A 57,671-nucleotide genomic window follows, 5' to 3' on the forward strand; every position below is an offset into this window, starting at 1 on the left:
ACCTGTAACAGGTACGTACGAAACGATACAAATTGGTCAAGCCTTCAACTCAATGCTTGATGAGCTTCATGAGTATGTTGATAAGCTCGTACTTATCCAAAATCAGAAACGTAATGCCGAATTAGCAGCATTGCAGCAGCAGATCAATCCACATTTCTTATATAATACGCTAACATCTATCAAATTCATGGTGCAGCAAGGTGGAAAAGAAGAGGCAGCCGAAACGGTCAATGCGTTGATATCCTTATTACAAAATACAATAGGTAATATTAGTGAAACCATAACTGTGAAGCAAGAAATAGACAATTTAAAAAGCTATATCTTAATTAATCAGAAACGCTATGGTGAACGAATTAGAGTGAATTATTTTATAGAGCCGGAGTGTAACGAAATCCAAATTCCAAAATTAATTTTACAACCCTTTATTGAAAACTCTTTCTTTCATGGTTTCAATAAAAAGAGTGGAGGGACGATTAATGTCCTCGTTTGGAAGGAAGGGGCAACCCTTATTTGCGAGGTATTAGATAATGGTGACGGAATGGAAGTATCTGCAGATAACAATCTTCCGGATACGAAACGCAAAAGGGAGATGTTCAGTGGTATAGGTGTTCGAAACGTCGATGAGCGAATACGGTTGATTTATGGTGAAGCTTATGGTGTTTCAATCTCAAGTAAAATAGGTGAAGGGACGAAGGTTCGTATTTCAATTCCGATAGTTACTAACTAAAAATAGTCATAGAAACTAAAAATAGTACAAGTGAATAAATGGAAACGCATTCAATGTACAAAAATATCACAAATTTACAAAAATATCGTCCTAACTTGTACTCTCTAAGTGATGATAACATAGTAATTGTAGATGGGATAACGCTTACAAAAACGAATTAGGGGGTTAATAGATGAAAAAATTATTAGCATTATTACTGGTAAGTATGCTTTTGTTGGTCGCGTGTTCTTCTGGGTCTTCAAATGGTAAAGAATCAAAGGAAAACTCAGCGGATGCAAATGAAATTACAGTTTGGGCTTGGGATCCAAGCTTTAACATCAAAGCATTAGAATTAGCGAAAGAAGCTTATGCAGCTGAGAATCCAGACCTTAAAGTTAACATTATTGAAAATGCTCAAGATGACATTGTTCAAAAACTTAATACGTCTTTAAGCTCTGGTACTACTAAGGGATTACCAAATATCGTGTTAATTGAAGATTATCGTGCAAAAAGTTTCCTGCAAGCATATCCAGATATGTTCCATCCACTAACTGGATCTTATAAAACAGAAGATTTTGTTCAATACAAAGTAGAAGCAACAAGTGTAGATGGTGAAAACTATGGACTTCCTTTTGATACTGGAGTAACTGGATTATATGTTAGAACAGATTATTTAGCAGAAGCAGGTTATACCGTTGAAGATCTACAAAACATCGACTGGAAAGAATACATTGAAATTGGAAAGAAAGTAAAAGAAGCAACTGGTAAAAGATTGCTTACTTACGACCCAAATGATTTAGGAATTCTTCGTACCATGATTCAATCAGCAGGTAAGTGGTACGTGAAGGAAGATGGTACTACACCTGATTTAGCAGATAATGAAGCCCTTAAATTATCATTCAAAATTTATAAAGAACTTGTCGATAATGATTTAATGAATTTCCATTCAGACTGGAATGAGTTTTTAGCTACATTTAATAGTGGAAAAGTTGCTACAGTCACTACTGGTAACTGGATTACCCCTTCAATAAAGGCTGAAACATCACAATCAGGAAAATGGGCAGTAGTGCCACATCCTAGTCTGCCGGGTATGGAATCCGTTAATGCTTCTAACTTAGGTGGTGCATCATGGTACGTACTAGATGCTCCGGGTAAAGAAAATGCAGTAGATTTCCTTACAAAAACTTTTGGTTCGAATGTAGATTTGTATCAAAAATTAGTTACAGATGTTGGTGCTGTCGGTACTTATATCCCAGCTACTAAGGGAGAAGCATATAAGACAGGTGATGAATTCTTTGGCGGTCAGTCAATTGTATCAGATTTTTCAAAGTGGGCTGAAGAAATTCCACAAGTAAACTATGGTATGCACACATATGCGATTGAGGATATTTTAGTTGTGGCTATGCAGAATTACCTTAATGGTCAAGACCTTGATAAAGTATTAAAAGAAGCACAAGAACAAGCGGAAACGCAAATTAAATAATTTGCCTTGAATTTAACCTCGTATATTTTATAAGAAATAAGATATGAGAGATTAAGCCTCGGAACTCGCCTGCTTCTTTCAAAAAGGTACTATGAAGCGATTACATTCGTAGGTGAGCACTTCCGAGGCTATTCTTATATCGAAATAAGTAGGGAGTTGAAAAAGTTGATACAAGCAACTACGAAGCAGAGCATACAGCCCAAATCAAGAAAATATAATAACAAACTTCGTTTTAAAAATGGATTAATTGGCTGGTCGTTTATTACTATAGCAACGGTGATGATTTGTTTATTTTATTTCTATCCAATGGCCCAAGCACTCATTCTCTCTTTTCAATCAGGTGCGGGTTCAAATCTACAATTTGTAGGTTTCGATAATTACATTCGGTTATTTACAGATCCGACATTTATAGCTGCTGTGAAAAACACAGTCATCTATCTCATCATCCAAGTACCAATCATGATCATTCTAGCATTGCTTATATCTGTTTTGTTAAATGATAAGAAATTGAAACTAAAAGGATTCTTTCGAACAGCGATATTTTTGCCGTGTATTACATCACTTGTAGCGTATTCTGTAGTATTCAAATACCTATTTGGTTCAGACGGAATCATTAACCAAATGCTCATAAATGTTTCTCTTATATCAGAGCCGATACAATGGCTGACGGATCCCTTTTGGGCAAAAGTAACCATTATCATTGCAATAACATGGCGTTGGACAGGCTACAATATGATTTTCTATTTATCTGCTCTTCAAAACGTGGATAACTCCATATATGAAGCAGCTAAGATGGATGGTGCAAATGCATTCCAACAATTCTTTAAAATTACGATTCCAATGCTGAAGCCAATTATCCTTTTTACATCTATTACATCAACTATCGGTACACTTCAATTGTTTGATGAGGTTATGAATATAACAAAGGGTGGACCAGGAAATGCAACGTTAACCATTTCACAGTATATCTACAATCTATCATTCAAATATACGCCTGATTTTGGCTACGCAGCAACTGTCTCATATGCAATTGTTATCATGATCGTCATCTTTTCTATCATTCAGTTCAAAGTAGCAGGTGATAAAAATGCATAATATTAAACGAACATTCATTTATATCATTCTATCAATCTTTACAATCATTTCTATCTTTCCATTTATCTGGATGATTGTGAGTGCAACGAATAAATCTGTTGATGTTACAGGAGGGAGATTATTACCAGGAACTCATTTGGCGGAGAATTTCCGAAATCTTTTGAATGTGGTAGACCTTGTTCCTGCATTAACAAACTCCGCCATTATATCCATTACAACTACCGTTTTATCTCTAATCATTGCATCTCTTGCTGGCTACGGTTTTGAAATCTACAGAAGTAAAGCAAAGGATGTTGTATTTACTATTTTGCTTGTTTCGATGATGATTCCTTTTGCTGCACTAATGATACCTTTATTCCGAATGTTTGGGACCATCTCTCAAATTGCACCTGGGATTGGTATTGATACATTAACATCTGCCATGTTACCAAGCATTACAACGGCTTTTCTGATCTTTTTCTTCAGACAAAATACAAAGATGTTTCCTAGAGAGCTACTTGAAGCTGGAAGAATCGATGGTTTAACAGAGCTTGGTGTTTTCTTCCGTATTTTTGTACCGACGATGAAAACAACCTATGCAGCCGCTGCTATTATTACTTTCATGGCAAGCTGGAATAATTATTTGTGGCCACTCGTTGTGCTGCAGTCTCCAGAAAACCATACGATTCCATTGCTTATATCGAATCTTGGGTCTAGTGCTGCACCTGACTTTGGCATTATTATGACAACCATTGTGATCGCAACGTTACCAACAGCACTGATCTTCTTCTTGCTTCAAAGACATTTCGTAGCAGGAATGATGGGATCCGTAAAATAATAAACCAACGTTTGATAGAAGACTAGAAAGGAAGAGTAGGAATATGACAAATACTCAAATCAAAGAAAATACACAAGCGCAAGTTCCATCTGTAGATTGGCTTACTGATTTAAATGTGTTTGCCGTTAATAGGGTTCCGGCACATTCTGATCATGTGTACTATGCCACAATGGAGGAAGCGGAAGAAGCTTCTGCCATGAAGATGCGCCATGACTTGAACGGAAATTGGAAATTTCATTATTCTATTAATCCAGACTCAAGACCAGAGCGTTTTTATGAGCTTGGCTTTGAATGCTCGGCTTGGGGGAATATCAAAGTTCCTGGCCATATCCAGTTACAAGGATATGGAACTCCACAATATGTGAATACAATCTATCCATGGGATGGGCATAGAGATGTACGTCCACCAGAAATCCCAACGGATTTTAATCCAGTTGGTAGCTATGTGAAGTATTTTAAAGTGCCTGAGAGTATGGACAACAAGCCTGTTTATATTTCATTCCAAGGTGTAGAATCAGCTTTTTTTGTCTGGTTAAATGGTGAATTTGTTGGGTACAGTGAAGACAGCTTCACTCCTGCTGAGTTTGAATTGACTTCTTTCCTAACTGAAGGAGAAAATAAGCTTGCTGTTGAGGTGTTCCAACGTAGTACCGGTAGTTGGCTTGAAGATCAAGACTTTTGGAGATTTTCAGGTATATTTAGAGATGTATATTTATATACAGTACCTGAAATTCATGCACAAGATATCCACATTCATACCGAGCTTGACTCTTCCTATAAGAATGGAGAGCTTAAAGTAGATCTAACGTTTCTGTCAAACGTTCCCGCAGGATCCAAAATAATAGCAGAGCTTTGTGATGACAAAGGAAACCTTGGAGCGAAAAAAAGCAGCGAACTTACCGGTGAAAATAGTTCAGTATCGATAGAAGTGGAAGCTCCGAAACTTTGGAGTGCGGAAAACCCTTATTTGTATAAACTCTATATCCAAATTTATAACGCTACAGGCGTACTTGTAGAGGTCATTCCCCAAAAGGTTGGGTTCAGAAAGTTTGAGCTTGTTGATAAAATCATGCTGCTTAATGGTGAAAGAATTGTGTTCAAAGGTGTAAATCGTCATGAATTCAACTGCCGTAGTGGCCGTGCGATTACAAAAGAAGATATGCTTTGGGATATTAAAACATTGAAACAAAACAATATCAATGCAGTTCGTACTTCTCATTATCCAAATCAAAGTTATTGGTACGAGTTATGTGATGAATATGGTATTTATGTGATTGATGAAATGAACTTGGAAACACATGGTACATGGCAATGGATGGGAGTAGTTGAACCTTCACGGAATATTCCCGGCAATAACCCTGAATGGCAGAATATTGTTTTAGACCGGGCAATTTCCATGGTCCAAAGAGATAAGAACCATCCATCCATCTTAATTTGGTCATGTGGTAATGAGTCCTATGCTGGTGAGGTAATCCTAAATGTATCCCGTTACTTCAAATCTGTTGACCCAAGCCGTCTTGTGCATTATGAGGGTGTATTCCATAATCGTGACTATAACGACAGCAGTGATATGGAGAGCCGTATGTATGCGAAGCCGGCAGATATTGAGGAATATTTGAATGATAACCCACAAAAACCTTATATAAGCTGTGAGTATATGCATGCCATGGGTAATTCTCTTGGAGGAATGGACAAATATACCGTCCTTGAAAAAAAATATCCGATGTATCAAGGTGGATTTATTTGGGATTATATTGATCAATCGCTAGTAAAGAAGGACCGCTATGGTCAAGAATTTTTTGCATACGGAGGAGATTTTGGGGATCGTCCTTCAGACTATGGATTCTGTACAAATGGGATCGTATATTCAAATCGAGAGCTATCACCAAAGATGCAGGAAGTTAAATATTTATACCAGAATATTAAGCTAAATGTTGATAAATCTGGGGTTACCATTATAAATGAAAGTTTATTTGAAGATACATCTGACTATGATTTGGAATACATTCTATACCTAGAGGGGAAAGAATTGTATAGGAATCAGGACCAAGTAGTGATTCTGCCGCAAAATGAAGGTCGAGTTGAATTTAAATGGCCGGCTGAATTACTAAATGAAGCTGGTGAATATGTCATCCATACCTCATTGAAACTAAAAGAGGAAAAGCTTTGGGCGAACGCTGGTTATGAGCTTGCCTTTGGCCAATATGTGTTTGAGGATATCCAAAAAATTGCTCAAATTCCTAGTGGGAATCTAAGAGTAGCATACGGTACACAAAACATTGGTGTGCATGGTACTGATTTTACAATCATGTTTTGTAGAAAGGCCAAAAGTCTTATTTCTATGAAATATGGAGGTAGAGAGATGATTGAAGCTCCACTGCTTCCACTATTCTGGAGAGCTACTACTGATAATGACAGAGGATTTTCTCAAGGGTTTACCTCAGGTTGCTGGTATGCAGCTAGCCTAGCGCGTCAATCCGTTGGGTTGGATGTAAAGGAACAGGCTGATAAAGTAGAGGTTACGTTTACCTATAAGTTTTCGATTCATTCAGAAATTGAAGTGAAAAATACTTTTACAGTATTCGCAGATGGAAGTGTGCGTGTTAAATCAATCTATCATGGTGCTGAAAACCTTCCACAAATGCCGATTTTTGCAGTTTCATTCAAGGTTTCTGCAGATTACGACCAATTAGAATGGTACGCAATGGGACCTGAGGAGAATTATTCAGATCGTGCAGCCGGGGCAAGACTTGGAGTATTTACCAATAAGGTTGCTGACAATTTATCGGGATATGTAAAACCGCAAGAGTCTGGCAACCGCACTGGAGTACGCTGGGTAAACCTCACAAACAGTGACGGACATGGTATCAAGATTTCTTCTACTTCTCGTCCAGTAGAATGTAATTTTTCACCGTATACCGCATTTGAATTAGAGAATGCGGCACATCATTATGAACTGCCTAATGTACACTATACAGTTGTTACCGTTGCGGGGAAACAAATGGGCGTTGGCGGGGATGATAGCTGGGGAGCGCCAGTTTACCCAGAACATCTAGTGAAAGCAAATGAAGACATGGAATTTGAATTTGTGATTCAACCAATTAAATAATCTAGATGGTAAAGAGCTTGAATTAAATCTCAGGCTCTTTACTTTTATTTTAGGCTGTGTTAAAGGATACTGTTGATTTTAGAACCTGTTGATTGGAGCGAAAGGGGCTCGACTCCTGCGGGAAGAACGAGCTGAGTGAGACCCCGCAGGTCGGAACGACCGAGGAGGCTCACGGGCGAGCCCGCGGAAAGCGTAGCCCCTGTAGCGCAAATCAACAGCCAAGTTTAACACAGCCTTATTTTAAAGAAGATATCAAGCCTTGGAAGGGGTATATGCATGCATATCTATGTTAACGAACAATCCAACCAATTTCATTTAACAAACGGAAAGATTAGTTATATAGTCAATGTCCTTAAAAACGGAAGTCTTGGTCATTTATACTTTGGAAAAGCTATCAGACATCGTGACGATTTCTCCCATCTCCAGAGAAATGATGTCCCTACACCTGCAAGCTGTCATTTCTTTCAGGATGATCTTGCTTTCTCATTAGAAACAACTCGCCAAGAATTCCCTGTCTACGGAAAAGGTGATTTCCGTGATGCTGCAATTGAACTTGAAACAAGTGAAGGTAGAATAGGGAATCAATTTACATACAAGGATTATGAAATTTTACAAGGGAAACCAAAGCTAGAAGGATTACCTGCTACCTATGCTGATGGAACTGAGGCAACAACATTAACCATTAGGTTAGTTGATGATACAACGGATACTGAACTACTTTTAACCTATTCCATCTTTCATCATTTTCCTGCTATCACGAGAAGTGTAACGGTGAAAAATGCAGGTTCAGAAGACTTGTATATAAAAAAGATCATGAGTTCTTCAATTGACTTTCCAGATAGTGATTTTTCAATGGTGCACTTATCAGGAACTTGGTCTAGAGAAAGACATATAAAAGAACGTGAATTAGTCCAAGGAACCCACTCCATTTCCAGTATACGTGGAGCAAGTTCGCATCATCATAATCCATTTATCGCGCTGAAAAGAAACGATGCAACAGAGCATGTTAATGAGGTGTACGGGTTCAATTTTATCTATAGCAGTAATTTCTTAGCCCAGGTTGAAGTTGACCACTATCAAGTTACGCGAGTGATGATGGGGATTCACCCACATCAGTTTAAGTGGAAATTAGCACCTGATGAAAGTTTCCAAGCTCCAGAGGTCGTGATGGTATATTCTGATGAAGGGTTAAATGGAATGAGTCAAACCTTTCATGATTTATACCGAAATCAGTTAATCCGCGATCCATGGAAAACAGATGAAAGACCAATTTTGATCAACAATTGGGAAGCAACCTATTTTGATTTTAACGAAGAAAAACTAGTAAACATTGCGGAAAGTGCGAAGGAACTAGGGATTGAGTTGTTTGTGTTAGATGATGGCTGGTTTGGGAAGCGAAATGATGATACTTCTTCACTTGGAGATTGGTTTGAAAATGAAGAAAAATTACCGAACGGTTTAACTTCGTTGGCACAAAAGTTGAATAACATGGGGATGAAGTTTGGACTATGGTTTGAACCTGAAATGATAAATCCAAACAGTCAATTATATAATGATCATCCTGAATGGGTTGTAGGGAGACAGGGAGAGCATTTTACATTTGGACGGAATCAGCTTGTGTTGGATTTCTCTAGAAATGATGTAGTGGAGTATATTTATGAGAAAATGGCAGGCATCATTCGGAAAACACATCTGTCCTATATTAAGTGGGATATGAACCGTAATATCACGGATGCGTATTCGGCTGCCTTAGGGCTTGAGCAGCAAGGAGAGTTCTTTCATCGCTATATCTTAGGGGTGTACTCTTTATATGAAAAATTAACAAATGAATTTCCTGATGTATTATTTGAATCCTGTGCAGGCGGTGGCGGCAGGTTTGATCCTGGTATGTTTTATTATGCTCCACAAGCATGGACAAGTGATGACACAGATTCAATTGAACGTCTAAAAATCCAATATGGGACCTCACTTGTTTATCCAATCTATAGTATGGGTTCGCATGTATCTGCTTCACCAAACCATCAAACCATGCGTTCTACTTCGATAGATACAAGAGCCAATACTGCGTACTTTGGTACGTTTGGATATGAACTTAATCCACTCGAGTTGAGTGAGGAAGAAAGAAAGATTATTAAGGAGCAGGTCCAGTTCTATAAAAGGCACCGAAAGCTTGTACGCGATGGGGATTTTTATCGCCTATTAAGCCCTTTTGAAAACAATGAGACAGCGTGGATGATAGTTTCTAAGGACAAATCAGAAGCCTTAGTTGGCTGGTATAAAGTACTGGCAACTCCTAATCCAACAAAACAACAAGTTCTTGGACTAAAAGGATTAGCTGCAAATATTTTATATGAAATAGAAAACATAGGTGAAGCCTTTTATGGCGATGAACTAATGTATCACGGCGTAACATTGCCAACTGAATTTAATGGTTCAAATCATCACAAAGCAAAACGTGGAGGAGATTATCAATCAACTGTCTATTATTTAAAGGCAAAGTTGGATGTAAATAGGGTGTAAGAGATGGAGTCATCTAAACACAGCTTGTTTAAAAAATAAGAAATACCATTCGGCCCTGGTACAAAACCGGGCCATTTTTGTGTGAACCTTTTTAGTTCCTTAAGTGTTTAATTGACAAGAATCGCTATACTTCTGGCCGTTCCAGGCACTGCAGTTATTATTGAGATTTTTATGTTTATTAACTGAAATGAATTTTTATACCAAAAATTTGTACTTTTATAATGGTTAATTAAATGCTATATTAATAGAGTATTAATTATATTAACAATAATCTAAAAAATAGGGGTGCTTTTAATGAAAAAATTTGGTTTATTTAGTTTGTTTTTAATTCTTACTCTCTTTATCGCAGCTTGTGGAAGCAAGGAAACAGCTGGAGAGAATGCGGATAGTGAAAAGGTATATAAAGTTGGTGTAGATACAACGTATCCTCCATTTGAATTTAAAGAAGGAGACGAGTATAAGGGTATCGATATCGAATTAATTCAAGCAATTGCGAAAAACCAAAGGTTTGAAATCGAACTTTCTGCAATGGATTTTGGCGGAATTATCCCAGCTATGCAAGCCAATCAACTGGATGTGGCTATTGCCGGAATGAGTATTACAGAGGATAGAAAAAAGATTGTAGATTTCTCAACACCATATTTTGACGCTGGATTAGTAGTTGTTGTTAAAGAAGATAATTCAACTACTAAATCCGTTGATGACCTTAAAGGGAAAAAAGTTGCTGTTAAAAAAGGTACGACAGGTGCGAAATATGCAGTAGATAATGCTTCAAAACTAGGAATTGAAGTTGTTCAATTTAACGATAGTCCTGCGATGTTCCAAGAAGTATCCAATGGAAATGCAGATGCACTAATTGAAGATTACCCTGTTATCTCTTATGCCATTGCCCAGAAGGATCTAGGGTTAAAGCTTGTGGGAGACCGTTTGAATGGAGATCAATACGGAATTGCTGTATTGAAAGGGGAAAACAAGGAGTTATTAGAAAAAATTAATAATGGACTTGCTGAGCTTAAAAAAGACGGAACGTATGATAAAATTTTAAAAACGTATCTTGGTGAATAAATATAAATTAATGGGCGCGCATAAAGCGCGCTTTATTAGTTGAAAGGGGATGAAAATGTGGATGTAATTGCGGCAGCATTACCGATATTATTAAAAGGACTTCAAATTACGATTTATATATTTATTATTGCTATTATTCTAGGTTTTTTAATTGGTTTAGTGATAGCCTTGTTTCGGCTCGCGCCGATTAAAATCCTGAAGTGGATTGCAAAGATATATGTTGATGCAATTCGAGGAACACCATTTATTGTACAGCTATTTTTCATTTATTTTGGACTAAATTCTTTAGATTTGATTTCCTTGAACAATACGACCGCAGGTATTATCACCGTTGCTATTAATGCTGGGGCATATTTTTCAGAGATTATCAGAGCTGGTATTCAATCCATTGATAAGGGTCAAACAGAGGCAGCCAGATCGATTGGTTTTACTGGAGCACAAACTATGCGCTATGTAGTCCTGCCCCAGGCTTTTAGAAGAATGCTTCCTACCATTACCAACCAATCCATTATTAGTTTAAAAGACACTTCACTTCTATCGGTTATTGGTATTGCTGATTTAACACAACAGGGGCAAATTCAGGCTTCCGCAACGTTTGAAGCATTTAATATTTGGCTGGCTGTTGGTGTCATTTATTTTATTGTCATTTATTTGTTGACGCTTCTTGCTAATTTTGTTGAAAGGAGGATTCAGCTTCGATGAGTATTATTACAGTAAAAAACTTAAGAAAATCCTTTGGAAACCTCGAGGTTTTAAAAGATATTAATGTAGAGATACAAGAAAAAGAAGTAATTTGTGTAATCGGCCCTTCTGGATCAGGTAAAAGTACATTTCTTCGTTGCATAAATCGCCTGGAAGAAATCTCAGGTGGTGAGGTCGTGATTAACGGCCATAATATAACGGACCCCAAGATTAATATCAACAAAGTGAGACAAGAAGTTGGAATGGTATTTCAACAATTTAATCTCTTCCCACATAAAACCGTTCTAGAAAATATTACATTAGGACCTAGTAAAATCCTTTCTGTTGATAAAGCAAAGGCTGAAAAAAACGCCCTTGAGTTACTTGGTAAGGTTGGACTTAAAGAAAAAGCAAGCAGCTATCCAGGGGAACTTTCTGGCGGACAAAAACAGCGGGCTGCCATAGCAAGAGCACTGGCAATGAATCCAAAAATCATGCTGTTTGATGAACCGACCTCTGCACTTGACCCGGAAATGGTCGGGGATGTTTTAGAGGTAATGAAGCAGCTTGCTAAAGAAGGCATGACTATGGTAGTTGTTACACATGAAATGGGCTTTGCACGTGAAGTTGGAGATCGTGTTATTTTCATGGATGGCGGCTATATTGTTGAAGAAAATGAACCGAATGCGTTATTCGCTAACCCACAGCATGAGAGAACAAAAGCTTTCTTAAGTAAGGTACTATAGACCTTCAGAGTACTAAATAGGACTTATTAACCTATATATGTTAATATTATACTAAGACCTTTTCTTGGATAAAAGGGCATTGCTTCTTTCCTGTACAGGAATGCTGTAGCGCCAATATTTCAGGGGGGTCTTATTTTTTTATAAGGAGGAATAAAAAAATGAAAAGGTTTTCAAAAGTTTTCAAAAGATTTAATCCAAGTCTGGGGGTTATATATTATGAACCATAGTATACATCAAAATAAGGAAGATTTCGTACAACAGTTGGTTTATATTGATGAAAATATCAAAGAGCTAACGACCCTCTATATCTCATCGACCCCTGTGCAGGAACGAATAAAACACTTTTTCAATATATACATCCTAGAAGTGGAAGATCTATTAAAGAAGAATAACCGAAATAAGACTATTTCAACTTTTCCAAAGGTGTATATCGGGACAAAAGTCACGGTATGGTATGAAGAGGATAATGAAGCAGAGGATTATACCATTTGTATCCCGGAACAATCTAATCCAGATTCAGGGTTTATTTCCTTTTTGTCTCCGGTAGGCAAGCAGCTTCTTCTTAAGAATATCGGTGAAAAGATAATGTTAAAAATTCCAACAGGCGAAGTTTCAGTGACCATTAAGGAAATCACGTATGCAGCCAGCCCTTTAAATGAGAAAATACACACAAAAGAGGCATGAGGATCTCTTACCTGATGTTAAATGATTATGGGGACGGTTCCTCCGTCTCCATTTTAAAAGTAGTGTATTTTTTTTGCAAAAACCTTATAATGAAAAGGAAATAAAGTAGATTGCCGAATTACATAATAAATTATTTAATAGATTGGAGTTCTTACTATGCTTAGAGTTGTTGCTAAAGGCAAACTGAAACCAGATGTAAAGAAAGAAGAATATTTACAAATTGCTAGAGAACTTGTTATTGAAACCAATAAAGAAGAAGGCTGTATATCTTATGTTCTTCATGAAGATATCAAAGATCCAACCATCGTTACGATGATTGAAGAATGGGTAGATGAAGAGGCAATAAATCTACATAATGCTAGCAGTCATGTAAGGACAATTGTTCCAGAACTAAGGAAACTTAGAGAAAGCACAGAAATCAACCTTTATCGAGAAGTGAAATAGTAAAGCTTGTGTGAAAGTGAAAAAGGCAACTCCTCTTCCGTTAGGGGCGTTGCCTTTTTTTGTTATGCATTTCCATATTTTGATTCACTAGGAAAATATATTTGATATTCAGTAACCATATGTTAAAGTGAAGTTTATTGCAAGCTAGAAGGTTAATGGCATGAACGGATAAGATAGGGGATTAAAATGTTCCATACTTACTTAGGTGAGACAATTAGTTTTGATATTATTTATAAAAAGCGGAAATCTATGAGCATATCTATCGACCTTTATGGAAAAATTGAAGTCCAGGCTCCGAAAGGGGCACCAGATGAATACGTACTTCAATCATTAGAAGAAAAGTGGGAGTGGATTCAGCTAAAGGTAAAAGAAATGGAGGATAGATTCCGAGGACCAATGACGAAGGTTTATGATCATGATGAGACCTTTCTTTATTTAGGTAAAACACACCCCATACAAATCTCTCATGATATAAATATCAAGCAAGATTTTGTAGTGTTTGAAGAAGATAAGTTACAAATATTTGTGAAGCAGCTTGAGGATGATAAAATAAAACAAGCTTTAAAACGTTTTTATTACCAGCAGTGTAAAGCGTTGGTAGAGAGCAGCATCAAGTCCTATCAAGGCAACTTTAAAGTGAAACCTCGTTCTATCCGTATCTCTGACAGTAAAACTACATGGGGAACCTGTGATTCAAAACTCCAGTTAACATTTAATTGGAGGCTTGCAATGGCGCCCGAAAAAGTAATTGACTACGTCGTAGTACACGAGATGTGCCATATGGTTCACCTGAATCATGATCGTTCTTTCTGGAGACTAGTTGGAAAAATGATGCCCGATTATAAGGAACAGGAAAACTGGCTAGCATTATCAAGCTGGAAAATGACGGTTTAAGCTGGTTGCTTTTGCTATTATCAATATTTTTGGAGGTTCAAAATGGATAATAATGATATATTAGTTCGATTAAGATATGCGCTAGATATTAAAGATACAGATATGGTAAAGATATTTAAACTAGGTGATGTAGAGGTAACGAAGGACGATGTACTCAAGATACTGACAAAACCAACTGACAGTTACGATGATGAAGAAGATTATGATGATAATATAGAAGAAAATGATGATTATATAAAATGTAATAATCGGATGTTAGATTCATTTTTAAATGGGTTTATTACTTTTAAAAGGGGTAAGCAGGAACCAAAACCTGGACAACCTGATGCACCAGCAGTGGCTGTAAAGAAAAACGGAAATATCAATAATATCGTATTAAAAAAGGTGAAAATCGCTCTGGAATTAACAAGTGAAGATATGCTTGAACTATTTGAAAAGGCAGGAGTCACGATTACTAAAGGTGAATTAAGCGCCTTGTTAAGAAAAGAAGGTCATAAGAATTATAAAGAGTGTTTAGATAAATACGCTCGAAACTTCTTAAAAGGTTTAGCAATAAAATATAGAGGATGATCGGAAGGCGCTAAATCAATTAGCGCTTTTTTTATGTTTTGGCATAGTGAATTTTTTGTAATTCTAAAAAAAATACAATAGAGCCAAATATCGTACAAGGGAGTTTTGTTTTACAAGTGATAAACTTCTTAATATAAATTACTTTGAAAACGATTCCAATAATAATTTAATTCTAACAATTTTAAAAAAGTACAGAATGATATGTCCGAAAAATAGATAACGAGAGGGGAAGTAACGATGGAAAAAGTAAGGTTAGGAATAATTGGATTTGGACAACAAGGAGGAAACTACACTCGATTTATTACAGAAGGAAAAGTTAAGAACATGGTGATTGGGGCTTTTTGTGACATTGACCCAGCAAAAAAGGAATATTGTGCAGAAAATTACCCTGATGTTCCTTTCTTTGATAACTATATTGAAATGCTTGAGAGTGGTAAAGTGGACGCCATCGTTACTACCGTTCCACATTACCTGCACCCAGAGATTGGGATTGAAGCGTTAAAGAGAAATATTCACACTTTAGTGGAAAAGCCAGCGGGAGTTTACACAAAACAAGTAAAAGAATTAAACGATTTTGCGGCCACGAAGCCTGATGTAACCTTTGCGGTGTTCTTTAATCAACGAACCAATCCACTCTATCAGAAGGTAAAAGAATTAATTGATAATGGTGAGATTGGTAGTATTCGCCGGACCAACTGGATGATTACTACCTGGTGGAGACCACAAGGTTATTATGATATGGGTGCATGGAGAGCCACATGGGGCGGCGAAGGCGGCGGTGTACTTGTAAACCAAGCACCACATCAAATCGATTTACTTCAATGGATTTGCGGAATGCCTAAGAAGGTTTATTCAAACCTAAAATACGGATACCAAAGAAATATTCCAGTCGAAGATGAAGTAACCGCTATACTTGACTATGGAAATGGTGCAACTGGAGTATTTATAACTTGTACACATGACGTTTTAGGAACAGACCGTTTTGAAATCCTTGGGGATAAAGGAAAAATCATCGTCGACAATAGCAGGAAAATTACCATTAAACGACTCTTTTTGTCTGAACCGGAAATGAGCGCTACGTTAGGCTGGGGCGATATTGGGAAACTTACCAGAGGCGAGGGTCCTTCGAAAATATACAGTGAGGAAGTCATTGAATTCCAAAGTGTATGGGGGCAGCAACATATAAATATTTTGGAAAACTTCGCAGCCAACATTTTGGATGGAACAGAATTAGTAGCTCCAGGCAGTGATGGAATTCATGGAGTGGCATTAGCTAACGCCATCCACCTTTCAAGCTGGTTGGGAAAAGAAGTAGAATTACCGCTCGATGAGGATTTTTTCTTAGCTGAATTAAATAAAAAGATTGAAGAAGAAAAAGGCGTTACTGTACAAAACTAAGGAGGTACAGCTAAAGTGAAAAAAGGTAAATTTGCAGTACAGATGATGATGGTGAAAGGCAAGGTTGCTGAACAGGGTGTCTACGAAACGATGAGACAGATTCACGAGCTTGGCTATCGCGCCGTCGAAGTATCACAAATTCCAATGACAGCAGAAAATGTTGCTGAATTTAAAAGAGCGGCTGAGGACTTCGATATTAAAATTGCAGCACTTTCCGCCACGATTGATCCGAAGCCGGGTAGTAATGGTGATAATCTAACGGAGCATTTTCAAAAAATTGTAGATGATTGTAAAACACTAGATTGTAACTACTTACGTATGGGAATGATTCCCTTAGAGATTTTGGGAGACAAAGGTAAAATACTGGACTTTGTTCAAAAGGCAGAATCAGTGGCAAAAAGATTGGATGAATATGGAATTCAATTCTATTACCACAATCATGCCGTTGAATTCCAAAAATATGACGGGGAATTATTACTAGATATCATTAAAAATAATTCTTCGAAACTAGGTTTTGAGATAGATGTCCATTGGGTAGCAAGGGCAGGTGTAAGGCCTGTAGAAATACTTAAAAATTACACTGGTAGAATTGGCTTGTTGCATTTAAAAGATTACCGTATCGGAGTAGTTGATTTGAACGGCATAACCGATCGTGCAACCTATGTACAAAGAGTGCATAACAACATTGAATTTGCAGAATTAGGTGAAGGCACGCTAAATATTAAAGAAATCATCGAAGCGGGCCTTTTGTATGGATCTGAATACTTCATTATTGAACAAGACGACACGTACGGCAGGGACCCTTATGAGAGTCTTAAAATATCAGCCAGCCATTTGAGAGAACTTGGTTACGCCGATTGGTTTTAATCTAGGAATCTACTAGCAAGGACAAAACTTAACTTCCTATCATGATAATAAGATGTTAAGTTTTGTCCCGATAGAATAGAGGATTCATTCTATCGCTAGAAAGTTCGTGATAAAGGAGTGAAAATGGATGGAAGATACGAATGTCGTTATAGACAAGAATGTAATTCAACACAATACACCGACAAAAGTAAGCAAGATTACTTCAACTCTCAGCCATCTTAAGAAGTATAAGATGTTGTATATCATCGCCATTCCAGGAATCTTATATTTTCTAATCTTTAAATACATTCCTCTTGTAGGTTCCATTATTGCATTTAAAGATTACAACATTTTCAAAGGTGTCTTTGACAGTCCATGGGCGGGACTGAAACACTTTAGAACATTATTTGAGAATCCAGAATCCATGAGGATACTAAAAAACACCTTGTTATTAAGCTTTTACGATATGCTTATGTTTCCAGCTCCGCTTATTCTAGCTTTATTATTGAATGAGCTTCGACTAGTATTTTACAAAAAAATTGTCCAAACGGTTATTTACATGCCGCATTTTCTATCTTGGGTAATCATAAGTGGGATTTTTGTTGGTATCTTATCCCCAACAACTGGTATTGTAAACCATTTTATCGAATGGTTAGGGAAGGAGCCAATCTACTTTTTAGGCTCAGAGAATTTTATTCGTCCAATCTTAATTTTTGCGCAACTATGGCAAAGTGTTGGATGGGGAACGATTATCTACTTAGCGGCATTAACAGCCATTAGTCCAGAATTATATGAAGCAGCAAAGGTAGACGGTGCAAACCGCTGGAAGCAAACGATACACGTTACGATTCCTTCAATCATGCCAACATTCACTGTGCTCTTCTTACTTCAGATTGGTAATTTCTTAGACTTCGGTTTTGAAAGGGTTTACGTTTTCTTAAATCCATTAAATTCAGTAAATGGAGAGGTACTAGATACCTATATTTTCAAAGCAGGTTTACAACAAGCACAGTATAGCTTTACAACTGCTATTGGATTGTTAAAATCCGTCGTTGGATTAATTCTGTTAATGATTGCAAACTTCTTAAGTAAGCGCTTTACCGGGAACAGTTTGTACTAAAAGGAGGGGAAGAGCATGAAACATAAACAAAGTCTCGGCGGAAAAATATTTACTAGTTTTAATGTTGTTTTTATCACCTTACTTTCCCTAAGTATGCTGCTCCCATTCTTGCATATTGTTGCAAAATCATTAAGTTCAGCAGAATCTCTTACAAATGGAAAAGTATTTTTTTGGCCAGTTGAGTTTACGATTAATAACTTTGAATACGTCATGCAAGATGCCGCCATTTGGAGAGCATTTGGGATTTCGGTACTTATTACGGTAGGTGGTACGCTGTTAAACCTAATTGCAACAGCGTCGTTAGCTTATCCAACCTCTAGACCTGAGTTTAAGGGGAAAAAGTTTGTCCTCATAATGGTATTATTCACGATGATATTCTCTGTCCCATTAATTCCTTCTTTCCTAGTCATCAAAAGCTTAGGAATGATTGATACTTTATGGGCTCTAGTAATACCAGGATTAATTAGTGCCTTTAACTTTTTTATCATGAGATCGTTTTTTATGAATATTCCAAGCACGCTCATCGATGCGGCTAGAGTAGATGGTTTAGGGGAACTTGGTATTCTCTTTAAAATTATTTTACCATTATCAAAGCCTGCTTTAGCGACATTAGGTATTTTTTATGGAGTTGGTCATTGGAATAGTTATCAGAGTGCGATTTACTTTATCAACGATCCAAGACTATACCCACTTCAAGTTAAGCTAAGGCAAATGATTGTTTCAAATGAGATGGTTGATACAGAAGCGAACTTGACTTCAATGGCATTGAGCTCACCAGAGGGAATTCAAATGGCAACCATTATCTTTGCAACGCTGCCTATCCTATTGGTCTATCCATTCTTGCAAAAGTATTTTGTGAAAGGCTCCATGTTGGGTTCTGTAAAAGAATAATCATTGAGTAATGACTGTTCTTTTCTAACTATATTTAAAAATTTAAGGGGGAAAAAGCATGAAACAGAGAAAACGTAAAAATATGTTCCTGGCATTTATCCTTGCCATCATAACTGCTGTAGTCATTGCGGGCTGTAGTTCAAGCGAAGCCGGTAAGGAAGAGAAAAAAGAAGTTGATAAGAAAGAAGTTACCGATGAGAAAGTAGCATTTTCTATGGCTATTCGTACACTTGCAATACCGCATGTAGAGAACTCTCCAAACATCAATGAAGATCCATATGTTAAGAAAATAGAAGAATTTACAAATACAGATATTGACATTCAATTATTGCCACACAATGATTATAAGACAAAAATGGATTTAATGTTTGCATCAGGTGATATTCCGGATGTTGTCCAAGGTATGGGAAAATTCACGAATTCAGGTCAGTCATTGGTACAAGCCGTTGAAGCAGGAGTATTCTTGCCGCTTGATGAATTAATTGATGAATATGGACCAAATTTAAAGAAGTTCATTCCTAAAGAAGTATGGGAAACACAAAGATTTACGGATGGAAAAATTTATGCCATTCCACAAATTTTGAGTAATCCTTCTCGTAGAGCAACATTTGTTCGTAAAGATTTATTAGAAAAAGCAGGTTTAGAGGTACCAAAAACTGTTGAGGAAACGCTTGAAGTATTGCGTGCTTTTAAAGAAATGGGCGTTGAACAGCCATTTGTAGCAAGAAAAGGATTAAGTTATTCTGATACTTTCTTTGGTGCTTATGATGTACAACCTTTAATGGAATTAAATAAAGATGGAGATCCAGTTCCTAAGTATCTTGATTCAGCAAATATGAAGAAGGCAATTCAAACGTATAAAACAATGTACGATGAGGGATTAATCCACAAGGAATTCTTAACTCAAGAATCAAATCAATACAAAGATATCATCCAGTCTGGTAAGGGTGGCATGTTCTCAGCAAATGCCAATGTCCTTAATTCTTGGAATAAAGTCTTACAGGCAAGTGTACCTGATGCAGAACTAGCGATAATTCCTTCTCCTGTAGGTACAGAAGGTACAAATGGTGGATATGTTATCTATGATCCAGCTTTTAGAAACTACTTTATCAATGCGGAAACAAAGAACCCAGAGCGTATTATCCAATTCTTAGATTGGATGGTTACGGAAGAAGCAACTGAATTCTTTACCTTTGGAATCGAAGGTGAAGACTATACAAAAGAGAATGGCAAAATTAACTACAAACAAGCAGAAGCCCCAGATGAAGTGAACAAAGAGGCATTCCGTACAGGTTGGTTATGGTTAACGGGTGATGCAGCATATACAGAAGGCTTATTAGAAACAACACCTGAAGGACAACAACTTTTAGACACGTATGAGAATGTTCTTGCTAAAGAAGGAAATGGCGGAATTACCTTTGAACCACCATTGACAACTTTTACAGGTAAACCTGATATGGAAGATAAAAATGCAGATGGACATTCTGAATATCTCCATGGTCATATCGTGAAAATGATTACTGGAGCTGAAGCTGTAAGTGATTGGGATAAGGTATTGGAAGAATGGAAGAAACTAGGCGGAGATCAATACCTTAAAGATGCAAAAGCACAATATAAAGAAGGCAAATACTACGAAACAACTAGAAAATAATGTGCTTTTAACCAGCCTTTAACAATAAAGGCTGGTTTTTTAAAAAAATGGCTCTATTAAACGATAGTGTTGATTCCTTTCGTTTTTGTTCTAATAATTAACAACTTCAAAAAATAAAAAAATTAAGATGATTACAAGAAATGAGATATATAATGATGTTATCAAGTAGGTATTTCGTTTACTAGGGTGAAGTTTCTATTTTTTGTGGAAATTCACCACAACTAACAGCATGGTAAGCAGGGGGCGATTACTATTTCTATAACCATCAAAATATTAATCATTGATGATGAGCCGATTGTACGTAAAGGAATTAGTTATCTAGTAAGTCGTACAGATTTAGAAGATGTTCAGATTGACATTAGTGAAGCGGATGGCAGTCTGATGGCCAATCAATTATTTGAAGAACAAGAGTTTGACATCGTATTTACGGATATTAACATGCCTGTAATGGATGGTTTGGCTCTGATTGAAAAATGGAATAAAAAGATGACTCGGACCCAGTGGGTAATCCTTTCGGGCTATGATGAGTTTAACTATGCTCAGAAGGCTATTACTCTAGGTGTAAAAGATTATCTTTTGAAACCGGTTACCAAGAAGAAGGCACAAGAAACACTAGTACGGCTCATCGATAAGTATCGAAAACCAAGTGATCATTTCCTTAATATGAATGAGTTGGAAAATTTAATAGACAAGCTAGAGGGTGCTATATGGACACTAAATGAAGATACAGTCAAATCTTCTATATCGTCCTGGGGTGAACTATTAGTTAGTAAAGAAATAGAAGTTAGTTATTTTTTCAATACGTTAAATAATATTCTTTCCATGCTTATTCAACGTTTGAATAATAGAGGGAACATAGTATTAGAAGAACGTGCAGGAATAATAAATGGATTGAATATAGAGGCACTAATAGACAGCTTTCAGCAAAACTGTATTGAGTTAATTGGTCGAATTCGGGTACAACGTAAGGGTCAAGTGCTCGACCCAATTGAATTTGCAAAGAAATATATATCAGACAATCTTACCGAAAAAATATCATTAGATGATGTTGCTGACAAATTAGGGCTAAACTCGGCCTATTTTAGTCATCTTTTTAAAAAGGAAACAGGAACCAGCTTTGTTGAATATCGTATGCAATTACGGATGGAAAAAGCAATGAGGCTTATCGATTCTAGTAATATGAAGATTACTGAAATAGCGAATAGTCTTGGTTATGAAGATCTCTCACATTTTACGAAAACATTTAAAAAGTATACCGGTTTATCTCCTTCAAAATATATTGCATCCCTGGAGATGGATTAATGAAATTCTGGTTTCTTCGTTTAAATTTATTTCAAAGATTGCTTATTTATTTTTCACTGATTATTATTTCTTCCTTGGTATTAGTGACTGTAACAACATATATAAAAGCTTCAAGTACAATAGAGAATCAAGTGTCGGTATATTTGGAACAAATCGTAAACAACGTTAATCTTCAAATTGATGAATATTTAAAAAACTATGAACTGGCGACACTGCCGCTGATTACAAGCCAAGAAGTTCGGAAATTTCTTGATAGAGGTGCTATATCCGGTTATGAAAGTTTTGTGGAATATTCTGAAATTAGAGATAGTATGGATGGCGTAATAACGGAGAGGCCTGAAATAGAACAAATATATCTTATGGGGGAAACTGGAAGGTATATCATGTCAAATGAACCTAGAGGTACATTTCCAGTGGCTGAATTTTACCAAGATTTAAATGAACGGACACCGAATGATGGGAAAATTCTTATCTATCCCAGAATCAATCAGAACAAGTTGGTTATTACAATGGCTCGAAAAATCCGCGGAACAAAAACGTTTGAGCCAAAAGGGATTATTGCCGTGGATTTAAAACCTTCTTATCTAACAAGGTCATGGGGAGAAATTAAGTTGGATGAGAATAGTTTCTTTATGATTGTCGGCGATGATGGCCAAATTATTTATCATCCGGATGATGAATATATGGGAAAAGAAATCAAGCAATCTATAAAGAATAGGCTAGCGAATAAATCTGAAAATAATTTCTATGAAAAGTGGAAGGATGAAAAGTTTTTTTTCCATTTTAATACCTCTTCTTATACTGGTTGGAAGGTTGTTCTTGCTGTACCTCGTGTAACATTATTCGAACCTATTTCGGTTGTACGTACAACGGTTTACATTTCTGGTGCAATTGCCATCATCCTTGCTTTATTCTTAGCACAGCATTTTATTCGGAAAATTGTTACGCCAATCCGAATGATTGAAAGGACCATGAAGAACGTTGAGAAAGGGAATTGGGAATTAGCACCTGAACCAAGTGGAAATGATGAAATTAGCAGCTTAGTTCAAAATTACAATAAAATGGTAAAAAGATTAGCTTCTCTCATTGATCAAGTTTATAAAGCGGAACTTGAAAATCAAAAAGGTCAAATTATGTTACAGAAGAGAGAGTTAGAAAAGCAAAAGGTTGAATTTCAAGCATTGCAGTCTCAGATAAATCCTCATTTTTTATACAATACATTGGGGGCAATCAATTCTTATGCGATATTAAAAGAAGATGATGAAATTTCGGAAATGACAGAAGCACTTGCAAATATGTTCCGTTATTCACTCCAAAACCTTGAGGTCGTAAAAATTGAAGATGAGTTACTACATGTAAAAGACTTCTTGCTCATTCAGGAGCATAGGTGGCAAAAAAAGATTCCATTTTCGACGGAGATAGACAGCCAGTTATTACAAGCGGAAATTGTAAAATTAAGTTTACAGCCATTAGTCGAAAATGCGATTGAACATGGCTTTCAACCAGTAACTGACGAATCGAAAATTACCATAAGAGGGAAAGTAAAAGGAGATATTTTATTTCTTTCCGTTGAGGATAATGGGATTGGAATGAATCATAGTAGATTACTAGAGCTTAGAAATAAATTAAAAAATGAGCAATTACATCTAAATACAGATCATGGTATTGGTTTATCAAATGTTGCAAAAAGAACGAAACTGTTGTTTGGAAACGACTATGGAATCGAAATTTTTAGTGAACATAATAAGGGAACCACGATTCGCATGGCTGTTCCCTACCGTTTGAAAGGATGAGTATAATGGTAGAACAATTAAACTGGGTAGACGAGGCATGGTCAAATATAAAGCAAAAAGTAGAAAGAACATCTGAAAAAATTGGAGCGAATTTCCCACATGCTAGTGTGGATGGGGAGTATGTCTTTGAAAGACCCAATTGGTGGTCAGCGGCATTTTGGCCAGGGCTTCTTTGGCAAGTGTATCAGGAATCAAAAGATGAAAAACTGAAAGAAATCGCAGAAGCATGTGAAGTAAAGTTAGACGAAGTTATAAATTATTTTTACACCATGCATCATGATATTGGTTTTATGTGGAAGTTAACAAGTGTTGCTAGATATAAACAGCTAGGTGAAGAAGATTCAAAGAAGAGAGCGTTAATGATTGCTCACATTTTGATGGGAAGATTCAATGCAAACGGAAACTACATTCAAGCCTGGAACAATTGGTCAGACGGAGATGATAAATCAGGTTGGTCCATTATCGACACGATGATGAATCTACCCCTTTTATATTGGGCTTCCGAAGAAACAAAAAACCCAAGATTTAAAGCAGTTGCCATGAAGCATGCAGATACTGTGCTCTCGCACTTTATTCGCGAAGACGGTGCAGTCCACCATATTGTTGAGTTTGACTCAGAAACTGGAGAATGTGTTGGTCATATAGGAGGACAAGGACATGCTCCGTTTTCTGCTTGGGCACGAGGTGCTTCATGGGCATTATATGGGATGACACTTTGTTATCACTTTACAGGTGAGGATCGATACTTACAGGCTGCTAAAAAAGTGGCACATTTCTTTATCGCTAATCTGCCAGAGGATTTTGTACCTGTATGGGATTTCCGGATTCCTGAAGACGTTACGCCTTACAGAGATTCCTCTGCGGGAGCCATTGCTGCAAGTGGACTGTTATTATTGGCTGAAAAGGTCGCCCCTATTGAATCCAAGCTTTATCGTTCTGCAGGTGAAAATATTCTTCATTCCCTTTATAAGAATTATGGTGACTGGGAAAATACATCTCAGGATGGATTGATTTTACATGGAGTAAGTCATTATCATAATGGAAAATATGTAGATAATCCGCTGATTTATGGTGACTTTTACTTTGTCGAAGGAATTGCTAGATTAAAAGGCTTTGAAGCAATGTCACAATAAACCCAAATGGAACTAATCTATTGATTGGTTCCATTTTTTGATGCAAATTGGTAGAAGTCTGTGATATTTTTCATCAAATTTCATGCACCAGGGGAACTTCGGACAGGAGGAGAAAGGATTTAAGAGCTCTATAGTGACCGAACCCCAAAAAAGAAGGAGCTACGGTAACTATAAGAGCTCTATAGTGACCGAGCCCTCAAAAAAGAAGAAGCCACGGTAACTATAGGAGAGTATGTTGAGGAACCCTAAATTACTTTTATTATACTTATTCCTATTTGCCCATAGCTAAAAGACTTAATCAACAAAGTGAACCTTCCTATTCGGAAGGTTTTTCTATTGTAATTAATAACTAGTAAAAATACTACACAATGAACACAAAATTATACATCTTACAAATTTTTATAGGACTTATAATGAAGGGTATGAAAATTCTGACTTATCACTTCGATCCAATCATCTAGAATCTTCCTCATCCCCAGAATGTCTAACACGTAAAAGTAAGAATAGTGTTGTTATCCACTTTAAGGAGGTGAGCTTTTTTTAGATTCAGTAGTTTAATAAATGAATGCGGTTACAAAAAGGAGTGTTTAATTATGAAGCTTTTGTCTAAAAGAACGATAGCCATCTTACTTGTTTTTTGTATGATCCAATCTTTGTTTATGCCGGTGATGGGAACTAGAACGGCTGCTGAGGAAGGTTCCGTTAATTTAGCTCTAAATAAGACAACAAATTTACAGAAGAGTTCACACTGTTCTGGCTGTGGGTTGGCTGCGACTAATGCAGTTGATGGTAGTAGCACCACATATTGGTCGGTAACAGATGCAGATGTTAATGATAATCACAATTCTTGGATAGAAATTGATTTAGGGAAAGAGACTCAAGTAAATGAAGTAGTAATTAAAGGGTTAAATGCCTCTTTTATTGTATCCTACCAAATATCTTATAAGAATACGTCAAGCTCTTCATGGGTAGAAGTAGCGGCAAAAAATCAAGAATTAACAACGAATGAAATAGCCGCGTTTGACACCGTTCAAGCACGATATATCAGAGTAAGCTTAGATATTATTGGTTCCGCAACTGGAAGACAGGGTCAAAACATCTTATCCGAGATTGAAGTTTACAACCGCCAAATCGATCCATCATTAAGCCCGTTATCTTCTTTGAAAGTTATGAATGATAGCCAAACTGTAGATGCAAATGGGCTGACAATCCTTCCTGGGAACACCAAATCGATTTCGGTAATCGGTAAATTAGTAAATGGTACCTTAATGGATGTAACAGAAGAAGCTACTTTCCAAAGCAATGCTCCTGATGTTATTGCTGTAGATGAAACAGGACGATTAACAGCTAAGGGAGAGGGAACAGCAGCAGTGGATATCTCTGTCACGAAAAATAATGTAACAAAAACCTATCGTTTATGGGTCGATGTTTTTGGTCCAGAAACGGATAAAACTCAAATTAATATTGCTTATAAGAAGGATGTAACTGTCAGTTCCTTTTGTGGCAGCAGCTGTGGGGGAACAGTTGGCTCCAATGCAGTCGATGGAGATGAAAGTACGTATTGGAGAGCGTTGAGTGGAGATTATAATGACGATAAACAGCATTGGTTAACCATTGACCTTGGAAGAGAGCTAACCTTTAACAAGTCACAAATTAGCTTTAACCTAGATGCGGCAGTAGATTATGAGTTGTTCTCGTCAGATGATAATAAAAATTGGACATCCTTTTATAAAAATCTATTAATAGTAGAGAAGCAGGAACAAGCCAATTTTGAAAAAATAAAAGCTCGGTATTTGAAGATTAATCTGACTGCCAAAAAAGCATCCGTTCCTTTAATTTACGAATTGAAGATTTTTGATACAGATGAAGCTCCAGTGCCGCCAGCTCAAAATCCTTTAAAAGGCGTATATCTATTTGATGAAACAATAGATAAGTATGAAAAGGATTCAGATATTACTATGACAAAAGGCAATACACAAAAAGTAAATATTGAAGGTAATCTATATGATGGAGGAAAACTCTCCGATCAAGAGGCGATAATTGAGTTTACTAGTAGCAGACCTGAGGTAGCAACAGTGGATGGGAATGGTAATATTACCGCTGTAGCGGGCGGCGTTACTGTCCTCACTGGTAAGGCGACAGTTGAAAGAATTACCCAAAGCACCAGTGTCTTTGTTGTTGTCGATGACCCAGAAGTACGGATTATCGATACTTCATTGGTTCATCCGGATTTACCAACACAGATTGGGCAGCCGGCAATCCTTTCCCCAGGAGGAAAATATCCTGAAGTAAAGGTGAATGCTCACCGTGATGGAAAAATACGAGGAAGTGTTGTAAACGCAGACAATGAAGTGGTCCATAAGTTTAAATTACTTCATATTTCTAGCGGTGAAAAGTATGCCCTTAGCATTCCTGGAACTCTTATAGAAGGAAATTATGAAATACAGCTAGAAATTCAGTTGGATAAAGAGAAAAGAGTTTATGATACCTTGCATTTCCGTGTCATGGATATGGAACAATTCCCAGAAGATCAAAGTAAAATGGCGTTTTTGAATAAGGAAGGAAAACTTGAATATTCTTCTGACTTTAGAGGAAATCAGATCATGGACTACTCTAACAGCGGCTATATGGGCGGCGGTGTCAGTATTCCGGATGTTCAGGAGCAAGTATTGGTTGAACCTGTAGAAGGTGATGATACAGAAAATATCCAACAAGCAATTGAGTTTGTCTCAAACTTACCGCTTCAACCAAATGGTTTCCGGGGAGCAGTCATACTAAATAAAGGAACCTATGAAATTGAAGGAACTTTAAAAATTAACAGTAGTGGTGTTGTCCTTCGCGGCAGCGGAGAGGAAGAAGATGGAACTGTTCTTTTTGCGACTGGCAAGACAGTAAGGAATATTTTAGAGGTAGGCGATAAAACCGCGTCACCTACATTACTTGAAGAAACCAAAACTGCTGTTACTGATTTGTATGTTCCAGTTGGAGACATGAGCTTCCATGTCGAAAATGCATCTTCGTATAAAGTTGGGGATACGATCATGATTCGCCGGTATGGAAATAGTAGCTGGATCCATGAAATCAACATGGACAAAATTCCAGACCGAGGTACTACAATTCAATGGGAGCCATTTACGTTAGATTTCGACCGTGTCATTACAGATATTAAAGGGAATACCATCACGATTGATGCTCCAATCTCCAATGCAATTGAACGTGTATATGGAGGCGGCGAGGTTTACAAATATGATGATTCCAATCGATTAAATAATGTTGGGGTTGAAGATCTAAGAGTAGATGTTGAGTTTGACAAATCTGTAAAAGAAAAACACGATAATGGTACTGAATACTATGCAGATGAAGAAAAGGCATCAACATTCTTAACCTTTGAATATACGAAAAATGCCTGGATGAGAAAGGTAACAGGTCTGCATTTAACGAAGAGTTTAGTTAATGTGGGCAGATATTCAAAGTGGGTGACCATCCAAGATTCAACGAACAAAGAAATGGTGAGTATCATAACAGGTTCAAGACGGTACCCATTTAATTATGTGGGACAACTCACTTTAACACAAAGAGTCCATTCAGAAACAGCTAGACATGGGTTTATTTTCGATAAACACATGGCAGGACCAAATGTTATCTTAGATTCAGTGGATGTGAATTCCTTTGCTCGAAGTGAGCCTCATCAACGCTGGGCAACAGGTGGTTTATTTGACAACGTGGAAGGAAAAGCAAATGTCATGGACCGTGCGTATTATGGCACTGGGCATGGATGGGCAGGAGCTAACTATGTGTTCTGGAACCATACTGGTGAATTAGCCGTTCAAAGCCCACCGACAGCGCAAAACTATGCCATCGGTCTCATCGGAGAACGACAGGCAGGTGACTTTAAGACAGAGGGCGACTCGATTAGAGAAGATGGTTACTGGGAAGCAGAAGGACGTCATGTCTCGCCGCGAAGTCTCTATTTACAACAACTTGAAGACAGACTGGGCAGCGAGGCAGTGGAGAATATTCAAGAAAACTAGAATCTAGTTTAATAGAAATGGAAGAGGTTGGAGAAAAAGTAACGGATTCTGATGTAGGTTCAAATATGTAATTTGCAAAATTATTAAGCGTGAATTCCACTGTGAATTCACGTCTTTTTATTGATAATATTCTAAAATCGTGAGTATTGAGGACAAATCTAACCGGTGCACTGAAAGGATTCGTCCTCAATCAAGGGTATTGAGGACAAAACTAACTGATGCACCGATAGGATTCGTCCCTAATCAGGGGTATTGAGGACAAAACTAACTGGTGCACCGATAGGATTCGTCCTTAATCAGGGGTATTGAGGACAAAACTAACTGATGCACCGATAGGATTCGTCCCTAATCAGGGGTATTGAGGACAAAGCTAACTGGTGCACTGAAAGGATTCGTCCTCAATCAGGGGTATTGAGGACAAAACTATCAAGGACACCGAATGATTTGTCTTCAATATGGGTTATCTGAAGTACACTCATCATCAGACACCAAACCAAAAGGCGAATTAGTAAAAATAGTGCACTAATTTGTAATAAAAGTCCCGATAATTCTCATTCACTTTACGATTATGATAGAGGTGAACAAGTATAAGTTAAGTATGGAGGGGAAAACCGTGACTAACATTTTTGCACTCGAGACCAAGAAGCTAATAGAAGAAAAAATAAGTGGAAATTTAAATAAAATCCAAGATAATCTGCCCCATGTTGCTGGTAACGATGGTGTATATGATGACACCAGACCAAGCTGGTGGACTTCAAGTTTTTGGCCAGGTATTTTATGGACTCTCTATGATCTTACAGAAAATGAACAATATAAGAACATTGCCCAAAGCTGCAATCATAAAATTGAGAGAGCTTTTATCGAGCACCCAGAAAAATTTGACCATGATATTGGCTTTCAAAGCCTATTAACCTCCGTTTTCAAATATGAGCTTACCGGCGATGAAGAAAGTAAGCGTCTAGGATTATTAGCAGCGAACTTTTTAGCAGGTAGATTTAACCCTAAAGGAAAATTTATTAAATCATGGGATCGTGCACCAGGCTGGGTGATTGTCGATTGTATGATGAATTTATCGCTAATGTTCTGGGCAAGTCATATATCAGGAGATCCGCGTTTTAAACACATAGCCATTGAACATGCGGATACCTTTCTTAAATATGGTGTTCGCGAAGATGGTTCAACATGTCATATTCTATCTTTTGATGCAGAGAGCGGAGATTTCATTGAACCAATCGGCGGTCAAGGGTTCGGTCCTGAATCGTCATGGAGCAGAGGGAATGCCTGGGCGATTTATGGATTTGCCAATATGTATCGGTTTACTGGAGACGAAAGATACTTAAATGCGTCAAAGAAAATTGCGCACCAATTCATTGCCTCCTTACCAGAGGACTATGTTCCATACTGGGATCACCGTGTAGATACCATTGAAAATGAACCAAGAGACAGCTCGGCAGGAGCGATTGCTTCCTCAGGATTATTGGAAATTGCTGACCATGTGCCTCAAAATGAGAAACGTGTCTATAGAGATACTGCTAAAAGGATATTGAACTCCTTATCGGAAAACTATGCAACCTGGAATAACCCTGATTATCAAGGGATATTAGTAGAAGGCACGGGGCATAAACCAAAGGGGAACTTTGTGAATGTATCGTTAATTTATGGCGATTATTTCTTTATTGAAGCCATTGCGAAGCTTAATGGATGGAATAGACATATTTTTTAAGCATAATAGTAATGAAATATGGAAGAGTACCAATCTTGGTACTCTTTTCCACTTTCCTGTGTAAAATCTTTACCTTGGATGTAAAAATATTGCATACGGTAAAAGGGTGTAAAAGTTTATAATACTAGCAAGAGACTTTTTAAAAAGCCGGATGTCTAGCTTCTGGTATGAGAGGAGATTGTATAATGGAAGAAAAAGGGGTAATGGGAGGCTTTTACCGTGTAAGTGATTGGGTCATGAGACTTGCCTATGTCAATCTATTATGGATCTTCTTTACGTTAATAGGAGGAATCATCTTCGGTGTAATGCCTGCCACTGTTGCTGTATTTGCCGTTACTAGGAAATGGATTATGGATAAGGATGAAGAGGTTCCAGTCTTTAAATTATTTTGGAAAAGTTATCGAAGTGATTTTTTAAGGTCCAATTTATTAGGATTGTTTTTACTGTTTGGAGGAGGCATCCTTTACCTCTACCATGCAAACCTTGATGTATTACCAACTCAACTGCAAGGCATTTTTAAAGTAATTTTCTATAGTGTTGTTATCATTTTTGGGATGACCGTTACGTTTCTCTTCCCTGTCTTTGTTCATTTTAATGTTAATGTAAAACAATATATGAAAAACGCCTTTTTAGTCGGGTTGTCCTTTCCGCACTATGCCATTCTTATGCTGTTTATCACAAGTGTTTCAATTGTTGTTTTCCAATATGTCCCTGTTCTATTTATCTTCTTTGGAGTAAGTGTGAATGCGATTTTGCTGATGAAGATAGCTTACGCAGCATTCTATAAAATAGCATTAAAGCAGAATGAAAAAATAGAAGAAGAATATAACGACAAATCGGAACAGATTTCAGTATAATGAAATAATAATGTTTTTCCTTTAGGGGGTGATGGAAGTGAAACTCAAATATATACTTACATTTTATCAGAGAATCCAGCTCTCACTACTTTTCTTAGTTATCCTTCCATTCACCATTAGTTCAATAATTACGTATGTCATTATTAACAATGAAGTTACCGATAGAATTACATCTTCTAATCAACAAATTTTAAATATTATTGCCAGTGATTTGACGGACACGATTGACGATATTACGTTTTCTACCGTTATGATTGCTAGAGATACAACTATCAAAGAAAAGTTAAATAGCTTAAAAGGGTCTAATAAAATCAATACCTTTCAAGAATATCAAAATGTCCTCGAAGTAAGAGATTTTTTAAGCCTTTTAGAAACAAAAATGATTGGTGCTCAATCGAAGATATTTTTTGTAAACCCAAGTGAGTATATCATTCACGCATCTCAAACTGGAAGAGCGGATCAAATAAATAGTGATTGGAATGAAATCCAACCCCGGGTAGATTTAAACAATACTCGGACCATCCAATCACTAGGTGTCATTCATAACGATGAAAGTAATGAGGGCGATTACTTTTTTGGCAGGGTTATTCGACATCATGTAAGCAATGAATATTTAGGTACTTTAGTTATTCGTATTCCCGATTCCTACTTTGCCAGTCTTTTTAAAAATATTGAAATGGGTCGCCTTATTCTTGTTGATCAAAATGGTGAGGAAATAGCCAGAAATCAGACTGATAGCTTTAGCGATAAAGAAATTCTTAGGATTGAACAAAACATTAGTCGAGTTAGTTGGAGTTTGGTTTCTGAAATATCGCAAAAGGAAATTACTGGCTCGATAACAAAGGTATTTTTTCTGTTTTTTATCTTAATTGTGTTATTCATCCTTGTGTTTTTCCTTCTCTCCATCTACATGTCTAAACGATTAATTAAGCCTTTAAAATCCTTTGAAAAGATTGTAAAAGAATTTGTTCGAGGGAATCATTCCGTTCGTTTTCAGGTAAAAGGGAAAGATGAAATTGCGATAATCGGAAATACCTTTAATAACATGTTAGATCAAATTAAAGACCTGATTCAGAGAATCGAGCATGAGCAGGAAGAAAAAAAGGTGTTGGAGCTTCAATCTTTAAGTGCACAAATTCGCCCGCATTTTTTAATGAATACGCTCAACTCGATTAAATGTAACCTTAGTATTTCTGGAGATCCATTTCATAGCAAAAAAATTGATTCCTTAATTAGCTTATTACGTTCCTATATGAGAGTGAATGTTCCAAATACAATCGCGCAGGAATGTAAATTAATAAATGCATATTTAGATATAATGAATATGCGAAATGGGACAGATATTGCAGCGAGGATAGACATTGAAGATGGATTAGAGAATGTTGAAATACCTAGATTACTCATACAGCCAATTATTGAAAACAGTATCATTCATGGTTTTGTCGATCGGGAACCGAACGCCAACATAAATATATGCGCTTATGCTAGTGAAAGTGAAATTCAAATAAGCATCTCCGATAACGGAAAAGGAATGACAAAGGAAAAGTGTGATACTCTCAATCTTCTTTTTAAGGAGTTGAGTGACGAATTAATCTCTGATTATGACAGAGTGGGACTCATTAATATTGCGCAGCGTTTAAAGCTGACATATGGTCAAGAGGCCTATTTAGAGGGTAAGAACAATGAAAAAAAGGGAACGACATTTATCATGCACATTCCCAAGTTATAATAGTTGTTTTTCGTTTGATCTTTTGAATTCACCAGGACTCATTCCTGTATACTTTTTGAAAATCTTTGAAAAGTAAGTGCGGTCGGAATAACCAAGACTATAGGTTATAAATTCAACCGTTTCAAATTTTTCCGTAAGCATAGAAATCGCTAAGCGAATTTTAAAACGATGAACATAATCTGTAAAGTTTTCACCCGTTAGTTGCTTAAAGTATCGAGAAAAATAGCTGGGATTTAAATGAAGATGATTGGCCATTATTATGGAGGTAATGTTCTCGGACAAATGCTCTATAATAAATTGGTCAATCTCTTTTAATTTAGGATTCCTTAGATTATGTTTGTATTTTGTATTATCTAAGTCCTCAAGACATGCTAGAATCTTTACTTGTAGTAAATGGACCATTTGCTGAATAGTAAATGAGTTTTTTAGACATAATTCAAAATTTGTAAAAGATTGGCTTGGATTGAGTACTTGATTTAGAATTTTAACACATTTCTCCTTTAATTGATTTGGCTCAAGCTGAAGAGTTTTGGCCGTTTCCTCTAAATAGTGCAATGATTTGATAACTTCGCCTGGATTTGAGTATTGAACGGCATCATTTAAACCTTTCATAAAAGGGTCGAGCAGGGAGTCTTCTACTAAATTAAACGTAGTTTTTATGGTATGAACTTCTTGAAACGATTGGATAGTATTGTCGTAAAATACGCTGGATTTTAATTTGCTAAGTTGGTCTATGCTGCTTCCTAATGATGTTTTATCACAAATACTATTATTAAAAAAGTAGATATCAAGTTGCAGGGTTTCTTTAGCCTTTTTTCGAATACTTTTTAGGAAATGCTGAAACACTTCAAGACCTTTATTCGAAAAACTTTTCTTGAAATTATAAATAATAACTAGATTAAAATCCTTATCTTGCAATATCGTGAACTCTTTTTTTTCTTTTGCGAATTCCTCTGCAATCGTGAACAAATGACCATTTAACTCGGAAATAGTATTTACTAATTGCTCTTGCGAACAAGCAGAATAATCAATGGAAGAGGTACTTACAATAAAATCATTGTATTTCCAGTTGATCCCCAAACTGTGACTGAAATCGATAATCTTTTCATTAAATTCATCATCTGTTAGATTTTTAAGAAATGATTGTTTTAATAGGTCTTTATTGTGAATAATTGTATCTTGGTATGTTAATGCTTCCTGATAATCAATAGACTCTTTTAGGTTATCTAATGACTTGAGAACGCTTTCTTTTAACTGATCTAAATTTAGTTCATCCTTAATTAAATAATCATCTACAGCTATCTGGATAGCTCGTTTTGCGTAATAAAAATCCTCATGGCAGGTTAATAGGATTACTCTTGTAGCCGGATTCATTTCTTTAAATCGAACCGCAAGTTCTAATCCATCAATTTGTGGAATCCCAATGTCCGTAATGACTAAATCAGGTTGAAACTCTTCAAATAGTGTCAACGCTTTCACGCTTGAGAAAGTTGAAGCCACAATCTCTACGCCTAACTCCTCCCAGTTCATGATGTTTTCTAGATATTTAAGCATCGGAACATCATCATCAACAAGCATTACTTTGTACATGCCTAAACCTCCGATAATTTGTTTACTAACCATATTATAACTTGTATTTTCTAAATTGTAAGATAGTTTCCGAGAAATGTGCACTATTTTTACCTGTTGACCCCGAAAACAAGTAAAAATTATATGCAGAAAGTAGAGTACAAACCTCCTATAATTATAATAAATTAGAAAATGAATTATACAGATAAGGAGGAAACATGAGTGGAAGTAAATTATAATAGCGAAAAAGAAGTCACCAGTCTATCTCCGAACAGAAAAAAACCATTTTGGACTGAAAAGCGGAAAGAAAGCGCCGCTGGAATGTTATTTGTTCTTCCAGAGTTTTTAGGAATTTGTCTCATGGGAGTTTTCCCATTAGGGTTCACTTTATTTCTAGCATTTACGGAATGGAATTTTATAGGTGGTATGGAAACCATAAAATTTATCGGATTTGATAACTTTATTAGGTTAGCGAATGATGATAACTTTCTTTTAGCATTAAAAAATAACCTATTATATACGGTTTTCACTGTACCTGTGGGAATGGTGCTGGCATTAATTCTAGCAGTTGTCATTCATTCGAAAGCATATGCAAAGGATTTCTTTAAAGTAGCATTTTTCATCCCATATATCTCTACACAGGTGGCTGTAGCAGCAATCTTTGCAGCATTATTTCATCCATCTCTAGGACCCATTAACCAGTTCTTGATGAATATCGGAATTTCAGATCCTCCAAAATGGTTAGGAAGCACCGACAGTGTAATGGCAGCCATTATCATTGTGGGTATCTGGCATTCAGTAGGGTATATTGTTATTATTTATATTTCAGGTTTAAGTACAATTTCTGAAGAAGTTTATGAAGCAGCTGAAATTGATGGGGCGAATTTTATCCAAAAGTTCACCAAAATAACGATACCACTATTAGCTCCAACAACATTCTTTTTAGCGATTACATTAATGATTTCTTCGTTTAAAGTATTTGATCTTGTTGCGTTCTTAACGGACGGTGGACCAAATCATGCGTCGAATGTACTTGTTTACTACATTTATGAAGAAGGATTTAAAAACTTTAGGATGGGCTACGCTTCTGCGATTTCTTGGGTTCTATTTACCATTGTAGCTGTGCTGACCATTATAATGTGGAAAATCCAAAATAGAAAAGCAGATTAATAGAGGAGGTAGATTTTATGCACAAGTTTAAGGAGGACCTTAAAAAAAATCCCTCCAAACTCATTGTAACGATCATATTAGGGATAATATCTATTGCATTTCTTATACCGCTTATCTGGATGCTTTCGACATCTGCAAAATTTGAAAGCGATGTCATGGTGTTTCCGATTGAGTGGATACCAACAAGATGGAATTTCGTCGAGAATTTTAAAGCTGTATGGATGAGTGAGGTTCCGTTTACCACCTTTTATCTAAATTCCATTAAATTGGCTTCGATTACAACATTAGTGACGATTATTGTTTCATCTATGGCAGCTTACTCATTCTCGAAACTTAGGTTTCCAGGAAAAAGTCTCCTATTTGGAATGTTAATGGCATTTATGATGATCCCTGAACAAGCGACTTTAGTTCCGCGTTATATTATGGTCAAATGGTTTGGATTGTTTAATACTCATGAGGGTCTAATCTTAATGGCAATGTTCTCCATTTATTTCACTTTCCTTATGCGCCAATACATGGTGGGAATTAGTGACGAATACATTGAAGCAGCAAAAATGGATGGTGCTGGGTATTTTAAAATCTATTGGAAAATTATGCTTCCGTTATGTCGTCCGATTATAGCAACGGTTGGTATTATTAAATTCATCTGGGTTTGGAATGATTATCAAAACCCGCTTATTTTCCTTTACGATGAAAAGCTTTATCCGATTACATTAGGGATGCAATATTTCAAAACTGAATACAGTGAGAACTACGCAGTAATGATGATGGCTGCATTATCAGCAATCTTGCCACTCATAATTGTATTTATCATCCTACAGCGAAATGTAATCGCAGGTATTTCTTTAGGTGGAGTGAAAGGATAAGTAAAAAAAGTACACACTTGTAAAAAAATCTTACACATCGTTTTAAGAAAATATACGTTACTATAAAGAAGTGTTCTCGTATATTAAAAATTATAAAATATGAAAGGGGTTACAATTATATGAAGAGAAATAATCGTTTTTTAATCATGATTTCCGTTCTATTTCTTCTACTTTTATCTGCATGTTCTGGCTCTAAGGAAAGCTCAAGCAGTGAAAAGCCAGAGGACAAAAAGGCAGAGGAAGAAGAAGTAGTAGAAATTAAGTATTTCAACTGGGATGCTGATCAAACCGCTATTAATAAAATTATTGCGGATTTTGAAGCAGAGAATCCAAATATTAAAGTTAAATCCGAGGTTCTTATTCCTGGTGGTACTGCAGTAGATAATATGACTCGTATGGATGTATTAATGTCTGCAGGAGAACAAGTAGACGTTGTATCCATTCCTAACGTGGACCAAGCAGTCCTAAGAGCTGCAAACGGTATGTTTGAGCCATTAGATGATTATTTTAAGAAAGATAAACTCGATATTAAAGAAGAATACTTAATCAATGCAGCTTATGACGGTAAAGTGTATGCGCTGCCACACTTAACAAACTACTGGTATGTCTTATTGAATAAAGATCATTTAGACGAAGCTGGTTTACCTGTACCTGAATTAGGCTGGACATGGGAAGATTTCAAAGAATATGCAACAAAGCTATCTAAAGGTGAAGGCAAAGATAAGAGATACGGTGTATACTTCCATACTTGGGGAGAATACGCAAACCCAATTCTTTTTGCAGAAAAAGAACACCCATATATGATTGATGAAAAGAAATCTATTTTTGATGATAAATCATTTGACTACTGGTTCGAATTACGCAGAGATTTAGAAAAATCCGGTGCCATTAAACCATTCTCTGATGTAATCGGAGCAGAATTAAACTATCGTACAGAATTCTTTAATGAAGAAGCAAGTATGTTAATGACTGCTAGCTGGACTGTTGCAGATGTTGGAAACGTTGAAAAATATCCTCATGATTTCAAAACAGCATTTGCCCCAATGCCTAGAATGAGTGAAGATTCATCACTTGGTTCTACAAACATTGCAGGTGAGTTCTCAGCAGTTTCAAAGAACTCTAAGCACAAAGAAGCATCATACAAGTTCTTGAAGTATGTAACAGCTGAAGGCTCACAAGTAAGAGGATTATCTTCTTGGAAAGATGCGGACGGCGAAGCAACGATCAATAATATGGTTGCTGGAAAAGAAAATTATTACGATGTAGATTCACTATTACACACATTATTTAATGATGAAGTTAAAGGTGCTTACACATCTGACCTTGCTATTTCTTACGGTAACGAACTTAAGAAGAATGTATTGGAAGCTGGATTTACTAAATTCATGCTAGACGGTATCTCTGTTAAGGAAGCTAAGGAATACATGGTAGAAGAAGCTAACAAGATTATTGAAGTTAATAAAAAATAATGTAAGTAAAAGCCCTACAAGATTCATAATCTTGTAGGGTTTCGTTATTAGATTTTATTGCAAATTGTTTCTAGGTGAGAATTTATAACCCAAAATATACACTTTAATCTTATTAAATTTTATGCAATAATAAAGTTGAATATCTTTTTATCAATGAAACTAATATCGGGTCTATATATGTTTTTTAGGTGGAGTCTGTCGCATGGGGATAATAGTGTCCTTTTTGGACAGTCTTTTATTTTTTTATAGAAACACTTATGGAAAAGGAGGCAGTCAATTATGAACATCCATTATGCGGTCATAGGATTAACCTATTTAATCATATTAGTTATTTCATATGCAGTTATTATTTTCACAAACTCGGAAGAGGAAAAAAGTGAGGTAATAATAGTTAAAGCTTTTAAAAATGCATATTCCATCCTCGCTTTTGGTCTGCTTGTGGTTTATGGCCTTTTTCTACTCCCTCACATTACCTTAGATCATCAAACCACTTCCTATCTCATTCTCGCAAGTAAATATATTTCAGTGTTTACACTCGGAGCAAGTCTCTATCTATTAAGTAAAAAATATGCCTTTGACAAATGATCAAGGAAGAAAAAATCATCCACTGGATTAAAGGTGGTTGATTTTTTTTGTTCTTCGAAAATGTATAAAATCCAGGGGCTAGCTCATTTTAATACCAAATCAATTGTTTGTAATGTAACATAGCCTATGTTATTGTATAGTTATGTAACTTATTAATGTGATTCGTGGGTGTTCTAGGAGGTCAACCTATGGAGTATGTTGAGCCTATAAGAGACGTTGAAAGTATTAATGCAATTAAAGAAGTCTTACTGAAGCAATCACAAAGAGACCATTTGCTTTTTGTTCTTGGAATTAATACAGGAATAAGAATAAGTGATTTACTTTCAATAAAGATTGAGGATATCTGGGATGGAACTGGGATTAAGGAGTTTTTGTATTTAAAGGAAACGAATAGTGATGAAACAAAAGGTTACTTTTTAAATAATAACGTTAATCTCGCGTTTGAGAATTACTTGAAAACGTATGATTTTAAAGATAGTGATTATTTGTTTAAGTCCAAAAAGAATAATCAACCCATTACCCGCCAGCAAGCCTACCGGATTATTAATACCGCTGCAAAAGAAGTTGGGATTCCAGGTAAAATTGGTACTCATACATTAAGAAAAACATTTGGCTATCACGCCTATCGGAAAGGGATTGCAATCTCCATTCTAATGGGTATTTATCATCATCATTCTCCCTCAGAAACATTAAGATATATTGGGATAAGTAAAAATGAGAAACCGCTGATTAAACTGGATGTAAATTTATAGAATAAAAAAACCCTCCACCAAGGGTGGAGAGTTTTCCTCCAACCAAGGGTAGAGGGGTATCCTCTACCTAGGTAGAGGGATTATAAGTAATCTTCATCAGAAGTTGAGTCAGTATCCATATCAACGTTCGTTAAGTCTTGAACAATATTCTCTTTTACTCGGACTTGTAATGTTTCCTTGTCTTTCATAAATTTGAAAATACCATTATTAAAATCAGTTCCGAATTCCTTAAAGAAAATTCCTTCATATTCTATAGCCTTTGTATGTTTAAAAATGAGCTGGTAGTGGTCGTGCTCTTTAACAAGATAAGCACGAACTCCTTTTTCGAAATGTCTATCAGGATTTTTTAAATAGCGGGCCACAGATATGATATGAAGGTCCACGAATGGAATTTCACGTAATAAAGAATTAATAATAGACCCCTTAGCAATTTGTTCCCAACGACTTTGAGCAGTTTGACCTAGTATGATCTGTGTAATATTTTTTTCTCTAGCAACTTCCGCAATCACTTTCGAAATCGGTCTCTGTTCATTATCCTTAATAATAAATGCGTCAGCACTATATTGGGAAGCTAATTGTTTCCATCTAGCAATATAGTTTGATTTTTCTGCATCCAAATCATCAAATGGTTTAGGATCTACCGTTAGGATGTATAGTGGACAATCAAGCATATTGGCAATTTTGCAGCCCCGTTGAATGAGACGTTCACCATTGGGACCATAATAAACACAGACGAGAATACTTTCGTCCATGCGCTCTTTCATCTTTTTCATTATTAGTTCTCCTCGGAATCGGAATAACTAAGTTACCCGATTTTATACCATTTTAATATGTATGACTATAACCCATGCTACACTTTCAGTCAATCTATTTACAAAAGTGTACGATTTTGTTAAACACTCGACAGGGAGGGATATGATGTCAGTTTGGTTACACATTATGATTTTAATTCCATTTATATTTGCAATCGCGGTCCCCTACATTTATAAACAATTAACACCACGCATTCACACGGGATGGTTTGTCCTATTTATTCCGTTGGTGATATTTGTTTATTTCCTTTCATTCATTCCCAAAATTGCAGAAGGGAATACTTTTAGAGCAACTGTTCCTTGGATTCCGGCCTACAATATCAACTTCACAACCTATATGGATGGATTAAGCTTGATATTTGGATTATTAATTTCAGGAATTGGTGCATTAGTTATTTTTTATTCTATTTTCTATATGTCTAAACATCGTGAAGCACTAAATAATTTCTATGTGTATTTATTAATATTTATGGGAGCTATGCTTGGTCTAGTATTTTCTGATAATATCTTTGTTTTATATGTCTTTTGGGAAACAACAAGTGTATCATCTTTTTTGTTAATTGCGTACTGGTATGAACGTGAAAAATCACGTTATGGTGCACAAAAATCGATGTTAATTACGATTTTTGGCGGGCTGGCGATGTTGGCAGGCTTTATCATGCTTTCTATGATTACTGATACATATAGCATTCGTGAAATGGTAAGCAATGCAGCTGATATTTCTTCGCATTCATTGTTTGTTCCAGCAATGATATTAATATTAATCGGGGCATTTACAAAGTCAGCACAATTTCCATTTAGCATATGGTTACCGGATGCAATGGAGGCGCCTACGCCAATAAGTGCTTATTTACATTCTGCAACAATGGTGAAAGCCGGTCTTTATTTAGTGGCACGTATGACTCCGATTTTCGGTGGTGTTGCTGAATGGTTCTGGCTTGTCTCAGGGGTAGGTTTAATAACTTTATTATATGGATCTGTGAATGCAGTGAGACAAACGGACCTTAAGGCTTTATTGGCATACTCAACCATTAGTCAATTAGGATTAATTATGAGCCTTCTGGGTTTAGGTTCTGCCTCCTTGTATTACGGAGTTGGTGATGATTCGTCTGTCTATGCTATGGCAATATTCGCTGCGATTTTCCACTTAGTTAATCATTCTACATTTAAAGGCTGTCTGTTTATGGTTGTTGGTATCATTGACCATGAGACGGGAACGCGGGATATTCGCAGGTTGGGCGGCTTGATGCACCTTATGCCTATTTCCTTTACCCTAACCGTGATTGGAAGCTTTGCAATGGCTGGACTTCCACCATTTAATGGATTTTTAAGTAAGGAAATGTTTTTTGCTGCGGTAGTAAATGTATCAAATATGTCGGTGTTTAATGCAGAGGCCATTGGTCTGGCTATACCCATCATCGCATGGATTGCCAGTGTTTTTACCTTTGTTTATAGTATGATTCTTGTTTTTAAAACCTTTAGAAGGAAGAATAAACCTGAAAAATTAGGTAAGGTAGTGCATGAGGCTCCGATTGGGATGTTAATTTCTCCACTTATCCTCGGATCCCTTGTTATTATTATTTTCTTTTTTCCGAATGTCCTTTCACAAAACTTATTAATTCCTGCTTTGTATGCAGTGTTACCAACGCTGGCTGATGCAGGTGACTTGAATATAAAAATTAGTGCTTGGCATGGTTGGAATACTGAGTTGTATATGACGATTGGAGTTGTTGGGATAGGCACTTTGTTGTACGTTTATTTGAAAAAGTGGTATCGAATTTATCACTTATATCCTGACAATTTCACGTTAAATAGCCTGTATAATCTTGCCTTGGAAAAAATGGAAGGTTCATCGAAACTAGTAACTGAGCGGTATATGACAGGATTTATCCGTGATTATTTAGTATATATATTCTCGTTTATCATCCTTGTTGTCGGCGGAGCGATGTGGTTCTTTGATGGGTTTTCCTTTGACCCATCTAATGATGCTCCTATAAATTTTTTTGAAGCGGGATTGGTTATTTCAATGATCATTACTACAATAGCTGTTCTGTTTTCAAAAACCAGGCTGACTTCCATTATTGCTGTTGGTGCGCTAGGATTTCTAGTTTCATTTTTCTTTGTTCTATTTAGAGCTCCCGATTTGGCATTAACACAACTCGTTGTTGAGACGGTTACGACAGCCCTTTTCTTATTATGTTTTTACCATTTACCGCAATTGAAGAAGGAAATAAGTCGTGTACGGTTTAAGGCGGTAAATGCTTTTATTTCCATCGGAGTGGGTGCGTTGGTTACGATGGTTGCTTTATCAGCAAATTCAAATCGTCTATTTGAATCCATTTCAAGTTTTTATGAGAACTCTTATGAACTGGCGGGTGCAAAAAATATCGTAAATTCAATCCTTGTTGATTTTAGAGGATTTGATACAATGCTTGAGATTCTTGTCCTAACCATTGCTGGGCTAGGGGTATATACATTAATTAAGCTTAATGGTTCGAGGAGGGATAAAAATGAAGGTGCCGAATGATGTAATCATACGAAGCGTTACCAAAGTTGCAGTCGTCATCATTTTTACGTTTGCAATCAATCTTTTTGTTTCAGGTCATCATTTTCCTGGCGGTGGATTTATCGGTGGTCTAGCATTTTCCTCAGCCTTAATCCTTTTATTTCTAACATTTGATATTGAAACGGTTCGTAAAAATATACCAGTTGATTTTAAAGTGGTTGCAGCCGTAGGTGTGCTGATCGCTGTTCTAACAGGAGTCGGTGGGATGCTTTTTAATGCCCCGTTTTTATCACAGACATTCGGTTATTTCGATCTACCTATTTTTGGGGAAACAGAACTTGCAACAGCGGTAATCTTTGATATCGGGGTAGCGTTGGCTGTAATTGGAACCTCAATCACGATCATTTTGAGTATAGGTGATGATCGATAATGGAAACGTTAATGTCTATCCTTGTAGGTATATTATTTGCCGTTGGAACGTATTTGATTTTGATGAAAACCCTGTTAAGAATCATTCTGGGAACCTCCATCCTTGGTCATGGTGTGAATTTACTCATTATTACGATGGGAGGGTTAAAAAAGGGAGGTCCGCCGCTTCTTGGGATAAAGAACCTAACCTATGCTGATTCATTGCCACAAGCCCTTTTATTAACCGCAATCGTGATAAATTTTGCAACAACAGCTCTTTTTTTAGTGCTGAGTTATCGTGCTTATAAGGTGCTGGGCACGGATGATACAGAGCAACTGAGAGGTATTAAAAATGAATAATTTGGTCATTTTGCCAATCATTATCCCCATTATAGCGGGAATGATTATGGTGCTTTTTAGGAAAAATATAAAATTGCAGAGATTTTTAAGTGTTTTTTCTACACTAGCGATAAGTGTTTTAACACTTTTGCTAATCAGTCAAATTCATACCAAGGGAATTCAAACCCTTCATTTAGGCGGTTGGGAAGCTCCTTTTGGTGTAACCTTGGTGGCTGATATGTTTTCGAGCATACTAATTCTGGTAACAAGCATCGTTTCACTATGTTGTTTATTATATGCTTTTCACTCCATTGGAAAAGAGAGAGAAGCCAACTACTTTTACCCGCTATTTTTGTTTCTGATTACTGGGGTAAATGGCTCCTTTATCACTGGAGATATTTTTAATTTATTTGTTTGCTTCGAGGTGATGTTAGTTTCATCCTATGTGTTGATTTCACTAGGAGGCACGAAAATTCAGCTCAGGGAGTCTATTAAATATATTTTGATTAACATCATCTCTTCCTTTCTATTTCTTGTTGCGATCGCATTCCTTTATGCAATGACCGGTACCTTGAATTTTGCTCACCTCTCGATTCGTGTTGCTGAGGCGGGACAAGATGGGCTTATGACGACAGTTGCCATTCTATTTTTAATTGTTTTTAGTTTAAAAGCCGGCCTTTTTCTATTCTACTGGCTGCCAGGATCCTACAGTGCTCCTCCGACTGTGATTTCTGCTATCTTTGCAGCTTTGTTAACAAAGGTAGGAATCTATGCCATTATAAGAGTTTTCACGCTTGTCTTTTATCATGAGCCAGAGGTGACTCATTTATTTATCGGAATATTGGCTGCGGTAACGATGCTATTAGGAGCAATTGGGGCAGTCGCTTTCTGGGATATCAAAAGAATTTTAACTTATAACGTTATTGTAGGTGTTGGTTTTATTTTAGCGGGAGTCGCATCCTTTACAACGGAAGGGATGACGGGATCGCTTTACTATTTGATTCACGATATGATTGTGAAGGCGCTGATTTTCCTTTTAGGAGGAACCATCATACACCTTACTGGAACGAGTAAGCTAAGAGAAATCAGCGGTCTTATCCGTTTACACCCTGGCTTAGGCTGGATGTTTTTTATAGCGGCATTATCCTTATCAGGCATACCGCCATTAAGCGGTTTTATTGGGAAAATTTTTATAACAGAAGGCACTTTTGAAACAGGATACTTTTGGTTGGGCGGAATCGGATTGATTACGAGCCTTATGGTCTTGTATTCCATCATGAAAATCTTTATGAATGGATTTTGGGGCTACACCGACATAACGGAGGAGCAAGAGAAAGGGACAACGAAGGGGTTATTGTTACCAATAGGAATCCTTACCATATTAACGATTACGCTCGGATTAGGTGCAGAAGGAATTCATGATTACGTTGATATTGCGGTAGAAGGCTTAATGAATCCAAACCTATATATTGAAGCGGTCTTGGGCGGCAATCTTGGTCAATAAATCAAAATAGCTATCTTGGAATATGGAAAGGGGTGGTACCAATGCCCATGCAAGTATTAGTGAATTTATTAATTGGTGTAATCTGGATGTTTCTTCAGGATGATTGGAGTGTATTAACATTTTTTAGTGGATACCTATTTGGTTTATTGGTGCTTTATATATTACGCAGATATTTTTCTACTAAATTCTATTTGGTCACATTACTTGCAATCGTTCAACTTTTTTCGGTGTTTATTTATGAATTGTTTACATCCAGTATATTAGTGATTCGACAAATTCTCAGGCCAACCATCAATATTACTCCAGGGATCTTTACTTTGGAAACAGAGTTAGAAGGGGATTTAGAGGTTACATTGCTAGCGCTGCTGCTAACCTTGACCCCTGGGTCTGTTGTCGTTGAAGTTTCTTCAGATAGTAGGAAGTTTTATATACATGCAATGGATATCCCAGAATCAAGCGATGCAGTTCTCCAATCCACAGTTAAGTTTGAAAAGGCTATTAAGAAGGTGACACGAGCATGATACAGGGAATTTTAATTTGGTCATTAGTATTTCTTAGTTTTGCGATATTTGCAACTATATTTCGATTGATAAAGGGGCCGACTGCGCCAGATAGAATTCAGGCGCTGGATGCATTAGGGATTAATATCATTTCTGGAGTTGCTATTTTTTCTGTTTTTATAAGAAGCACTGCTTTTTTTGAGGTGATTTTATTAATTGGAATTCTTTCCTTTATCGGGACAATTGCCTTTGCGAGATATATTGAAAGAGGTGTGGTCATTGAGCGTAATCATTCCGAGTGAACACGTTGCTGTTTTGTTTATACTGATTGGTACCATCTTTAGCTTTTTAAGTGCAGTTGGATTAATTCGTCTCCCTGATATTTATACCCGCTCGCATGCACTTTCAAAAGGATCAACGATGGGCGTTCTTTTTACGCTTGTAGGAACCTTTTTATTTTTTTGGTTAGAAGGATATTTTAGTATTCGTTTATTTCTGGGTATATTCTTTGTATTCCTCACTGCCCCTGTAGCCGCACATGTTATTGTACGAGCAGCCCATCGTTCAAATGTCCCTCTCGCTAAGGAAAGCGTGCAGGATGATTTGAAGGCAGTAATTGGTGTAGTAAAAGAGAATAAATAAATTTCTAAAAAAAGATAAATCGTTAAAAAGAAACTGACTCAGATTAATGCTTGAGTCAGTATTTTTTATTAAGCTAGATTATTTTAAGGGTGGATTGTGCCCGAAAAATAGAGAAGAGCGAAAGTTCGGTAAGAATAAAGGGTGGATTGTGCCCGAAAAATGGAGAGGAGTGAAAGTTCGGTAAGAATAAGGCATCGAAAATCGCGAGGACGTAAAAGTTGAGTAACAATCAGGAGTGAATACGTATATATTGTTTAATATTCTTAGAACCTATACAATGATGTCTATATTTTTATATGAGGAGCATTATGAATGAAAGCACTTATCTTTGAAAAATTCGGTGGACCTGAGGTATTACAATATAAAGATATCCCAGAACCGACCATTAGTGAAAATGAAATCTTGATAAGAATGAAAACGATAGGACTAAATTTCGCAGATATATACCGTAGAAAAGGGAATTATCATTTAGCAGGAAAACCACCGTACATATTGGGTTATGAAGGTGCTGGAATCGTGGAAAAATTAGGTGCTGGAATTACCACTATAAAGGTTGGAGACAGGATTGCATTTGCAGATGTGCCATTTGCGAATGCCGAGTTAGTTGCAGTTCCTGTAGAAAAGGCCATTCCATTACCGGATGATATCTCCTATGAAACAGCTTCATCCATCTTACTTCAAGGTTTAACAGCACATTACTTAACAAAAGATAGTTTTGAAGTAAAAGCGGGACAAACTATCCTCGTTCATGCTGCAGCGGGGGGCGTTGGACAAATTCTTATCCAAATTGCAAAAATAGTAGGTGCACAAGTTATTGGTCTTACTTCTACAATGGATAAGTCTAAAGCTGCTTATTTAGCAGGAGCTGACCATGTGTTTTTATACAATGATAACTGGATTGAGAAGGTAAAGAGTGTAACAAACGATAATGGAGTAGATGTTGTTTATGATTCTGTAGGTTCTACCCTTCTGGAAAGTTTTGAAGCTGCTAAAGTTGGAGGTACAGTTGTTTTTTATGGTATGGCAGGGGGTGACCCTGCTCCAGTAGATCCTCGGATGCTCATGGATACTTCAAAAACACTAACCGGTGGGGACCTTTGGAATGTTCTTACTTCCTTCGAAGAAAGAAAAGAACGTTCAAACCAGTTATTTGATTGGATTATGGAAGGGCAATTAAAAATTCAAGATCCGACTATTTTTTCTTTACATGATGGCTCTAAAGCTCATACTTTACTCGAAAGTAGAAAAAGCATTGGTAAAATTCTATTAAAACCTTAAAAAATAATTGCTGAGGATTACTAAAAAAGCCCTGCCAGGTTTAATTCACCTAGCAGGGCTTCATAATTAATTTTCTTGGATTTCTTTACGGTTTTTCTTAAACATCTTAGATAACACTTCGTAAACAATTGGGACAACAATTAAGGTTAATAAGGTTGAACTTGTTAAACCGCCAATTACGGTAATACCAAGACCTTTGGAGATTAAACCGCCGCCGCCTTGGCCAATCGCTAATGGAATCAAAGCACCAATCGTTGCGATGGCTGTCATTAAGATTGGACGAAGACGCGTTGCACCCGCTTCAAGGATGGCTTCACGCATAGTCATCCCATCATGTTCCATACGGATGATCCTGTCTACGAGTACAATGGCATTCGTCACAACAATACCAATTAACATCAATAGACCCATCATTACAGATACGGAGATGGTTTCACCACCGATTAATAAGCCGATAAATGAGCCAATTACTGCAAATGGTAACGAGAACAGGATGGCAAACGGTGCAAGACCTTCACCGAAGGTTACAACAAGGATAAAATACACGATGGCAATTGCCGCTAACATAGCGATACCAAGCTGTGTAAATGTTTCCGTCATGTCTGCCTGAACACCTGCAACTCCAACGGTAACTCCTTTTGGTAAATCTAATTTATCAATCTCTTTATCTACTTGAGATGTTGCTTTTGAAATATCTTCATCAATGATCGTTCCTGATACAGTTGCATAGTACTCGCCTTTACTACGTGCAAGGGTATTCAACGTTGTACCTTTCTCAATTTTTACAAGTTCAGAAAGAGGCATTGTTGTACCAAGTGCAGTCGGAACTTTTGTTTCTAACATTTCATCAATTGACTTTGGCTGTGCCGCTTGTTCTTGTTGAACAATTACTTCAAGTGTGTCACCGTCTTTTTCAACGGTTGTTAACACTTCTTGTGTTTTATTTGGGTTTAACATCATTACAATTTGACCAGTGGTTAAACCATATTGCAGTAATTCGTCTTGTTCAATTTTAAATACATACTCCACATATGCATCCTCAGCACTAGTAGAAACATCTTCTAGGCCGTCATTTTTCTTCATAACCTCTTCTACCTGACCTACAGCATCATGTAGCTTATCTAAATCATCACTGTAGAATGTATAGCTGACTTCATTTGTAGCCATCGACATGGAAGTAAAGTTTTGTGACTTCCATTCACCTGATTGTCCGATATTGAACACATACTCCTCAATTTCCTTACGAACTTCTGGGAAGTTTTCCATTTCTGGATCAAAGATGAGGTACATTAACGCACCATCTCCGCCGCCGCCCATCATGGCAGCCATTGGATCTCCGCTTTCCGTTACGGAAATTTGAACAATATCAATATCATCACGTTTAAGCATCTCTTCTTCTATAACTTCAACATTGGTTAATGTATCTTCTTTTAAATCGCCTGTTCCTGGCGTGTACGTTAAGTACATTACTTTTTCTTCTTCACTGCCCATGAAGCTAAAACCAATTAGTGGTGTTAACGCTAAGCTACCTGCTAAAAGTACTATTGAAATAATAGAAGTAATGATTTTATGATTAAGGGTCCATTTAAGGATTCCTTTATACCAAGTAGCTAATTTCCCAGCCTCTTTATGATGGCTTTCTGTCTTTTCACTATATAGCTTCTTCTTAAATAAGAAGTGAGCTAATGCTGGAACCACTGTGATTGCAATAATTAGCGAAGCTCCGAGTGCAAACGTCATGGTCAATGCGAATGGCATGAACAATTCACCTACCATGCCACCAACGAAGATAAGTGGTGCAAATACGGCAACTGTTACTAATGTTGATGATAAAATTGGTTTGAACATTTCAATGGTCGCTTCACGTACCAGTGCGCGCCCCGTTAATTTCTCTTCTTTTAAATGCAAACGACGATAAATGTTTTCAACGACGACGATGGAGTCATCAATGACACGTCCGATTGCAACGGTTATCGCCCCAAGTGTCATAATATTTAGCGTAATATCCAGCCAGTTTAGCAGCAATAATGCCATGAAAATTGAAACTGGAATGGATACGATTGAAATAATAGTTGATTTAACATCACGAAGGAATAATAGGATAATTAATACTGCGATTAGTCCACCGAATAGTGCTTTTTCAACCATTGTTGAAACCGATTCTTCAATCGGAGCACCTTGGTCAAGAGTTATATCAATCGTAAGACCCTCGATTTTCGCTTGTTCATCTTTTACTAATTCTTTGACCTTGTTTACAACATCAACAGTATTATCCTGCTGGCCTTTGACAATTTGAATGGCTATAGCATTTTCACCATTGGTACGGGATACCGATTGAACTCGGCCAACTGTATCAATAGAAGCAATCTCACTAAGTTGTACAAAGGGTTGTGGATTTGTTGCTGATGGTGTTACAGGAATTAGCATTTCCTTTAATTCGTCTGCGGTCATGAACTTACCGTCGATGGAAACAGCCTGTTCACCTTCTTCAAATTCGTAAAGTCCTAATGAAACAGCTAAGTTACTTGCTTGTATCATTTGTTTGACCTTATCTTCCTCTAAGCTAAATTCAGCCATTTTAGCAGCATTATAGGTTAGCTCCACCTCTTCGATATGCTGACCAGTAATTGTTGCAGAGGCTACGCCGTCGAGTTTATCAATTTTCGGAAGTAAGATTTCTTCAACGGTTGATGTTAATTCAACAATATCCTCTGTAGAACTGCTAACGCTTAATGCAACAACTGGCATCATGTTCATGCTGATTGCTGTAATAACTGGCTCCTGTGCCCCTTCAGGTAAAGCCACAGCATCAATCGCTGACTCTAACGCACGTTTCGCCTCAGCCATATCTTCTCCGTATTCATATTCAACCTGTAGATTTGCCATATTGGAATATGAATTAGAATAAACCGATTTAACACCTTCAAGGCCTTCGACGGCTCTCTCTAAAGGCATCGAAATATCATCCATTACTTGCTCAGGAGTTGCTCCAGGATATACACCCATTACCATTAGAAATGGAATTGAAATATCAGGTATCGTCTCCGTTTTCATTCGTGTGCCTGAATAAATTCCTGATACGGTAATAATTATCGTAAGCAACCAGACTGCAAGTTTATTTTTTAGAACAAAATTTACTAAACCTTTCACTATGACACCTACCCTTAATTGACTTTTGACCCATTGATAATAATACTGACTAACCGGTCAATTGTCAATAAAGCATCAAGTTTTGACTAATTGGTCAGAAGGGGATGTGCACAGGAGTTCTGGTTGAATTTGTGCTATATTTAATTCTAGATATAAACATAAGGGGGGGATTATATGTTTACTTTTACAGAAGCGGCAAAAGAAGAAATAATAAAGAGACTTGAACAGCAAGAGGCAAATCACTTTATTCGATTGCAAATGCGAAAAAGTTGTTTTATGAAAGTGAAATTGACGCTCGAAGCAGCAATAGAATCAAATGATAGGAAAATTGAAAAGGAAGGTTTGACTTTTATCATCGACAATGGCGAGTGTCATTATTTCAACAATAAAAAGTTAGATTTTATACCCGATCAAACAGGTTTTAAACAGTTTGAAGTTTTGTAAGTTATCAATAGATAAAAAGAGCCCAAATTCTTAAAAAGAATTGGGTTCTTTTTTAATTAAATTATGTCAAAATAATGAACTTAAACTAATTGACATACAATAAAATGCGAGTTAGTATAAATGTATCGATTAGATTTTTACGAACGCCGTTCGATAATGGCGAACGAAAGAAGGAAGATAATGTCTGAACGTTTAATTCAATCGATTGAAAGGGCAGCTGATGTCCTTGAATTGTTTTTGATCACGAGTCCAGAACTAAGTGTTAAAGAAATAAGTGAAAAGCTTCAATTATCAAAAAGTACCGTCCATGGGATTATTAAGACCTTGGAACATAGAGGTTACTTGCAGCAGAATCCAGAGGATTTGAAGTATAAGCTGGGAATTAAACTTTTCACATTAGGTAATTTTGTTGGTAAACATCTCGATATTGGGAACATAGCAAGACCCATTATTAGAGATTTGGCTGATGAATTAAATGAAACCGTTCACTTAGTCACCTTTCAGCGCGATGAAGTTGTTTATATTGAAAAAGTAGAAGGTCCAAGTGCTCTTACAATTTACTCCCATATTGGAAAAAGAGCACCCGTTCATTGTACAGGTGTGGGTAAAGCAATACTCGCTCATTTAAGTGAAAAAGAGGTTGATCGGCTATTATCATCCGTAAGTTTAGAAGCATTTACAGAGTACACGATGACAGATATTAATCAAATTAAAAAACATTTAGTTTCTGTTCGTGAGACTGGGTATGCTGTCGATGATGAAGAAATCGAACTAGGACTGAAATGCATAGCCGGACCGATATTTAATCATAAAGGAAATGTAATCGCTTCAATTAGCTGTGCGGCGCCTAAAATGAGACTTGATGAGGAGAAGCTTCCTAGGGTAATAGCGGGGATTAAGAGAGCTGCATCTGAGGTTTCAAAATCTCTTGGTTATAAAGGGAACATCTTTTAAAAAGTAGCTAGAGGAAAGAAAACATACAAATATAAAGTGAATTCAAGGAGGAGAATTATTTTGTCAAAAGTAAAAGTAGCTGTTCTTGGCTCAGGTAACATTGGTACAGATTTAATGATTAAACTTGGTCGCTCTGAATTATTAGAATTAACTGCTGTAATTGGGATTGACCCACAATCAGATGGTTTACGCCGTGCAAGAGAAATGGGTTATGCAGGGGTAGACACTGGAATTGATGGTTTCCTAGCAGATCCTACATTAAAAGCTGATATTGTTTTTGATGCAACTTCAGCCAAAGCTCATCTATATAATGCAAAGGTGTTAAAAGATGCTGGCATTAAAGTAATTGATATGACGCCTGCAGCGGTTGGTCCATATGTATGTGCTGCGGTTAACATTAACGAGCATTTAGAGAAGGATAATATCAATTTAATTACATGTGGCGGACAAGCGACCATTCCAATGGTACATGCAGTAAACCGTGTAAGCTCTGTAGAATATGCTGAAATCGTTGCAACTATCTCAAGTAAGAGTGCAGGTCCTGGAACTCGTGCTAATATCGATGAATTTACTGAAACAACTTCTCGTGCGATTGAAGTAGTTGGTGGAGCGAAAAAAGGGAAGGCAATTATGATTTTAAACCCTGCTGAACCACCAATCATGATGCGTGATACTGTTTATACCCTTGTAGAAGAAGGGAAAATGGACGAAGAGGGAATTAGAAAATCCATTGCTGAAATGACAGAAGTAGTTCAATCCTATGTTCCTGGCTATCAGCTTCGTACGGAACCTATTTTCGAAGGTAATAAAGTAACTATCTTTATTCAAGTCGAAGGTGCTGGTGATTACCTTCCTAAATATTCAGGAAACCTTGATATTATGACAGCTGCAGGTGTAAGAATTGCTGAAGAGTTTGCTAAAAATCTATTAAAGAAAGAAACTATTTAAGCGGTAGAAAGGGGTAAATAAAATGACAAACGAAAGAGATATTCTTATCACCGAGGTAGCATTACGAGATGGAAGCCATGCGGTTTCTCACCAATTTACAGTGGATCAAGTACTTAAAGTAGCAAAAGCATTGAATGATGCAAATGTTCCATATATCGAAGTATCACACGGCGATGGTTTAGCAGGATCATCCTTACAATATGGTCTATCACGTACAAATGAATTGGAATTAATCGAAGCTGCCGTTTCTGTTGCAGATAAGTCAAAAATTGCTGTCCTATTATTGCCAGGTATCGGTACGTTGCACGAATTGAAAGAAGCGGCAAATTTAGGAGCAAAGATGGCTCGTATCGCAACACATGTAACAGAAGCTGACGTGGCTCCGCAGCATATCGCTTATGCAAAAGAATTAGGCATGGAGACGGTTGGGTTTTTAATGATGAACCATATGGCTCCAGTGGAAAAGTTAGTAGAACAAGCTAAATTAATGGAAAGCTATGGAGCAGATTCGGTCTACGTAGTAGACTCAGCTGGTTACCTGCTGCCAGGTCAAGTTCGCGAACGAATTCGTGCACTTAAACAATCTGTAGGCATTAACATTGGTTTCCACGCTCATAACAATTTATCTCTTGCGATGGCGAATACACTTGTTGCGATTGAAGAAGGAGCTACACGTATTGACGGAAGTGTTCGCTGCTTAGGAGCAGGTGCCGGTAATACGCAAACAGAAGTACTTATTGCCGTTTGTGAACGTATGGGAATCAAAACGGGGGTAGATTTATATAAAATGATGGATTTAGCTGAAGACATCATTGCACCAATATTACCAGTGCCGCAAGAAATTACAAAAGACAGTTTAACTCTTGGTTATGCGGGTGTTTACTCAAGCTTTGCCCTTCATTCAAAACGTGCTGCTGAAAGATATGGTGTAGATTCTCGTGATATTTTAATTGAATTAGGCAAGCGTAAAGTAGTTGGCGGTCAAGAGGATATGATCGTTGAAGTAGCTGCAGAACTTGCTAAAAACAAGTAATAGCCTTTTTTGACCTAAAAATGGTTTTCTAAATCTTTTTTTAATAGAATGAATCACCTGTAAGTGAGGAGTGGAGAATTTGAAATCATTTTCTGTACATGGAGCACCGAGTGAGTATATTTTCAGTGAAGGTGTTTTAGAACAGCTACAATCAAAATTGATTGAAAGAGGCTTAAAAAAGGTACTTATCGTTCATGGTGTAAAATCATGGGAGGCTGCTAAACCATTTTGGCCAGAGCTGAACGATATCGAAGTTGAAGAATATGTCTATGGCGGGGAATGCTCTCTATCAGAAATAGACAAAGTGGCTAATCTTGTTGAGGAAAATTCATTTGATGGTGTGATCGCGGTAGGCGGGGGAAAGGTTCTTGATCTTGTTAAAGCTACATGTAATCAGACCCATCGCCAAGCGATCCTAGTTCCAACGCTTCCCTCAAATTGTTCGCCATGGGCAGCTGTAAGTGTTCTTTATGATGATGCAGGAACTTTTATTCGATACGACGTTTATCCAGTAAGTGCAAGCCTTGTATTGATCGAACCTAGAATTTTGATTGATGCACCTGTAAGCATGCTCATTGCAGGTATTGGTGATACTCTTGCGAAGTGGTATGAAGCAGATGTTCAGATGTCTGGGATCGATAACAAGCCTGTTCCTTTACAAATTTCCTATTTTGCTGCAAAGCAGTGTAAAGATCTGCTGCTACAGCATTCGAAGGGTGCTATAAGTGCTGCAAAAGCTGGACAATTGAATGATGATTTCATGAAGGTAGTTGAGACGATCATCACGATGGCTGGTTTAGTTGGTGGATTTGGCGATTATTATGGCAGGGTTGCTGCGGCTCATTCCATTCATAACGGATTAACAATTTTAGAAGAAACGCATCATGCATTGCACGGAGAAAAAGTAGCGTATGGAATCCTTGTTCAACTTGTACTTGAAGGAAAATGGGATGAAATTGAACAGTTAATTCCGATTTATCGTGACTGGGGACTTCCAATTTCTGTATCGGAAATTGGTGTGCAAAATCTTACTCAAGATATGATCACAGCAGTAGCTCAAAAAGCTGTTATTCCTGAGGAATCCATCCATGTAATGCCAATGGAAATTACTGCTGAGAAAGTGGCTTCTGCCATTTCAGAACTTGAAAATAAAGTAGCTGTTTTGAATTATAGTTAATTAATAGTGGATGAAAGTGAGATTTCATCCACTATTAAACTGATATTATCTTTATTTATCTTTTCGAAAGCGTTTTAACCCATATTTTAAATTATTAATCTATTGTATTTTTTGAAAATTTTTATTAAACCAAAGACAACAAGTACGACTTAGGGATGAGGGGAAATTTTATGGAGTTAGTTATCATTTTATTAGCACTAGGTTTGCTAATGTTTATCGCATATCGAGGATTCACAGTTATCATTTTTGCACCTATTTGTGCGTTATTTGCTGTACTTTTAACAGAACCCGGATGGATTCTACCTTTTTACTCTAATGTGTTTATGGGTAAAATGGTTGAATATATTCAGCTTTATTTTCCAATCTTCTTATTAGGAGCCATTTTTGGTAAAGTAGTAGAAATGTCAGGGCTTGCTAAATCTATTGCTTCTACCATCGTTCAAGTCGTTGGTCAAAAAAGAGGAATGTTAGCCATCGTTATACTTGCTGCTCTTTTAACATACAGTGGAGTTAGCTTAGTGGTGGTAGCATTTGCAGTCTATCCATTTGCTGCACATCTTTTCAGACAAGGAAATATTCCAAAGCGTTTAATTCCAGGTACTATTGCACTTGGTTCATTCACCTTTACAATGGATGCATTGCCTGGTTCACCACAAGTACAAAACGTCATTCCAACAAGCTTCTTTGGAACAGATCTATATGCTGCACCTACGCTTGGGATTATCGGAGCCATTTTTATCTTCGTACTTGGAATGTGGTATTTAAACTCTCGTCGTATTAAAGCAGAAAAAGCTGGTGAAGGTTATGATAGCTTCGGAACAATCAAAGAAGCAAATGAAGTAACCATTAATTTAGAGGAACAAGAAAGTATCGGCCGTAAGATTTTTGCATTTGTTCCTGTTGTATTAGTAGCAGTTTTAAACAAAGTATTATCAACAATTATTCCTAAATGGTATCCAAATGGTTTCGACTTTGAAGCCATTGGAATGAGTTTTCCAAGCATTGTAACTTCAAAGGTTATTGGAATCTGGTCTGTTGAAATCGCCCTTTTAGTTGGTATTATCGCTACTATTCTTTATAACCGCAAACCTGTTATTATGAATTTCAAAGATGGAATGAGAGTCGGAGTAGCAGGTGCGCTTCTTGCTATTATGAACTCTGCAACAGAATATGGATTTGGAGCTGTTATTTCAAATTTACCTGGTTTTTCTATCGCAAGAGATGGGATTGCTAAAGTATTTGGTCATCCATTACTAAACGGAGCTGTTACCACCAATATTCTTTCTGCTATTTCTGGTTCAGCATCCGCTGGTATTGCCATCACACTTGGGATGATGTCAGAAAAATATATTGAACTAGCAAATCAATTCGATATTCCACTAGAAGTTATGCACCGTGTCATTTCCATGGCTTCCGGAGGTATGGATACACTGCCGCATAACGGAGCCGTTATTACCTTATTGGCGATAACTGGTTTAACACATAAGCAATCATACCGTGATATTTTTGCCATTACGATTATTAAAACAATCGCAGCATTCTTCATCATTGCCGTTTATCTGTTGACTGGAATCGTTTAAGTATTATATAAGCAAGTAGTCATGTCTAATTGTGGACAAGTCTACTTGCTTTTTTATTTATGGCTGTTTTCGTAAATAATTTTGTTAAAATCCTAAAGCCGATTTTAACGCGGAACAAACTATTTTTGTGTTTGAAATTAAGATAGCAGGCTCTTTTCTTACATTTGAAGGCTATTTTAATCATAGCTCATTTAAGCGATTTTAATCTCCAAAAGCAACAAAGTTTAAGAAAAGAGCCTTATTTATTCAATTACACCAGATTCTGAGATTTTGACATCCGCTTTTATCTTTACCACAAGATCTTTATATTGATTTTTTCGCCAATTATTGAAATCGAAATTTCTGGTCTGTGTTTTTACAAAATGACCAAATCCTATAGGGTCTAATTGTTTATCTTTAAAACGCTTTATCAGTTTAAGGGATTCCTTCTTAATGTCCTTTTCGAATTGTTTTTGTAATCCCTCTATCGTTTTTGGTGTGAGTTCTTGACCGGTAAATTCATTGATAATTCCATCAACTTTTATATGAATTGTGACTTCGGTTGGATTTCTTTTAGTCAATTCAAAATTATGGGAAGAATGAATGCTACGTACAGCTGCTTCACCACTATCTATTTTGACAAGATGCATACCTTCACTGTATTTGTCTACTAGCAACTTGAAAAAAAACATTTCCTTCGGTTCAATCAGATCAACCA

General features: G+C 36.8%; 48 protein-coding genes (2 of these 48 cut by a window edge). 44 read left to right on the forward strand and 4 right to left on the reverse strand.

Going from position 1 to position 57,671, the window contains the following annotated elements:
* The 25 genes from J2Y03_RS17335 to J2Y03_RS17455 form a co-directional block, all read left to right on the forward strand.
* On the forward strand, positions 1-727 hold the 3' portion of the coding sequence (locus J2Y03_RS17335; RefSeq protein ID WP_396954218.1) for a sensor histidine kinase. The gene continues 1,064 nt to the left of window position 1, outside the view; 727 of the gene's 1,791 nt are visible here — the last part of the coding sequence; its start codon lies beyond the left edge, outside the window; its stop codon occupies positions 725-727.
* Between the two features lie 172 nt (positions 728-899).
* Positions 900-2,189 (forward strand): ABC transporter substrate-binding protein, encoded by a 1,290-nt coding sequence (locus J2Y03_RS17340; protein ID WP_310196104.1) that lies wholly within the window; start codon positions 900-902, stop codon positions 2,187-2,189.
* 165 nt (positions 2,190-2,354) lie between these two features.
* Positions 2,355-3,284, forward strand: coding sequence for a carbohydrate ABC transporter permease (locus J2Y03_RS17345; protein ID WP_132092133.1), 930 nt, complete (start codon positions 2,355-2,357; stop codon positions 3,282-3,284).
* Positions 3,277-4,101, forward strand: a complete 825-nt coding sequence (locus J2Y03_RS17350) for a carbohydrate ABC transporter permease (RefSeq protein ID WP_132092136.1) — start codon at positions 3,277-3,279, stop codon at positions 4,099-4,101. Before J2Y03_RS17345 ends, J2Y03_RS17350 begins: the two co-directional genes overlap by 8 nt.
* Positions 4,102-4,144: 43 nt before the next feature.
* On the forward strand, positions 4,145-7,210 hold the full coding sequence (gene lacZ / locus J2Y03_RS17355; protein ID WP_310196106.1) for a beta-galactosidase, LacZ type: 3,066 nt from the start codon (positions 4,145-4,147) through the stop codon (positions 7,208-7,210).
* Between the two features lie 276 nt (positions 7,211-7,486).
* Positions 7,487-9,730 carry an alpha-galactosidase gene (locus J2Y03_RS17360; RefSeq protein WP_310196108.1) on the forward strand — a complete coding sequence of 748 codons (2,244 nt, stop codon included), beginning with the start codon at positions 7,487-7,489 and terminating at the stop codon, positions 9,728-9,730.
* Positions 9,731-10,024: 294 nt separating this feature from the next.
* Complete coding sequence (locus J2Y03_RS17365) at positions 10,025-10,795, forward strand: transporter substrate-binding domain-containing protein (protein WP_310196110.1); 771 nt, start codon at positions 10,025-10,027, stop codon at positions 10,793-10,795.
* A 57-nt stretch (positions 10,796-10,852) separates the two neighbouring features.
* Positions 10,853-11,497: an amino acid ABC transporter permease gene (locus J2Y03_RS17370; RefSeq protein WP_310196111.1), complete on the forward strand. Its 645-nt coding sequence runs from the start codon at positions 10,853-10,855 to the stop codon at positions 11,495-11,497.
* The gene (locus J2Y03_RS17375; RefSeq protein WP_310196113.1) at positions 11,494-12,222 is read left to right on the forward strand and encodes an amino acid ABC transporter ATP-binding protein; all 729 of its coding nucleotides are present in this window, start codon (positions 11,494-11,496) and stop codon (positions 12,220-12,222) included. Before J2Y03_RS17370 ends, J2Y03_RS17375 begins: the two co-directional genes overlap by 4 nt.
* Before the next feature lie 216 nt (positions 12,223-12,438).
* A complete protein-coding gene (locus J2Y03_RS17380) occupies positions 12,439-12,906 on the forward strand; it encodes a GreA/GreB family elongation factor (protein ID WP_310196115.1) in 468 nt (155 codons plus the stop codon).
* 156 nt (positions 12,907-13,062) lie between these two features.
* Entirely contained in the window at positions 13,063-13,350 is a 288-nt protein-coding gene (locus J2Y03_RS17385; protein ID WP_310196117.1) for a putative quinol monooxygenase, read from the forward strand.
* Positions 13,351-13,536: 186 nt separating this feature from the next.
* Positions 13,537-14,244, forward strand: a complete 708-nt coding sequence (locus J2Y03_RS17390) for a M48 family metallopeptidase (protein WP_310196119.1) — start codon at positions 13,537-13,539, stop codon at positions 14,242-14,244.
* A 42-nt stretch (positions 14,245-14,286) separates the two neighbouring features.
* Positions 14,287-14,814 carry a YehS family protein gene (locus J2Y03_RS17395; protein ID WP_132092161.1) on the forward strand — a complete coding sequence of 176 codons (528 nt, stop codon included), beginning with the start codon at positions 14,287-14,289 and terminating at the stop codon, positions 14,812-14,814.
* Between the two features lie 237 nt (positions 14,815-15,051).
* On the forward strand, positions 15,052-16,212 hold the full coding sequence (locus tag J2Y03_RS17400) for a Gfo/Idh/MocA family protein (protein ID WP_310196122.1): 1,161 nt from the start codon (positions 15,052-15,054) through the stop codon (positions 16,210-16,212).
* 48 nt (positions 16,213-16,260) lie between these two features.
* A complete protein-coding gene (locus J2Y03_RS17405) occupies positions 16,261-17,079 on the forward strand; it encodes a sugar phosphate isomerase/epimerase family protein (protein WP_310196125.1) in 819 nt (272 codons plus the stop codon).
* Positions 17,080-17,206: 127 nt separating this feature from the next.
* Positions 17,207-18,178, forward strand: coding sequence for an ABC transporter permease (locus J2Y03_RS17410; protein ID WP_132092170.1), 972 nt, complete (start codon positions 17,207-17,209; stop codon positions 18,176-18,178).
* A gap of 15 nt (positions 18,179-18,193) precedes the next feature.
* Positions 18,194-19,069, forward strand: coding sequence for a carbohydrate ABC transporter permease (locus J2Y03_RS17415; protein ID WP_310196126.1), 876 nt, complete (start codon positions 18,194-18,196; stop codon positions 19,067-19,069).
* A gap of 58 nt (positions 19,070-19,127) precedes the next feature.
* Entirely contained in the window at positions 19,128-20,720 is a 1,593-nt protein-coding gene (locus J2Y03_RS17420; protein WP_310196127.1) for an extracellular solute-binding protein, read from the forward strand.
* Between the two features lie 279 nt (positions 20,721-20,999).
* Positions 21,000-22,022: a response regulator transcription factor gene (locus tag J2Y03_RS17425; RefSeq protein ID WP_310196386.1), complete on the forward strand. Its 1,023-nt coding sequence runs from the start codon at positions 21,000-21,002 to the stop codon at positions 22,020-22,022.
* Positions 22,022-23,815 (forward strand): sensor histidine kinase, encoded by a 1,794-nt coding sequence (locus J2Y03_RS17430; protein WP_310196129.1) that lies wholly within the window; start codon positions 22,022-22,024, stop codon positions 23,813-23,815. The genes J2Y03_RS17425 and J2Y03_RS17430 overlap by 1 nt, the downstream gene beginning before the upstream one ends.
* 5 nt (positions 23,816-23,820) lie before the next feature.
* Positions 23,821-24,948 (forward strand): glycoside hydrolase family 88 protein, encoded by a 1,128-nt coding sequence (locus J2Y03_RS17435; RefSeq protein ID WP_396954219.1) that lies wholly within the window; start codon positions 23,821-23,823, stop codon positions 24,946-24,948.
* 593 nt (positions 24,949-25,541) lie between these two features.
* Positions 25,542-28,979 carry a discoidin domain-containing protein gene (locus tag J2Y03_RS17440; RefSeq protein ID WP_310196133.1) on the forward strand — a complete coding sequence of 1,146 codons (3,438 nt, stop codon included), beginning with the start codon at positions 25,542-25,544 and terminating at the stop codon, positions 28,977-28,979.
* A 613-nt stretch (positions 28,980-29,592) separates the two neighbouring features.
* Positions 29,593-30,702: a glycoside hydrolase family 88 protein gene (locus J2Y03_RS17445; protein ID WP_310196134.1), complete on the forward strand. Its 1,110-nt coding sequence runs from the start codon at positions 29,593-29,595 to the stop codon at positions 30,700-30,702.
* A 185-nt stretch (positions 30,703-30,887) separates the two neighbouring features.
* Entirely contained in the window at positions 30,888-31,559 is a 672-nt protein-coding gene (locus J2Y03_RS17450; protein WP_310196136.1) for a YesL family protein, read from the forward strand.
* Positions 31,560-31,596: 37 nt separating this feature from the next.
* The gene (locus J2Y03_RS17455; protein WP_310196137.1) at positions 31,597-33,288 is read left to right on the forward strand and encodes a cache domain-containing sensor histidine kinase; all 1,692 of its coding nucleotides are present in this window, start codon (positions 31,597-31,599) and stop codon (positions 33,286-33,288) included.
* Here J2Y03_RS17455 and J2Y03_RS17460 read toward each other — a convergent pair.
* Positions 33,283-34,878 carry a response regulator transcription factor gene (locus J2Y03_RS17460; RefSeq protein ID WP_310196139.1) on the reverse strand — a complete coding sequence of 532 codons (1,596 nt, stop codon included), beginning with the start codon at positions 34,876-34,878 and terminating at the stop codon, positions 33,283-33,285. The two genes, J2Y03_RS17455 and J2Y03_RS17460, sit on opposite strands and share 6 nt — an antisense overlap.
* A gap of 201 nt (positions 34,879-35,079) precedes the next feature.
* On the opposite strand from J2Y03_RS17460, the gene J2Y03_RS17465 reads away from it, so the two are divergent.
* The 5 genes from J2Y03_RS17465 to J2Y03_RS17485 all read left to right on the forward strand — a co-directional run bounded on the left by J2Y03_RS17465 (position 35,080) and on the right by J2Y03_RS17485 (position 39,699).
* On the forward strand, positions 35,080-36,027 hold the full coding sequence (locus J2Y03_RS17465) for a carbohydrate ABC transporter permease (protein WP_310196141.1): 948 nt from the start codon (positions 35,080-35,082) through the stop codon (positions 36,025-36,027).
* Positions 36,028-36,044: 17 nt separating this feature from the next.
* Entirely contained in the window at positions 36,045-36,893 is an 849-nt protein-coding gene (locus tag J2Y03_RS17470) for a carbohydrate ABC transporter permease (protein ID WP_132092232.1), read from the forward strand.
* A gap of 119 nt (positions 36,894-37,012) precedes the next feature.
* Positions 37,013-38,362, forward strand: a complete 1,350-nt coding sequence (locus J2Y03_RS17475; RefSeq protein ID WP_310196144.1) for an ABC transporter substrate-binding protein — start codon at positions 37,013-37,015, stop codon at positions 38,360-38,362.
* Between the two features lie 279 nt (positions 38,363-38,641).
* Positions 38,642-38,947 carry a hypothetical protein gene (locus tag J2Y03_RS17480; protein ID WP_310196146.1) on the forward strand — a complete coding sequence of 102 codons (306 nt, stop codon included), beginning with the start codon at positions 38,642-38,644 and terminating at the stop codon, positions 38,945-38,947.
* 188 nt (positions 38,948-39,135) lie between these two features.
* Positions 39,136-39,699 carry a tyrosine-type recombinase/integrase gene (locus J2Y03_RS17485; RefSeq protein ID WP_132092241.1) on the forward strand — a complete coding sequence of 188 codons (564 nt, stop codon included), beginning with the start codon at positions 39,136-39,138 and terminating at the stop codon, positions 39,697-39,699.
* Between the two features lie 80 nt (positions 39,700-39,779).
* Here J2Y03_RS17485 and J2Y03_RS17490 read toward each other — a convergent pair whose 3' ends face one another.
* The gene (locus tag J2Y03_RS17490) at positions 39,780-40,472 is read right to left on the reverse strand and encodes a universal stress protein (RefSeq protein ID WP_310196148.1); all 693 of its coding nucleotides are present in this window, start codon (positions 40,470-40,472) and stop codon (positions 39,780-39,782) included.
* Positions 40,473-40,617: 145 nt separating this feature from the next.
* Here J2Y03_RS17490 and J2Y03_RS17495 point away from each other — a divergent pair, with 145 nt between their 5' ends.
* From J2Y03_RS17495 to J2Y03_RS17530, 8 genes are all read left to right on the forward strand, one after another.
* A complete protein-coding gene (locus tag J2Y03_RS17495) occupies positions 40,618-43,038 on the forward strand; it encodes a Na+/H+ antiporter subunit A (protein ID WP_310196150.1) in 2,421 nt (806 codons plus the stop codon).
* Complete coding sequence (locus J2Y03_RS17500; protein ID WP_310196152.1) at positions 43,022-43,447, forward strand: Na(+)/H(+) antiporter subunit B; 426 nt, start codon at positions 43,022-43,024, stop codon at positions 43,445-43,447. The genes J2Y03_RS17495 and J2Y03_RS17500 overlap by 17 nt, the downstream gene beginning before the upstream one ends.
* Complete coding sequence (locus tag J2Y03_RS17505; protein WP_310196154.1) at positions 43,447-43,785, forward strand: Na(+)/H(+) antiporter subunit C; 339 nt, start codon at positions 43,447-43,449, stop codon at positions 43,783-43,785. Before J2Y03_RS17500 ends, J2Y03_RS17505 begins: the two co-directional genes overlap by 1 nt.
* Positions 43,778-45,268, forward strand: coding sequence for a Na+/H+ antiporter subunit D (locus tag J2Y03_RS17510; protein ID WP_310196155.1), 1,491 nt, complete (start codon positions 43,778-43,780; stop codon positions 45,266-45,268). The genes J2Y03_RS17505 and J2Y03_RS17510 overlap by 8 nt, the downstream gene beginning before the upstream one ends.
* Before the next feature lie 41 nt (positions 45,269-45,309).
* Positions 45,310-45,789 (forward strand): Na+/H+ antiporter subunit E, encoded by a 480-nt coding sequence (locus J2Y03_RS17515; protein WP_132092259.1) that lies wholly within the window; start codon positions 45,310-45,312, stop codon positions 45,787-45,789.
* Positions 45,786-46,070, forward strand: a complete 285-nt coding sequence (locus J2Y03_RS17520) for a Na(+)/H(+) antiporter subunit F1 (RefSeq protein ID WP_132092262.1) — start codon at positions 45,786-45,788, stop codon at positions 46,068-46,070. Before J2Y03_RS17515 ends, J2Y03_RS17520 begins: the two co-directional genes overlap by 4 nt.
* Positions 46,048-46,410: a monovalent cation/H(+) antiporter subunit G gene (mnhG, locus tag J2Y03_RS17525; protein ID WP_132092265.1), complete on the forward strand. Its 363-nt coding sequence runs from the start codon at positions 46,048-46,050 to the stop codon at positions 46,408-46,410. Before J2Y03_RS17520 ends, mnhG begins: the two co-directional genes overlap by 23 nt.
* Positions 46,411-46,722: 312 nt before the next feature.
* Positions 46,723-47,688, forward strand: a complete 966-nt coding sequence (locus J2Y03_RS17530; RefSeq protein ID WP_132092268.1) for a quinone oxidoreductase family protein — start codon at positions 46,723-46,725, stop codon at positions 47,686-47,688.
* A gap of 66 nt (positions 47,689-47,754) precedes the next feature.
* Here J2Y03_RS17530 and J2Y03_RS17535 read toward each other — a convergent pair whose 3' ends face one another.
* On the reverse strand, positions 47,755-50,838 hold the full coding sequence (locus tag J2Y03_RS17535) for an efflux RND transporter permease subunit (protein ID WP_310196158.1): 3,084 nt from the start codon (positions 50,836-50,838) through the stop codon (positions 47,755-47,757).
* Between the two features lie 174 nt (positions 50,839-51,012).
* Here J2Y03_RS17535 and J2Y03_RS17540 point away from each other — a divergent pair, with 174 nt between their 5' ends.
* The 6 genes from J2Y03_RS17540 to J2Y03_RS17565 all read left to right on the forward strand — a co-directional run bounded on the left by J2Y03_RS17540 (position 51,013) and on the right by J2Y03_RS17565 (position 56,974).
* The gene (locus tag J2Y03_RS17540; protein ID WP_310196159.1) at positions 51,013-51,282 is read left to right on the forward strand and encodes an iron-sulfur cluster biosynthesis family protein; all 270 of its coding nucleotides are present in this window, start codon (positions 51,013-51,015) and stop codon (positions 51,280-51,282) included.
* 180 nt (positions 51,283-51,462) lie between these two features.
* Positions 51,463-52,236 (forward strand): IclR family transcriptional regulator, encoded by a 774-nt coding sequence (locus tag J2Y03_RS17545; protein ID WP_310196161.1) that lies wholly within the window; start codon positions 51,463-51,465, stop codon positions 52,234-52,236.
* A gap of 60 nt (positions 52,237-52,296) precedes the next feature.
* Positions 52,297-53,184, forward strand: a complete 888-nt coding sequence (locus tag J2Y03_RS17550; RefSeq protein ID WP_310196163.1) for an acetaldehyde dehydrogenase (acetylating) — start codon at positions 52,297-52,299, stop codon at positions 53,182-53,184.
* Between the two features lie 22 nt (positions 53,185-53,206).
* Positions 53,207-54,217 (forward strand): 4-hydroxy-2-oxovalerate aldolase, encoded by a 1,011-nt coding sequence (gene dmpG, locus J2Y03_RS17555; RefSeq protein WP_310196165.1) that lies wholly within the window; start codon positions 53,207-53,209, stop codon positions 54,215-54,217.
* Positions 54,218-54,296: 79 nt separating this feature from the next.
* The gene (locus J2Y03_RS17560; RefSeq protein WP_310196166.1) at positions 54,297-55,394 is read left to right on the forward strand and encodes an iron-containing alcohol dehydrogenase family protein; all 1,098 of its coding nucleotides are present in this window, start codon (positions 54,297-54,299) and stop codon (positions 55,392-55,394) included.
* Between the two features lie 170 nt (positions 55,395-55,564).
* On the forward strand, positions 55,565-56,974 hold the full coding sequence (locus J2Y03_RS17565; RefSeq protein ID WP_132092289.1) for a GntP family permease: 1,410 nt from the start codon (positions 55,565-55,567) through the stop codon (positions 56,972-56,974).
* Between the two features lie 242 nt (positions 56,975-57,216).
* Here J2Y03_RS17565 and J2Y03_RS17570 read toward each other — a convergent pair whose 3' ends face one another.
* On the reverse strand, positions 57,217-57,671 hold the 3' portion of the coding sequence (locus tag J2Y03_RS17570) for a Ger(x)C family spore germination protein (RefSeq protein WP_310196170.1). Its footprint extends 622 nt past the window's final position; only the last 455 of its 1,077 coding nucleotides appear in the window; its start codon lies beyond the right edge, outside the window; its stop codon occupies positions 57,217-57,219.

The organism is Neobacillus niacini (assembly GCF_031457145.1).
GTDB lineage: Bacteria > Bacillota > Bacilli > Bacillales > Cytobacillaceae > Neobacillus > Neobacillus niacini_J.

What these genes read in the sequence shown, in the direction of transcription:
- J2Y03_RS17340 (WP_310196104.1), top strand. Translation starts at nt 900, where the DNA reads ATGAAAAAATTATTAGCATTATTACTGGTAAGTATGCTTTTGTTGGTC.
- J2Y03_RS17350 (WP_132092136.1), top strand. Translation starts at nt 3,277, where the DNA reads ATGCATAATATTAAACGAACATTCATTTATATCATTCTATCAATCTTT.
- lacZ (WP_310196106.1), top strand. Translation starts at nt 4,145, where the DNA reads ATGACAAATACTCAAATCAAAGAAAATACACAAGCGCAAGTTCCATCT.
- J2Y03_RS17360 (WP_310196108.1), top strand. Translation starts at nt 7,487, where the DNA reads ATGCATATCTATGTTAACGAACAATCCAACCAATTTCATTTAACAAAC.
- J2Y03_RS17365 (WP_310196110.1), top strand. Translation starts at nt 10,025, where the DNA reads ATGAAAAAATTTGGTTTATTTAGTTTGTTTTTAATTCTTACTCTCTTT.
- J2Y03_RS17375 (WP_310196113.1), top strand. Translation starts at nt 11,494, where the DNA reads ATGAGTATTATTACAGTAAAAAACTTAAGAAAATCCTTTGGAAACCTC.
- J2Y03_RS17380 (WP_310196115.1), top strand. Translation starts at nt 12,439, where the DNA reads ATGAACCATAGTATACATCAAAATAAGGAAGATTTCGTACAACAGTTG.
- J2Y03_RS17385 (WP_310196117.1), top strand. Translation starts at nt 13,063, where the DNA reads ATGCTTAGAGTTGTTGCTAAAGGCAAACTGAAACCAGATGTAAAGAAA.
- J2Y03_RS17390 (WP_310196119.1), top strand. Translation starts at nt 13,537, where the DNA reads ATGTTCCATACTTACTTAGGTGAGACAATTAGTTTTGATATTATTTAT.
- J2Y03_RS17395 (WP_132092161.1), top strand. Translation starts at nt 14,287, where the DNA reads ATGGATAATAATGATATATTAGTTCGATTAAGATATGCGCTAGATATT.
- J2Y03_RS17400 (WP_310196122.1), top strand. Translation starts at nt 15,052, where the DNA reads ATGGAAAAAGTAAGGTTAGGAATAATTGGATTTGGACAACAAGGAGGA.
- J2Y03_RS17405 (WP_310196125.1), top strand. Translation starts at nt 16,261, where the DNA reads ATGGTGAAAGGCAAGGTTGCTGAACAGGGTGTCTACGAAACGATGAGA.
- J2Y03_RS17410 (WP_132092170.1), top strand. Translation starts at nt 17,207, where the DNA reads ATGGAAGATACGAATGTCGTTATAGACAAGAATGTAATTCAACACAAT.
- J2Y03_RS17415 (WP_310196126.1), top strand. Translation starts at nt 18,194, where the DNA reads ATGAAACATAAACAAAGTCTCGGCGGAAAAATATTTACTAGTTTTAAT.
- J2Y03_RS17420 (WP_310196127.1), top strand. Translation starts at nt 19,128, where the DNA reads ATGAAACAGAGAAAACGTAAAAATATGTTCCTGGCATTTATCCTTGCC.
- J2Y03_RS17430 (WP_310196129.1), top strand. Translation starts at nt 22,022, where the DNA reads ATGAAATTCTGGTTTCTTCGTTTAAATTTATTTCAAAGATTGCTTATT.
- J2Y03_RS17435 (WP_396954219.1), top strand. Translation starts at nt 23,821, where the DNA reads ATGGTAGAACAATTAAACTGGGTAGACGAGGCATGGTCAAATATAAAG.
- J2Y03_RS17440 (WP_310196133.1), top strand. Translation starts at nt 25,542, where the DNA reads ATGAAGCTTTTGTCTAAAAGAACGATAGCCATCTTACTTGTTTTTTGT.
- J2Y03_RS17450 (WP_310196136.1), top strand. Translation starts at nt 30,888, where the DNA reads ATGGAAGAAAAAGGGGTAATGGGAGGCTTTTACCGTGTAAGTGATTGG.
- J2Y03_RS17460 (WP_310196139.1), bottom strand. Translation starts at nt 34,878, where the DNA reads ATGTACAAAGTAATGCTTGTTGATGATGATGTTCCGATGCTTAAATAT.
- J2Y03_RS17470 (WP_132092232.1), top strand. Translation starts at nt 36,045, where the DNA reads ATGCACAAGTTTAAGGAGGACCTTAAAAAAAATCCCTCCAAACTCATT.
- J2Y03_RS17475 (WP_310196144.1), top strand. Translation starts at nt 37,013, where the DNA reads ATGAAGAGAAATAATCGTTTTTTAATCATGATTTCCGTTCTATTTCTT.
- J2Y03_RS17480 (WP_310196146.1), top strand. Translation starts at nt 38,642, where the DNA reads ATGAACATCCATTATGCGGTCATAGGATTAACCTATTTAATCATATTA.
- J2Y03_RS17485 (WP_132092241.1), top strand. Translation starts at nt 39,136, where the DNA reads ATGGAGTATGTTGAGCCTATAAGAGACGTTGAAAGTATTAATGCAATT.
- J2Y03_RS17490 (WP_310196148.1), bottom strand. Translation starts at nt 40,472, where the DNA reads ATGAAAAAGATGAAAGAGCGCATGGACGAAAGTATTCTCGTCTGTGTT.
- J2Y03_RS17495 (WP_310196150.1), top strand. Translation starts at nt 40,618, where the DNA reads ATGTCAGTTTGGTTACACATTATGATTTTAATTCCATTTATATTTGCA.
- J2Y03_RS17500 (WP_310196152.1), top strand. Translation starts at nt 43,022, where the DNA reads ATGAAGGTGCCGAATGATGTAATCATACGAAGCGTTACCAAAGTTGCA.
- J2Y03_RS17505 (WP_310196154.1), top strand. Translation starts at nt 43,447, where the DNA reads ATGGAAACGTTAATGTCTATCCTTGTAGGTATATTATTTGCCGTTGGA.
- J2Y03_RS17510 (WP_310196155.1), top strand. Translation starts at nt 43,778, where the DNA reads ATGAATAATTTGGTCATTTTGCCAATCATTATCCCCATTATAGCGGGA.
- J2Y03_RS17515 (WP_132092259.1), top strand. Translation starts at nt 45,310, where the DNA reads ATGCCCATGCAAGTATTAGTGAATTTATTAATTGGTGTAATCTGGATG.
- J2Y03_RS17520 (WP_132092262.1), top strand. Translation starts at nt 45,786, where the DNA reads ATGATACAGGGAATTTTAATTTGGTCATTAGTATTTCTTAGTTTTGCG.
- J2Y03_RS17530 (WP_132092268.1), top strand. Translation starts at nt 46,723, where the DNA reads ATGAAAGCACTTATCTTTGAAAAATTCGGTGGACCTGAGGTATTACAA.
- J2Y03_RS17540 (WP_310196159.1), top strand. Translation starts at nt 51,013, where the DNA reads ATGTTTACTTTTACAGAAGCGGCAAAAGAAGAAATAATAAAGAGACTT.
- J2Y03_RS17545 (WP_310196161.1), top strand. Translation starts at nt 51,463, where the DNA reads ATGTCTGAACGTTTAATTCAATCGATTGAAAGGGCAGCTGATGTCCTT.
- dmpG (WP_310196165.1), top strand. Translation starts at nt 53,207, where the DNA reads ATGACAAACGAAAGAGATATTCTTATCACCGAGGTAGCATTACGAGAT.
- J2Y03_RS17565 (WP_132092289.1), top strand. Translation starts at nt 55,565, where the DNA reads ATGGAGTTAGTTATCATTTTATTAGCACTAGGTTTGCTAATGTTTATC.